The organism is Confluentibacter citreus (genome assembly GCF_002807055.1).
Lineage (GTDB): Bacteria > Bacteroidota > Bacteroidia > Flavobacteriales > Flavobacteriaceae > Confluentibacter > Confluentibacter citreus.
Window position 1 is genome coordinate 1 of record NZ_NIXN01000005.1, and the last position, 57,671, is coordinate 57,671.

General features: G+C 34.3%; 47 protein-coding genes, 8 tRNA genes and 1 rRNA gene. 45 read left to right on the forward strand and 11 right to left on the reverse strand.

The window, feature by feature from the left end; genetic code table 11:
- The first annotated feature begins 152 nt into the window (after window positions 1-152).
- A 5S ribosomal RNA gene (gene rrf / locus CDH49_RS10345) occupies window positions 153-260 on the forward strand.
- Window positions 261-337: 77 nt separating this feature from the next.
- On the opposite strand, the gene CDH49_RS10350 is transcribed toward rrf, so the two are convergent.
- Window positions 338-1,480, reverse strand: a complete 1,143-nt coding sequence (locus CDH49_RS10350) for an acyl-CoA dehydrogenase (RefSeq protein WP_100615450.1) — start codon at window positions 1,478-1,480, stop codon at window positions 338-340.
- A 94-nt stretch (window positions 1,481-1,574) separates the two neighbouring features.
- Here CDH49_RS10350 and CDH49_RS10355 point away from each other — a divergent pair, with 94 nt between their 5' ends.
- The 9 genes from CDH49_RS10355 to CDH49_RS10395 all read left to right on the forward strand — a co-directional run bounded on the left by CDH49_RS10355 (window position 1,575) and on the right by CDH49_RS10395 (window position 10,409).
- Window positions 1,575-2,648, forward strand: coding sequence for an anhydro-N-acetylmuramic acid kinase (locus tag CDH49_RS10355; RefSeq protein WP_100615451.1), 1,074 nt, complete (start codon window positions 1,575-1,577; stop codon window positions 2,646-2,648).
- A gap of 130 nt (window positions 2,649-2,778) precedes the next feature.
- Window positions 2,779-4,176, forward strand: a complete 1,398-nt coding sequence (nhaD, locus tag CDH49_RS10360) for a sodium:proton antiporter NhaD (RefSeq protein WP_100615452.1) — start codon at window positions 2,779-2,781, stop codon at window positions 4,174-4,176.
- A 50-nt stretch (window positions 4,177-4,226) separates the two neighbouring features.
- A complete protein-coding gene (locus tag CDH49_RS10365) occupies window positions 4,227-4,928 on the forward strand; it encodes a MotA/TolQ/ExbB proton channel family protein (protein WP_100615453.1) in 702 nt (233 codons plus the stop codon).
- 1 nt (window position 4,929) lies between these two features.
- Window positions 4,930-5,325, forward strand: a complete 396-nt coding sequence (locus CDH49_RS10370; protein ID WP_100615454.1) for an ExbD/TolR family protein — start codon at window positions 4,930-4,932, stop codon at window positions 5,323-5,325.
- Window positions 5,326-5,433: 108 nt separating this feature from the next.
- The gene (locus CDH49_RS10375; RefSeq protein WP_100615455.1) at window positions 5,434-6,282 is read left to right on the forward strand and encodes an energy transducer TonB; all 849 of its coding nucleotides are present in this window, start codon (window positions 5,434-5,436) and stop codon (window positions 6,280-6,282) included.
- Window position 6,283: 1 nt separating this feature from the next.
- Window positions 6,284-7,501 (forward strand): bifunctional folylpolyglutamate synthase/dihydrofolate synthase, encoded by a 1,218-nt coding sequence (locus CDH49_RS10380; RefSeq protein ID WP_100615456.1) that lies wholly within the window; start codon window positions 6,284-6,286, stop codon window positions 7,499-7,501.
- Window positions 7,502-7,563: 62 nt separating this feature from the next.
- A tRNA-Val gene (locus tag CDH49_RS10385) sits at window positions 7,564-7,638 on the forward strand.
- A 55-nt stretch (window positions 7,639-7,693) separates the two neighbouring features.
- A tRNA-Val gene (locus CDH49_RS10390) sits at window positions 7,694-7,768 on the forward strand.
- Window positions 7,769-7,910: 142 nt separating this feature from the next.
- On the forward strand, window positions 7,911-10,409 hold the full coding sequence (locus CDH49_RS10395) for a glycoside hydrolase family 9 protein (RefSeq protein ID WP_100615457.1): 2,499 nt from the start codon (window positions 7,911-7,913) through the stop codon (window positions 10,407-10,409).
- 31 nt (window positions 10,410-10,440) lie between these two features.
- Here CDH49_RS10395 and CDH49_RS10400 read toward each other — a convergent pair whose 3' ends face one another.
- On the reverse strand, window positions 10,441-11,721 hold the full coding sequence (locus tag CDH49_RS10400) for a UDP-N-acetylmuramoyl-tripeptide--D-alanyl-D-alanine ligase (RefSeq protein ID WP_100615458.1): 1,281 nt from the start codon (window positions 11,719-11,721) through the stop codon (window positions 10,441-10,443).
- An 83-nt stretch (window positions 11,722-11,804) separates the two neighbouring features.
- Complete coding sequence (gene gldJ / locus CDH49_RS10405; RefSeq protein WP_193434729.1) at window positions 11,805-13,499, reverse strand: gliding motility lipoprotein GldJ; 1,695 nt, start codon at window positions 13,497-13,499, stop codon at window positions 11,805-11,807.
- A gap of 264 nt (window positions 13,500-13,763) precedes the next feature.
- Between gldJ and porU the strand changes: the two genes are divergently transcribed.
- From porU to CDH49_RS10445, 8 genes are all read left to right on the forward strand, one after another.
- A complete protein-coding gene (gene porU / locus CDH49_RS10410) occupies window positions 13,764-17,651 on the forward strand; it encodes a type IX secretion system sortase PorU (protein WP_100615459.1) in 3,888 nt (1,295 codons plus the stop codon).
- A 30-nt stretch (window positions 17,652-17,681) separates the two neighbouring features.
- Entirely contained in the window at window positions 17,682-18,914 is a 1,233-nt protein-coding gene (gene porV / locus CDH49_RS10415) for a type IX secretion system outer membrane channel protein PorV (RefSeq protein ID WP_100615460.1), read from the forward strand.
- A 100-nt stretch (window positions 18,915-19,014) separates the two neighbouring features.
- Window positions 19,015-19,497, forward strand: a complete 483-nt coding sequence (locus CDH49_RS10420) for a cytidine deaminase (RefSeq protein WP_100615461.1) — start codon at window positions 19,015-19,017, stop codon at window positions 19,495-19,497.
- A gap of 161 nt (window positions 19,498-19,658) precedes the next feature.
- The gene (gene pdhA / locus CDH49_RS10425; RefSeq protein WP_100615462.1) at window positions 19,659-20,657 is read left to right on the forward strand and encodes a pyruvate dehydrogenase (acetyl-transferring) E1 component subunit alpha; all 999 of its coding nucleotides are present in this window, start codon (window positions 19,659-19,661) and stop codon (window positions 20,655-20,657) included.
- 3 nt (window positions 20,658-20,660) lie between these two features.
- A complete protein-coding gene (locus tag CDH49_RS10430) occupies window positions 20,661-22,328 on the forward strand; it encodes a pyruvate dehydrogenase complex dihydrolipoamide acetyltransferase (RefSeq protein WP_100615463.1) in 1,668 nt (555 codons plus the stop codon).
- Between the two features lie 241 nt (window positions 22,329-22,569).
- On the forward strand, window positions 22,570-23,514 hold the full coding sequence (locus tag CDH49_RS10435) for a M20/M25/M40 family metallo-hydrolase (protein WP_100615464.1): 945 nt from the start codon (window positions 22,570-22,572) through the stop codon (window positions 23,512-23,514).
- Window positions 23,507-24,187: an SDR family NAD(P)-dependent oxidoreductase gene (locus CDH49_RS10440; protein ID WP_100615465.1), complete on the forward strand. Its 681-nt coding sequence runs from the start codon at window positions 23,507-23,509 to the stop codon at window positions 24,185-24,187. Before CDH49_RS10435 ends, CDH49_RS10440 begins: the two co-directional genes overlap by 8 nt.
- 75 nt (window positions 24,188-24,262) lie before the next feature.
- On the forward strand, window positions 24,263-27,682 hold the full coding sequence (locus CDH49_RS10445; RefSeq protein WP_100615466.1) for a T9SS type B sorting domain-containing protein: 3,420 nt from the start codon (window positions 24,263-24,265) through the stop codon (window positions 27,680-27,682).
- 2 nt (window positions 27,683-27,684) lie between these two features.
- Here CDH49_RS10445 and CDH49_RS10450 read toward each other — a convergent pair whose 3' ends face one another.
- Window positions 27,685-28,080 (reverse strand): DUF2721 domain-containing protein, encoded by a 396-nt coding sequence (locus CDH49_RS10450; protein WP_100615467.1) that lies wholly within the window; start codon window positions 28,078-28,080, stop codon window positions 27,685-27,687.
- Window positions 28,081-28,192: 112 nt separating this feature from the next.
- Between CDH49_RS10450 and CDH49_RS10455 the strand changes: the two genes are divergently transcribed.
- From CDH49_RS10455 to CDH49_RS10565, 23 genes are all read left to right on the forward strand, one after another.
- Complete coding sequence (locus CDH49_RS10455; RefSeq protein ID WP_100615468.1) at window positions 28,193-29,467, forward strand: DUF2851 family protein; 1,275 nt, start codon at window positions 28,193-28,195, stop codon at window positions 29,465-29,467.
- Window positions 29,468-29,479: 12 nt separating this feature from the next.
- Window positions 29,480-29,707, forward strand: coding sequence for a PspC domain-containing protein (locus tag CDH49_RS10460; protein WP_100615469.1), 228 nt, complete (start codon window positions 29,480-29,482; stop codon window positions 29,705-29,707).
- 225 nt (window positions 29,708-29,932) lie between these two features.
- Window positions 29,933-31,612 carry an alanine/glycine:cation symporter family protein gene (locus CDH49_RS10465; protein WP_100615470.1) on the forward strand — a complete coding sequence of 560 codons (1,680 nt, stop codon included), beginning with the start codon at window positions 29,933-29,935 and terminating at the stop codon, window positions 31,610-31,612.
- A 15-nt stretch (window positions 31,613-31,627) separates the two neighbouring features.
- Window positions 31,628-32,491, forward strand: coding sequence for a ComEA family DNA-binding protein (locus tag CDH49_RS10470; protein ID WP_100615471.1), 864 nt, complete (start codon window positions 31,628-31,630; stop codon window positions 32,489-32,491).
- Window positions 32,492-32,512: 21 nt separating this feature from the next.
- The gene (locus tag CDH49_RS10475) at window positions 32,513-33,679 is read left to right on the forward strand and encodes an acyl-CoA dehydrogenase family protein (protein ID WP_100615472.1); all 1,167 of its coding nucleotides are present in this window, start codon (window positions 32,513-32,515) and stop codon (window positions 33,677-33,679) included.
- A gap of 84 nt (window positions 33,680-33,763) precedes the next feature.
- Window positions 33,764-33,961: a 30S ribosomal protein S21 gene (gene rpsU / locus CDH49_RS10480; protein ID WP_100612212.1), complete on the forward strand. Its 198-nt coding sequence runs from the start codon at window positions 33,764-33,766 to the stop codon at window positions 33,959-33,961.
- Between the two features lie 122 nt (window positions 33,962-34,083).
- Entirely contained in the window at window positions 34,084-34,974 is an 891-nt protein-coding gene (locus tag CDH49_RS10485) for a tyrosine-type recombinase/integrase (protein WP_100615473.1), read from the forward strand.
- Between the two features lie 28 nt (window positions 34,975-35,002).
- Complete coding sequence (hpf, locus tag CDH49_RS10490; protein ID WP_100615691.1) at window positions 35,003-35,305, forward strand: ribosome hibernation-promoting factor, HPF/YfiA family; 303 nt, start codon at window positions 35,003-35,005, stop codon at window positions 35,303-35,305.
- A 101-nt stretch (window positions 35,306-35,406) separates the two neighbouring features.
- Window positions 35,407-35,480 (forward strand) — tRNA-Thr (locus tag CDH49_RS10495).
- Between the two features lie 60 nt (window positions 35,481-35,540).
- Window positions 35,541-35,622: transfer RNA gene (locus CDH49_RS10500), tRNA-Tyr, on the forward strand.
- 130 nt (window positions 35,623-35,752) lie between these two features.
- Window positions 35,753-35,825, forward strand: a tRNA-Gly gene (locus CDH49_RS10505).
- Window positions 35,826-35,897: 72 nt separating this feature from the next.
- Window positions 35,898-35,969 (forward strand) — tRNA-Thr (locus CDH49_RS10510).
- Window positions 35,970-36,036: 67 nt separating this feature from the next.
- Window positions 36,037-37,224 (forward strand): elongation factor Tu, encoded by a 1,188-nt coding sequence (tuf, locus tag CDH49_RS10515; protein ID WP_100615474.1) that lies wholly within the window; start codon window positions 36,037-36,039, stop codon window positions 37,222-37,224.
- Window positions 37,225-37,288: 64 nt separating this feature from the next.
- Window positions 37,289-37,361, forward strand: a tRNA-Trp gene (locus CDH49_RS10520).
- A gap of 130 nt (window positions 37,362-37,491) precedes the next feature.
- On the forward strand, window positions 37,492-37,689 hold the full coding sequence (gene secE / locus CDH49_RS10525) for a preprotein translocase subunit SecE (protein ID WP_100612215.1): 198 nt from the start codon (window positions 37,492-37,494) through the stop codon (window positions 37,687-37,689).
- Between the two features lie 10 nt (window positions 37,690-37,699).
- Window positions 37,700-38,254: a transcription termination/antitermination protein NusG gene (gene nusG / locus CDH49_RS10530; RefSeq protein ID WP_100612389.1), complete on the forward strand. Its 555-nt coding sequence runs from the start codon at window positions 37,700-37,702 to the stop codon at window positions 38,252-38,254.
- Between the two features lie 74 nt (window positions 38,255-38,328).
- Window positions 38,329-38,766, forward strand: a complete 438-nt coding sequence (gene rplK, locus CDH49_RS10535) for a 50S ribosomal protein L11 (RefSeq protein ID WP_100615475.1) — start codon at window positions 38,329-38,331, stop codon at window positions 38,764-38,766.
- Window positions 38,767-38,786: 20 nt separating this feature from the next.
- Complete coding sequence (gene rplA / locus CDH49_RS10540; protein WP_100615476.1) at window positions 38,787-39,476, forward strand: 50S ribosomal protein L1; 690 nt, start codon at window positions 38,787-38,789, stop codon at window positions 39,474-39,476.
- 19 nt (window positions 39,477-39,495) lie between these two features.
- Window positions 39,496-40,017, forward strand: coding sequence for a 50S ribosomal protein L10 (rplJ, locus tag CDH49_RS10545; protein ID WP_100615477.1), 522 nt, complete (start codon window positions 39,496-39,498; stop codon window positions 40,015-40,017).
- Between the two features lie 64 nt (window positions 40,018-40,081).
- Window positions 40,082-40,459 carry a 50S ribosomal protein L7/L12 gene (gene rplL / locus CDH49_RS10550; RefSeq protein ID WP_100615478.1) on the forward strand — a complete coding sequence of 126 codons (378 nt, stop codon included), beginning with the start codon at window positions 40,082-40,084 and terminating at the stop codon, window positions 40,457-40,459.
- A 123-nt stretch (window positions 40,460-40,582) separates the two neighbouring features.
- Entirely contained in the window at window positions 40,583-44,395 is a 3,813-nt protein-coding gene (rpoB, locus tag CDH49_RS10555; protein ID WP_100615479.1) for a DNA-directed RNA polymerase subunit beta, read from the forward strand.
- A 78-nt stretch (window positions 44,396-44,473) separates the two neighbouring features.
- Window positions 44,474-48,775, forward strand: coding sequence for a DNA-directed RNA polymerase subunit beta' (rpoC, locus tag CDH49_RS10560; RefSeq protein WP_100615480.1), 4,302 nt, complete (start codon window positions 44,474-44,476; stop codon window positions 48,773-48,775).
- Between the two features lie 54 nt (window positions 48,776-48,829).
- Window positions 48,830-49,147, forward strand: coding sequence for a DUF3467 domain-containing protein (locus tag CDH49_RS10565; RefSeq protein ID WP_100615481.1), 318 nt, complete (start codon window positions 48,830-48,832; stop codon window positions 49,145-49,147).
- A 62-nt stretch (window positions 49,148-49,209) separates the two neighbouring features.
- Here the strand turns inward: CDH49_RS10565 and CDH49_RS10570 are convergent, their stop codons facing one another.
- Both CDH49_RS10570 and CDH49_RS10575 read right to left on the reverse strand, forming a co-directional pair.
- Entirely contained in the window at window positions 49,210-49,446 is a 237-nt protein-coding gene (locus CDH49_RS10570; protein ID WP_100615482.1) for a (4Fe-4S)-binding protein, read from the reverse strand.
- 77 nt (window positions 49,447-49,523) lie between these two features.
- Entirely contained in the window at window positions 49,524-51,110 is a 1,587-nt protein-coding gene (locus CDH49_RS10575; RefSeq protein WP_100615483.1) for a peptide chain release factor 3, read from the reverse strand.
- A gap of 206 nt (window positions 51,111-51,316) precedes the next feature.
- Here CDH49_RS10575 and idi point away from each other — a divergent pair, with 206 nt between their 5' ends.
- Together idi and CDH49_RS10585 are read left to right on the forward strand one after the other, a co-directional pair.
- The gene (idi, locus tag CDH49_RS10580; protein WP_100615484.1) at window positions 51,317-51,844 is read left to right on the forward strand and encodes an isopentenyl-diphosphate Delta-isomerase; all 528 of its coding nucleotides are present in this window, start codon (window positions 51,317-51,319) and stop codon (window positions 51,842-51,844) included.
- Window positions 51,841-52,251: a 6-pyruvoyl trahydropterin synthase family protein gene (locus CDH49_RS10585; protein WP_100615485.1), complete on the forward strand. Its 411-nt coding sequence runs from the start codon at window positions 51,841-51,843 to the stop codon at window positions 52,249-52,251. The genes idi and CDH49_RS10585 overlap by 4 nt, the downstream gene beginning before the upstream one ends.
- An 83-nt stretch (window positions 52,252-52,334) precedes the next feature.
- Here CDH49_RS10585 and CDH49_RS10590 read toward each other — a convergent pair whose 3' ends face one another.
- Together CDH49_RS10590 and CDH49_RS15875 are read right to left on the reverse strand one after the other, a co-directional pair.
- Window positions 52,335-52,703, reverse strand: coding sequence for a hypothetical protein (locus CDH49_RS10590; RefSeq protein WP_100615486.1), 369 nt, complete (start codon window positions 52,701-52,703; stop codon window positions 52,335-52,337).
- Between the two features lie 11 nt (window positions 52,704-52,714).
- On the reverse strand, window positions 52,715-52,837 hold the full coding sequence (locus CDH49_RS15875) for a hypothetical protein (RefSeq protein ID WP_262496629.1): 123 nt from the start codon (window positions 52,835-52,837) through the stop codon (window positions 52,715-52,717).
- A 317-nt stretch (window positions 52,838-53,154) separates the two neighbouring features.
- On the opposite strand from CDH49_RS15875, the gene CDH49_RS10595 reads away from it, so the two are divergent.
- Both CDH49_RS10595 and CDH49_RS10600 read left to right on the forward strand, forming a co-directional pair.
- Window positions 53,155-53,424, forward strand: a complete 270-nt coding sequence (locus CDH49_RS10595) for a hypothetical protein (protein WP_100615487.1) — start codon at window positions 53,155-53,157, stop codon at window positions 53,422-53,424.
- 63 nt (window positions 53,425-53,487) lie between these two features.
- A tRNA-Thr gene (locus tag CDH49_RS10600) sits at window positions 53,488-53,561 on the forward strand.
- 47 nt (window positions 53,562-53,608) lie between these two features.
- Here CDH49_RS10600 and CDH49_RS10605 read toward each other — a convergent pair.
- From CDH49_RS10605 to CDH49_RS10615, 3 genes are all read right to left on the reverse strand, one after another.
- On the reverse strand, window positions 53,609-55,912 hold the full coding sequence (locus tag CDH49_RS10605; protein WP_100615488.1) for a transglycosylase domain-containing protein: 2,304 nt from the start codon (window positions 55,910-55,912) through the stop codon (window positions 53,609-53,611).
- Between the two features lie 61 nt (window positions 55,913-55,973).
- The gene (locus tag CDH49_RS10610; protein WP_100615489.1) at window positions 55,974-56,672 is read right to left on the reverse strand and encodes a DUF4369 domain-containing protein; all 699 of its coding nucleotides are present in this window, start codon (window positions 56,670-56,672) and stop codon (window positions 55,974-55,976) included.
- A 620-nt stretch (window positions 56,673-57,292) separates the two neighbouring features.
- Window positions 57,293-57,652: a DoxX family protein gene (locus CDH49_RS10615; protein ID WP_100615490.1), complete on the reverse strand. Its 360-nt coding sequence runs from the start codon at window positions 57,650-57,652 to the stop codon at window positions 57,293-57,295.
- Window positions 57,653-57,671 lie beyond the last annotated feature (19 nt).

Here is a 57,671-nt window from a genome sequence, read left to right on the forward strand (position 1 = left end):
TATTAGTTTTAAATGATTGTTGTTGTAGTTCATGATCTTGTTTCAATATGTTAAGATATTTGGCAGTCCACACTGCCGGTTGATGGTCAATGGTTATTGGTTGATGGCATTAGTGCCAACGGCCATGGGCAGACGGCCAACAGCCAAAAATTTAAGGTGGTTATAGCGACGGGGCTCACCTCTTACCATTCCGAACAGAGTAGTTAAGCCCGTTAGCGCCGATGGTACTGCGAAAGTGGGAGAGTAGGTCGTTGCCTTTTTTGGAAGCCCTGCATGGTAATCATGCAGGGCTTTTTGTTTTTTAGCGGGTGGGAGTGGTTATTTAGAATGCAGAGGGTTAATCTCTTAAAATACTTCTAGAGATAACAATTTTTTGAATTTCTGAGGTGCCTTCATAAATCTGGGTTATTTTGGCATCACGCATTAAACGTTCAACGTGATAATCTTTCACAAAACCATTACCGCCGTGAATTTGAACAGCTTCAACAGTGTGTTCCATAGCCACTTTTGAAGCATATAATTTGGCTGTTGCGCTAGATATATCGTAGTTATTACCTTGATCTTTATCCCACGCAGCTTTCATTACCAAATGCCGGGCAGCAGAAATGTCTGTATACATATCTGCCAATTTAAAAGCAATGGATTGATGATTGGAAATCTCGGTTCCAAAAGTTTTGCGTTCTTTAGAATATTTTAAAGCCAATTCATAAGCGCCTTGGGCAATTCCTAATGCCTGGGATGCAATACCTATACGTCCGCCAGATAAGGTTTTCATGGCAAATCTAAAACCAAATCCGTCTTCACCAATTCTGTTTTCTTTTGGAACTTTAACATCATTGAATTGTAATGTATGCGTGTCGCTTCCGCGTATGCCTAGTTTGTTCTCTTTTGGCCCAATATGAAAGCCTTCCATGCCTTTTTCTAAAATAAAAGCATTGATGCCGTGCGAGCCTTTTTCTTTATCAGTTTGGGAAATCACTAAATATACATCGGCCCGTCCTCCATTAGTAATCCAATTTTTTGTTCCGTTAAGTAAATAATAATCACCTTTATCAATAGCTGATGTTTTTTGGGATGTCGCATCACTTCCAGCTTCTGGTTCACTCAAACAAAAGGCTCCAACAAACTCGCCAGTAGCCAATTTTGTTAGATATTTTTGCTTTTGCATATCATTGCCATAAGCTTCAATGCCATAAGAAACCAAGGAGTTATTTACGGAAACAATCACAGAAGCAGAAGCATCAACTTTGGATAGTTCTTCCATAATTAGCACATACGATATTGTGTCCATACCGCTACCTCCATATTTGGGATCAACCATAATACCCATGAATCCAAGTTCTCCCATTTTTTTTACTAAAGCATCTGGAAAATGTTGATTTTCATCACGCTCTATAACACCCGGGAGGAGTTCATTTTGAGCAAAATCTCTAGCAGTATCTTGTATTATGATATGTTCTTCGGTTAGACTAAAATCCATGATTTATAACTAGCTAATAATGTTGATAATGAATAAACTCAAATATAACTTTTTATAAGGATATTATCAATGAGTATTATTATTTTTACCTAATATGATACAAACAAGCTATAAGGTTATTGGTATGATGTCTGGCACGTCGCTGGATGGTATTGATTTGGTCTATGTAGAGTTTAATAAATATTCCAAGTGGGATTTTACTATTCTAAAAGCACAAACTTTTGAGTATGATGACACTTGGAGAGAAAAACTCAGGAATTTAGTTACGGCTTCTATGGACGATTTGAAAACTATAGATAGTGATTATACCCATTATATAGCTCATGTTATTAATGAATTTATTGAAACAAACAATATTGAATATGTGGATGCTATTTGTTCTCATGGGCATACCGCTTTACATCAACCACAAAATAAACTTACTTACCAAATAGGAAATAAATCCATCCTGGCAGATTTAACAAAGAATACAGTCGTTTGTAATTTTAGGGTTCAAGATGTCGAGTTGGGTGGGCAGGGAGCACCGCTTGTACCAATTGGAGACGAACTTCTTTTTCCTGAATATGATTTTTGTTTAAATTTAGGAGGATTTGCAAATATTTCAACAAAAATTGATGATGAACGAATAGCCTATGATATTTGCCCCGTGAATATAGTTCTTAATCATTATATTAAAACTATAGGGTTTGATTATGATGATAAAGGGAAAATGGCTTCTTCAGGAGAGGTAAACCATTCATTATTAAATAAGCTGAATGATTTAGATTTTTATAAACGATCATACCCTAAATCGTTAGGATTAGAATGGGTAAATACAAATATCTTTCCTTTAATTAATTCATATAATATGGAAATAAAGGATGTTTTAAGGACATTTATAGAGCACATTGCTGTTCAAATTTCTGTAGAAATCAACAAAAAAAATAAGGCTTCAGTATTAGTTTCAGGCGGTGGTGTTTACAACGAGTTTCTTATAAGCAGCATAAACCATTTAACAAAAAACAGAATAGTAATACCTTCAAAAAATATCATAGAATTTAAAGAAGCATTAATTTTCGCATTCTTAGGAGTGTTAAGACTTAGAAATGAGGTAAATACCTTAAAAAGCGTGACTGGGGCTGTAAAAAATCATAGTTCAGGAAAGATTTTCGCTATTAAAATTAACTAAAAATTAATCGTTAAGGATTATAGTTTTTTATATTTGTTAAATCAATACAAACCTAACCAATCAATTTTTATATAGTAGTAAAATACAACTTATCTGAATCGGATTACTACCGATAAACAATATTAACTTTATGGAGACAGCAATTATTTTGGTATTTGTAATGGGGTACTTAGCCATTACGTTAGAGCATAATTTGAAAATAGATAAGTTGATCCCTGCTTTGGTCATGATGGCCATTTGTTGGGCATTAATAGCTTTAGGTTTAGAAAGTTTTCCTCAATGGTTTGATTCTGCCAATCATAGTTTGTTAGAAGGTTTTGGTTCAATGGCTTCGGAAGAAAAGATGCACCTAATGGAAGAAACGCTATTGCATCACCTTGGAAAAACTGCCGAAATATTAGTGTTCCTTTTGGGTGCCATGACTATAGTTGAAATAATTGATTATTTTGATGGATTTTCCACGATTAAAGACTTTGTAAAAACCAAAAAGAAAACAAAAATATTATGGATATTTTCCATACTGGCATTTGTTTTATCAGCCATTATTGATAATTTAACTGCTACCATAGTTTTGATTTCCATACTTCAAAAAATAGTTAAAGAACGAAATGTACGTTTATATTATGCCGGTTTAATTATTATTGCAGCAAACGCCGGAGGTGCTTGGTCTCCTATTGGAGATGTAACAACAACCATGTTATGGATAGGTAAAAAGGTAAGTACAGAATATTTGGTAGGATATTTATTTATACCTTCCTTATTGTGTATGGCAGTGCCTTCTTTTATTGCCTCTTTTTTACCGATCTTCAAGGGTAATTTAGATATTGATGATGAGGATTTATCAGAGCCAAAGAAGTCTGTTTTTAGTGCAAAAATGCTTTATCTGGGTCTTGGTGCCATTATCTTTGTGCCTGTTTTTAAAATGGTTACACATTTACCTCCTTATGTTGGAATGATGTTATCTTTGGGTATTGTTGCTACTTTTGCTGAGATTTATAGTAGAAGAAAATTTAGTTTAACAGAGTTAAATTCGCAAGAAAGTGATGCACATGCCATACATAGTCCTGTTCATCATTCCTTATCAAGAATTGAATTGCCTAGTATATTATTCTTTTTAGGGATATTAATGGCTGTCGCTGCTCTAGAATCTCTAGGTATTTTGTTCGATTTTGCAGGAACATTAGAAAGAACGATGCCAAGATTAGGTACAGAGATGCATGCTGATGGCGTTTCAGATTTAGTGGTTTTATTGCTAGGAGTAGGTTCGGCAGTTATTGACAATGTGCCACTTGTTGCTGCTAGTTTAGGAATGTTCCATGAACCTATGGATAATGAACTTTGGCATTTTGTAGCGTATTCTGCAGGAACTGGTGGAAGTATGTTGATTATTGGGTCAGCTGCTGGAGTTGTAGCAATGGGTATGGAGAAAATTGATTTCTTTTGGTACTTAAAAAAGATTTCATGGTTAGCACTTATTGGCTTTTTAGTAGGTGCTGTAGCATTTATGTTTACAAGAACTTTATTTTAATATACTTTAACAAAAAAACAAACGTTATACAATTCAAGAAATAATTATATATGCTAAATACTTTAATACAAATTTCCCAAGAAGGACCAGAGTTACTTACAGATGAAGTGCCTGTTGAAAAATCCCTTTCTATTATTGAATTAATTAGTAGTGGAGGGCTAGCAGGACAACTAATCATTGCCGTATTATTTTTAATGCTTGTTCTGGCGATTTATATTTATTTTGAGCGTTTATTTGCCATAAAAGCAGCATCAAAAGTAGATTCCAATTTTATGAATCAAATAAAAGATCATGTAACCCATGGAAAAACAGATGCTGCGCAAATACTTTGTGCCCAAGTGAATTCTCCCGTATCCCGACTTATTGGGAAAGGAATCTCTAGAATTGGAAAACCTCTTGCAGACATTAATACTGCTTTAGAAAATGCAGGAAGATTAGAGATTTATGGATTGGAGAAAAACGTTAGTATTTTAGCTACTATTTCTGGAGCTGGACCAATGATTGGATTTCTTGGAACCGTAGTCGGCATGATATTGGCCATATTCGAACTTGCAAATGCTGGTGGTACCATTCAAATGGATGTTTTAGCTAGCGGACTTTATACGGCTATGACTACTACCGTTGCTGGTTTAATTGTAGGGATTGTTTCTTTTATGGCATACAATCATTTGGTAGTAAAAACCGATAAAGTAGTGTATCAAATGGAAGCAAACTCATTGGAGTTCCTTGATCACTTAAACGAACCTTCATAATATGAATATTAGAGGAAGAAATAAAGTATCGCCAGAATTCAATATGTCGTCTATGACAGATATTGTTTTTCTATTACTTATATTTTTTATGATAGCTTCTACATTGGTTTCTACAAGTGCTATTGATATTTTATTGCCAAAAGCTAGCGGTAAAACTGAAAATAAGAAATCTATTGCGGTTAGTATTCAGAAGGATTTGACCTATTATATTGATGAAAAAAGAGTCGGTGAAAGTGTTTTAGAATCAGAATTAATTACAGCGCTTTCCAGCGAAGAGAGCCCAACAATTGTTTTACGTGCAGAAAAATCGGTACCAGTGGAAAATGTTGTAAAGGTTATGGACATAGCTAATAGAAATAAGTTTAAGATTATACTGGCGGTTAAACCAGGTAGCTAATTATAAATTATTACGGTTTTTTCTACTAGAATTATTTAGTAAGCTAAGTTCTAAATTTACAAAGGAATGGAATAGCCCACAATTCAAAAAATTAATAAGCATTAATAAATGAAATTTTTAGAAACCAAACATGAAAGGGATTCTGCTAAATTAACAACGTTAATTACGGTGATATTAATTTTATTATTATTTGTTGTGGGAGCGCCATACATGGATCCACCGATAGAGTATGGAGTTGCGGTAAACTTTGGAACAACTGATTTTGGAAAGGGAGATGTTCAACCTTTAAAACCTATAAAATCTGAGCCAAACGACATAAACGAACCTTATCAACCCGATGTTTCAAAAGCAGAGCCAACAAAAGCTTCAGAATCAAAAGAAGAAGTTTTAACTCAAGAAAACGAAGAAGCTATTGCTATAAAAAAGCAAAAGCAAGCGGAAGCAAATGCAAAAGCCATTGCTGATGCCAAAGCGAAGGCAGAAGCGGATAGGGTAGCTAAAGAAAAACAGGAGCAAGCTGATAAAAAACGGAAATTAGATGCTTTAATTGGAGGCGTTAGCAAATCTGAAGGCACAGCAACAGGTGGTGAAGGAAATGACAATAAAGCTGGAGATAAAGGCCAACTAGATGGAAATCCATATGCAACCAGTTATTTTGGTTCTGGAGGTTCTGGAAGTGGTGGTGTTGGTTATGGATTAAACGGTAGAGGAAAACCTTCTAGAGAAATTTTCAAGCAAGATTGTAATGAGTATGGCATGGTTGTGGTAGAAATTGAAGTCGATAGAAACGGCAAAGTAATCAGTGCTAAACCAGGCATAAAGGGTACAACAAATACTTCTGCATGTTTGTTAGAACCAGCAAAAAAAATAGCCTTATCGCACAAATGGCCTGCTGATCCTAAAGCACCAGTAAGGCAAATAGGATTTGTAAGTGTCAATTTTGATTTAAGTAATTAGAATGACCTATAATGATACTCTAAATTGGATGTTTTCTCAACTACCAATGTATCAAAGACAGGGTAAATCTGCTTTCAGAAAAGATTTAACAAATACCTTAAAACTATCCGAGCATTTACATTTTCCCGAAAAAAAATTTAAATCAATTCATGTAGCAGGTACCAATGGTAAGGGATCTACAAGCCATATGTTGGCTTCTATTCTGCAAGAAGCAGGCTATAAAGTTGGATTGTACACTTCTCCACATTTAAAAGATTTTAGAGAGCGTATCAAGATTAACGGGCATGTTGTTAGCAAACAATTTGTCACAGGTTTTATTAAACGAAACAAATCGTTTTTGGAAAGCAATTCCTTATCATTTTTTGAAATGACAGTAGGTATGGCATTCGATTATTTTTCAAAAGAAAAAATAGATGTTGCTATTGTTGAAGTGGGGCTTGGAGGCCGATTAGATTCTACAAATATTATCACACCAGAAGTCTCTGTCATTACTAATATAGGGTATGATCACATGCAATTTTTAGGAAATACAATAGAAGAAATCGCATTTGAAAAAGGTGGCATTATAAAACCAAATGTGCCTGTAGTTATTGGCGAAACACAAACCGAAACGCAGCCTGTTTTTAAAAATTTAGCTTCCAAAAATAATTCTGAAATTACGTTTGCTGATAAAGAGATTAAAGAAATTTTTGAAAGTGATTTAAAAGGCATTTATCAAGAAAAGAACATTAAAACAGTTCTTCAAGCCATAAGAAAAATTCAAGAAAGAGGTTTTATAATTTCTCAAGCACACATTAAAAAAGGCTTATTAAATGTTGTAGATAATACAGGTTTAATGGGTAGATGGCAAATTTTGCAATTAAATCCGAAAGTGATTTGCGATACGGCGCACAACAAAGAAGGTCTAGCTTATGTTATGAAACAGCTTTTAAATGAAACCTATAAAACCTTGCATATCGTTTTTGGGGTCGTAAATGATAAAGACGTGACATCCATTTTACCTTTATTACCAAAAAAAGCAATCTATTATTTTTGCAAACCTGATATTCCAAGAGGTTTAGATGCAAAAGAACTAAAGCAAATATTTATGGATGCTGGATTTAATGGAAAAACTTATAGTTCTGTAAAAGAAGCATATAAAGCAGCAAAAGATAATGCAACTGCCAATGATTGTATTTATATTGGAGGAAGCACATTTGTAGTTGCAGAAATAGTTTGATTTTTTATTGAAAAAGTTTTTGCAGATTAAAAATCTAGCTTATATTTGCACACCTAATTAAAGGGCGACTAGCTCAGCTGGTTCAGAGCATTTGGTTTACACCCAAAGGGTCAGGGGTTCGAATCCCTTGTCGCCCACAAAAAAAATCCTAAAGTTAAAGCTTTAGGATTTTTTGTTTCTACATTATGATAAGGGTCATTAACTCAGTTGGTTCAGAGTGTCACGTCGACAACGTGGAAGTCACTGGTTCGAATCCAGTATGACCCACAATTTTTTATATAAAACTTCCAGTATTCTTTCCATCGCAAGTATTTTCAAAATCCAGAAAGATTTAATTTAATATTCATAATCCCGAAATGATTAGAAATGGCTAACTTGTGACTTATTCCCAACCGCTAAATTTATATAGATGAAACCGTTTTTTGCCATCATTTCGCTACTGTGTATTTGTAATATTTATGCCCAGAAAAAAGTAGATTCAACCCAAGAATTTAAAATTAATAGTCAAGAATACTTAGAAATGAGGGGTGCCAATGTTATGTTGGCCCACGATTTTTATCCAGAAAGCCATCAAGGTGGCGTGGGTATCATTCAAAACGGTTTAAGGGTTGCAACAAATGGAGACTTAAGACTAGAACCCACTCCTGGCCAATGGCAGCCTGTTCCTAAAGTAGGTGAACGTAAAGTAGATCTTGGTAAACAGGAGATTAGTGTACATATGGAATATCCAGATCCATCAATAAATGGTGTTGGTTTTAATCCCATTTTTTATCCAGATTTAAATATGTCTTATACGCTTAAAGTGATTCCACAAGGAAAATCTTTTAAAATTGTGGTGGATTTAGATAAACCTATTCCACAGGAATGGGTTGATAAAGTAGGGATGAATATTGAGTTTTTTCCAGGTATATTATTTGGGAAATCTTATTACATGGATAATGATTTTGGGATTTTCAACCGTCAAGCAAATGGTCCAGGATTTAAAGACAGCGATAACGAATTTCAATTAACCCCTATGGCAGAAGGGAAGGTTCTCGTAATTGCTCCAGAAACGACTTCGCAAACTCTTACTATCAAGAACTTGAAAGATAATAATTTGCAATTAATAGATGGCCGTGCAAAACATTCTAACGGGTGGTTTGTGGTGCGCTCTCTAGTTCCTGCTGGTGCTACTAAAAATGCTATTGAATGGTTAGTAACCCCTAAAGTAGAGAATAATTATACCTATAGCCCAGTAGTTCAAGTGTCGCAAGTAGGTTATCATACCAATCAACCTAAAGTTGCTACAATAGAAACAGATAAAAATGATATAGACGTTAAGAACATAAAACTGTTAAAGGTTAGTACTGAAGGCGGATTTACAGAAGTGATTTCTGAAACACCCAAAGAATGGGGTGACTTTTTGCGTTATAAATATTATCAATTCGATTTTTCTAAAATTACGGAACCAGGCTTGTATATCGTTGAGTATGGAAATTATAAAACAAATCCTTTTCAAATAAGCGATAATGTTTTTAAAAGAAACGTTTGGCAACCTACACTTGAATATTTTCTACCTGTACAAATGTGTCACATGCGCGTTAACGATAGATATAAAGTGTGGCATGGCCGTTGTCATTTAGATGATGCTCGAATGGCACCCATAAACACCAACCATTTTGATGGGTATTTGCAAGGTCCTGAAACACTAACAAAATATAAATCGGGGGAGCATGTGCCGGGTATTAATGTTGGAGGATGGCATGATGCAGGTGATTATGATTTACGTGTTGAATCTCAAGCATCAACTGTACAAGGATTATCACAAATATATGAGCTCTTTAATGTGGATTACGATAACACAAGTATCGATCAAGAAACCAAAACAGTCGAAATTTTACAGCCAGATGGTAAACCAGATATGTTGCAACAAATAGAGCATGGTGCATTATCGATTGTTGGAGGTTACAAATCTATGGGACGTTTTTATAGAGGGATTATAGTACCACATAAAAGACAATACACGTTATTAGGGGATCCCGTAAACCATAGTGATAATGAGGTTTATTCGCATGAAATGAAAACATCGACAGTAGATACGGTTGGAATTGAAATGGGTAAACCGGGGATTGGTGATGACAGATGGGTTTTTACAGAGCAAAATCCTAATAGAGAATTAAATGCAGCGGCAGGATTAGCTGCGGCAGCAAGAGTGTTAAAAGGATTTAATGATGCGTTGGCAAAAGACTGCCTTGAAATAGCAAAAGAAATTTGGGAAATAACTAAACCAAGAAATCAAATAGCTAAAACGAACTTGGCTGTTGAGCTGTTGAAAACAACCAAAGATGAGAAATACGCGCAATTTTTAGTAGAGAATACAGATGCCATTGCAGATAGATTTGAGCAAAATGGTTGGGTTGTAGGACCAATCATTCCGTTAATTAAAAATGAAAACTTTAAAGTTAAAATTACAGCAGCAGCTAAAACTTATTTTGAAAAAGTAAAAGAATTAGGGAAGAAAACACCTTATGGAATGCCTTACGAACCGAATATTTGGGGTGCGGGTTGGGGTATTCAAAATTTTGGAGTGCAACAATATTTTTTGCATACTAGTTTCCCAGAAATATTCCCAAACATCTATATGCTTAATGCCATGAATTTTGTTCTTGGTGTGCATCCAGGTGTTAATACATCGTCATTTGCATCAGGTGTTGGGTCCAGATCATTAACCCAGGCATATGGCGTAAATAGAGGAGAATTTTCATTTATTCCTGGAGGTATTGGTTCGGGGACAGCTTTAATACGGCCAGATTTTCCTGAATTATTGGAATGGCCTTTTTTATGGCAGCAAACAGAATATGTCCTAGGTGGAGGTACAACGGATTATATCTTTTTGATTCTAGCGGCAGATCAGCTATTGAATAAATAGATGAATTGAAAGAAACGAATTAATCCATTTTTTATAATACATCTAAAACGCGTTCCAATGCCATACCTCTAGACCCTTTTATTAAAATTGTAGAATCTTTAATGGATAATGGTTTAAATACATCTTTGAAATCTGAAAAAGATGTGTATTTGGTTATTTTTTCAGAAGCTGTTTTAGTTTGAAAAAAATTTTCTCCAATAAAAATAAGGTTATCGATGTTTAATGAATTTGCCAAATCAACAATATGTTGATGTTCTTGTTTGGCTTCATTACCTAACTCAAACATATCGCCAATAATGGCTATTTTATGTCCTGATTGCTTCTCAAAATTATGTAGAGCAGCAGCCATACTGGTTGGATTGGCATTGTAAGCATCCAAAATGATTTTGTTGTTCTCTTTCAGGATAATCTGTGAACGATTATTGGCTGGAATATAATTTTCAATGGCTTGTTTTATTGAATTATCGTCAATTTCAAAATAATTTCCAATGGCAATGGCAGCTGCAATGTTACTGAAATTGTAATCACCAATCAATTGACTTTCAATGGTAAGATTGTAATAATTACATACTACAAAAGGCTGCGCTTCAACAAAATCGATGCAAACATTTGGTGTTTGATTTTTATTTCCGAAAGTAAAAATACTTGCTTTTTGAGTTTTTTCTAATTGAATGGCATCGTTTGCATTAACAAATATGGTTTTATTGTGTTCCATTAAATAATCATACATTTCACTTTTTCCTTTAATGACACCTTCAACACTACCAAAACCTTCTAAATGCGCTTTTCCAAAGTTTGTGATATAGCCATAATCTGGTTGTGCTATCTGGCATAAAAAAGCGATTTCCTTTAAGTGATTGGCTCCCATCTCAACAATACCAATCTCTGTATTTATATCCATAGAAAGCAATGTTAATGGAACGCCTATATGATTGTTTAAATTCCCAACAGTAGCTGTGGTTTTATATTTTTTTGATAGTGTTGCATTAATTAACTCTTTAGTAGTTGTTTTTCCGTTACTTCCCGTCAATGCAATAATTGGGATATTTAAAAAAGTTCGATGAAAGGATGAAAGCTGTTGAAGTGTTTCAAGTACATTATCAACTAAAATAGTTTTAGGGTTTTCATAATACTCAGGCTCGTCAATAATAACATATTTTGCACCAAGATTTATAGCTTGCTTAGCATATGAGTTTCCGTTGAAATTATCGCCTTTGAGAGCGAAGAACATATCATTTTCTTTTATTTTCCTTGTATCTGTGCATGCTGAATGACATTCTAGGAATAAAGTGTGCAGTTGTTGAATTTTCAAAAGTAATGTCTTTTAATTATAAATTAAATGTATAAAAAAAGTCCTAACATATGCTAGGACTTTTTAATATTATAAGAAGATTTTTAGTTCTTCGTTTTATTTTTTTCTTTGCTTTTTGAGCCTACTCGAGACATAGCACATCTAAATCCGATATAGTCGGTTGCCATATCTTGAGGGAAATAACGTCTTTGAGCTGGATCTAACCAATATTCCCTGTCTTTCCAAGAACCACCTTTGTAAACTCTTACTTCGTCGTTAATTAAAGAGGTTCTATTGTTGTCTTTGTCATACTCTCTAATAATATTACCCAAAGAGTCCCTTGTTACGGAATGTTTAGGAGCATTGTACATTTTTCTGGTTTCAGCATCTTCAGTAGTTCCACCTTCGGTTTCATCATCATTAAAGCTTTCAAAGTATCTAGAAGAACGTTTGTCCCCATCTCTAAAGTTAATCTCGTTGCTTTTGTCAAAGTTAGTTCTTAAATAAGTTTCATTTTCATCAACAGGAACTTGCATAATTTGTCCCGGAAGGTTTCTTGCCACTAACTTGCCTGTAGACAACGTATCATATCCAATGCTTTCTGAAGTCACCACTTTTACAGTTCCGTCATCATTAATGGCGTTTTTGGTATAAACGTTTCCTCTATAGTAATTGAAATCATTAAATTCATCATCAATTATTGGTCGATAAACATCAGCTACCCATTCAGCTACATTGCCTGCCATATCATATAAACCAAAATCGTTAGGATCATAGGATTTTACTTTATTGGTAATATCGGCACCGTCATCCGACCATCCCGCAATTCCGCCGTAATCTCCTTTCCCTTGTTTGAAATTAGCTAATTGATCACCACGGGTTTTACGTTTTCCTGAACGTGTATATTGTCCATCCCATGGATATTTTTTACGGCCTCTATATAAATTATAAGCTCTTATTTCACTTAAACCTAAAGCAGCATATTCCCATTCAGTTTCTGTTGGGAGTCTGTATTTTGGTGATATAATACCGGTTTCTCTGGTGGCATATATGCCTATAGGATTTCCATCTGCATCAGTACGTACGTTTCTTCTTCCGCTATCAGGATTTATAACTTCTTCATTGCCACCATATGTTAATGTAGGGGCATTAATATAGGTATCTGTATTAAATGTGGATTCTGCGTTAACATCTATAGTTTTGGCATCCCGTTTTAAATAACCAGCGCTTTCTAGGTAGTACTCATTAACACGATCAGATCTCCAGTTGGCAAATTCTACAGCTTGTATCCAACTAACTCCAACAACAGGATACTCGGCATATCCCGGGTGACGCAGATAATTTTCTGTCATAATTTCATTGAAACCTAAACGATTTCTCCAAACCAATGTGTCTGGTAAAGCTCCGTGATAGATGGCCCTAAAATTCTCTTCAGAGGGTGGATAAACTCTCTTAATCCAGTCTAGGTACTCTAAATACATCATATTGGTAACTTCAGTTTCATCCATGTAGAAAGATTGTACATGTTGCTGGCTTGGTGTATTGTTCCAATCATGCATCACGTCATCCTGAACTCTACCTTTTGTAAAAGTTCCACCCTCTACAAAAACTAAACCAGGAGAAGTTTCTTGTTCTTTAAAGCTAGTATTGTATTGAAAACCCCCTTCTTTGTCGTTAATTTGCCATCCTGTAGCCCTTGAACTATTCTTGGAACTTGATGATTTTTTACAACCAATCAAGACTACAGATAATGTCAGGATTAATAATACTTTGATTGTCACTACTTTTTTCATATCCATACGTTTAAGTAAGCTAATAATGTTTTTGGTGCTGCAATATAGTAATTAAACCGAACACAGCAAGTGATTTTTTGCATTTCGACCAAAAAAAAGTGCATTTCACCCTATTTTTGATGCATTACACCGATGTTTTTGAAATATTTCACCTTTATTTAGTGTTGCTATAACGCCTATATTCCGATTAATATTGTATTTTTGAATCTGTTTAAAAAAAATGTTGATTGTTTCCAGTTATAATAGATGCGTAAATACGTTAATTAATTGATGAAAAGGAAATTTTTACTTTTATTTTTATTTGTTTCTATTATTTGTTTCTCTCAGCAAAAAAATTACACTGTTAATTGGGAGGGAAAACAAGCGCTTTCTGTTGGCAGTTATACTGTAGAAATCCCTTCATTTAATAAAGAATATTTTAGCTATGAGTTTGAGGAAGGATTGCAGTTTGTCGATCAATGGAAGCTGACCAATTCAATTAATGAGTCTTCCATAGTTCTAAATAATGTTTCCTATTCAAACATATCAAGAAGCGACTTAGGGGATTTAGATATTAGCAAATTGCCTAATGAGCTAAAATTTAGTTTAAAAAATTCTAAATCAAGAGATAAACAATACGCCTTTTTTAAATTATCACCCATAATAAAAAGTGAGGATGGTACTTTTAAAAAAGTCACTTCATTTCAAATTACTTACAATGAAACAGCTAATACGAATAGAACAGCAGTAACAAGTAAAGCATTTGGCTCTATGGCCATTTCCAATTCTGTTTTAAACACTGGAAGATGGTTTAAATTTTATGTTGATAAGACTGGGGTTTTCCGATTGTCAAAAAATTTTATTAGGCAATTAGGTGTTGATGTGGATAATGTTGACCCACGTACTATTAAAATATATGGTAATGGCGGACAAATGATACCATATTCTAATTCAATTGCCCAACCATTTGATGTTGTTGAAAATGCGATAAAGTTTGTTGGAGAAGGAGATGGTGTGTTTAATAATGAAGATTATATATTGTTTTATGCCCAAGGACCCAAAGAATTTAATGCTGAAAGTAACACTAACATAAACTGTTACACAGATAAAACATACTATTATATAAATGTGGGCACTGGTAATGGTAAGCGTATCCAACCGTTTATACAGCCAAGTGGTGCAGTAGATCTAATTATTGATACTTATGAAGATTATCAATTCCATGAAGTAGATGACTATAACTTAGCGTCTTTGGGAAGAAGATGGTTTGGTGATAGGTTTGATATTCAGAATCAAAAAGCATTTCAATTTGATGTCCCCAATTTGGTTGCAACAACCCCAATAAGACTTAAGGTTTATTTTGCTTCAACATCAACAACCCAAAGTTCATTAAGAATTGATGTTAATGGAACAGCCGTTTCTACCTTATTAATAAGCGGCGTTTCGGGGGCAAATCTGGCGAATGAAGCATCATACATTGGAAATGTAAATGTTGCTTCTTCATCAATTTCAGTAAATCTTAATTTTGATAATCAAGGAAATCCAAGTGGGGTTGGGTATTTGGATTATGTTTCAATAGAAGCTCTCAGGAATTTGAGTTTTTCAAATAAGCAGTTTCAATTTAAAAATAGTCTGGTAACATCAACTTCTGGCATTGGACAGTATAATATTACCAATGCATCGCAAGTCTCTGAAGTCTGGGATGTAACCGATAAATATAATGTTACCAATGTTGAAAACACAAATGCTAGTTCTACCTTTAATTTTACATCAACATTAGGTACTTTAAGAACCTATGTGGCATTGACGACGTCCGATTATTTTGAGCCTGAAGCAGATGTTACCACATCATTAAGTAATCAAAATTTAAAAGGGACTCTATTTTTAAATAGTTCTGGCCAGTTTCAAGATGTAGATTATATCATAGTGTCTCCCAATAATATGCTAGCCCAAGCAGAACGTTTGGCACAAATAAATAGAAATCAATATAATTTAAATGTTAAGGTTGTTGGCTTAAACGAGATTTACAATGAGTTTAACACAGGCAATCAAGATATTGGTGCTATTAGAAATATGGTCAAGTATGTTTATGATAATGCCAGCACACCAGATAATAGGCTAAAGTATTTATGCTTATTTGGTGATGGTTCTTTTGACTATAAGGATAGAATACCAAACAATACAAACATCATGCCTTCGTGGTACTCTTATAATAGTTTCAATCTTACCAGTTCATTTGTTTCTGATGATTTTTATGGTATGATGGATGCTAATGAAGGTACTATGGGAACAAGTGATAGACTTGATATTGCTGTTGGAAGAATTCTTGCCGAAACACCACAGCAAGCCAAGGATATGGTTGATAAAGTTGAAAGTTATTACGCTAAAGAATCTTTCGGAAGTTGGCGTAATAATTATGTTGTGGTTTCAGATGATGTTGACCAAGATTGGGAAGGGATTTTACAACAAACAACCGACAATATAGGCAATTTAGTTACCCAAGAAAAAGCTTTTGTAAATGTTGTTAAAATACATTCGGATGCTTTCAAACAGGAATCTTCAGCAGGCGGAAATACCTATCCAAAAGTAAATGAGACTTTTGTAAATGCTATTGATAATGGCGCTCTGGTGGTAAATTATTTTGGTCATGGTGGTGAAGATGGTTTGGCAGGCGAACGTATTTTATTAAAACCGGATATACAAGGCTTAAGAAATTTTAATAAACTTAATTGCTTCGTGTCAGTTACTTGTGAGTTTACCAAGTTTGATAACCCATTTAGGCAAACGGCTGGGGAATTCATTTATTGGAATAAGGAAGCCGGATCCATCGGACTCATAACAACTACGCGGCAAATATTTGTAAATTTTGCCATCAATTTTAATAGTCTATTAGGGAAGTATTTGTTTTCATATAGTGATGATGATAATTATGGCGATTTTGAATATCCAACGATGGCCGAATCATTACGATTGACCAAAAACGAATCATCAATTTCTTCAAATAGCCAAAATAAATTGGTATTTTTTATTGGTGATCCAGCTATGAAGTTAGCGTTTCCCAAACCTAATATTCGTTTAACAAAAATTAATGATGTGGATATAACGCAACCCACAGATACATTAAAAGCATTAAGTCGTATAAAACTATCAGGTGAAGTAACCGATTTGTCTGGAACCGTTTTGAATACTTATAACGGTATACTTTCATCAACCATTTATGATAAAGATATAAATAGGCAAACGCTGGCTAATGATGGCACCAGAGATACCAATGGACAAATAGTAAGATTAGATTTTACAACACTTGGCGAAATTATTTTCAGAGGTCAGGCATCTGTTCAAAACGGACAGTTTGAATTTAATTTTGTGGTTCCTAAAGATATTGGTATTCCTATAGGTTTTGGTAAGGTAAGTTTTTATTCAGAAAGGGATGCATTATTGGAAGACCAAACAGGTGCTGCCATTAATACGGTAAAAATAGGTGGTTTAAATGAAAATGCCGAAGAAGATAATACAGGTCCCACCATTACATTGTATATGAATGACGAGAATTTTGTATCGGGAGGTATTACAAATGAATCGCCCACATTATTGGTAAAACTGGAAGATATTAATGGTATAAATACGGCAAGTGGTATTGGTCACGATATTGTTGCCATTTTAGATGGAGATGAAACCAATCCGTTTATACTGAATGATTATTATCAGACTGAGGTTGATGATTATCAAAAAGGAGTGGCTACGTATCCGTTTAGGGATTTATCGCCGGGCCTTCATACTTTAACCCTAAGAGCTTGGGATGTTTACAATAATTCTTCAATAGCAGAAATCCAATTTATCGTATTTGACAAAGATCAAGAATTGGTAATAAATAACGTGCTAAATTATCCAAATCCGTTTGTGAATTATACTGAATTTTGGTTCAATCACAATAGTTCAGATGCTTTAGACGTTTCAATACAAATATTTACTGTATCGGGAAAATTGGTTAGAACCCTTAATGGGCAAACCCTAGGAGGCGGCATTGTAAATAGCACGTTATCGAGGGATATAGTTTGGGATGGTAGGGACGATTTTGGCGATAGAATAGGAAAAGGCGTTTATATCTATAAACTCACTGTTCATTCCAATCTATTAAATAAAAAAGTGGAAAAAATCGAGAAACTTGTTATACTATAATAAAAAATTATATTTGTAAAAAATTGATACATGAAGAATAACATATGCGTATTAATGCTGTTGGTAACTGTATTTGAATTAAGTGCACAAACTACCATAATCCCCAATGACAACGATTCTAGAGTAATAACCACGGGAATGCCTTTTGTGCTAATTGCAGCAGATGCGCGTGCAGCCGCTATGGGTGATATGGGAGTTGCCACTTCGGTAGATGGTTTTTCGCAACAATGGAATTCATCAAAATATGCTTTTTCTGAAACCAAATCAGGAATAGCGGTCAGTTATACACCCTATTTAAGTAAATTGGTGAATGATATTTTTTTAGGAAATGTTACTTATTTTAATCGTATAGATGATCGAAGTGCATTTGCCGCTAGCTTTAGGTATTTTTCTTTGGGAGATATTGAATTTAGGGATAATGAAATTTCGCAAGCATTGATACAAAGACCTAATGAATTGACCATAGATGCCTCATATGCTCTAAGATTAACTGACCAATTCGCCATGTCTGTTGCTATGCGTTTTCTGCGTTCAGATTTGAGATTGCCTGGTGTTGATGGTGATGTAACTTCAGCAAATACATTTGGAGTAGATATTTCAGGATATTATCAAAGTGAAGAAGAAGCTTATACGGATTTTAACGGACGATGGAGAGCAGGGTTTGCCATTCAAAATTTAGGACCTAAATTTACATATGATGAGGGTGGTACAGAAAATTTTCAACCAACAAATTTGCGGTTAGGAGCGGGTTTTGATTTTATTTTTGATGAGTATAATAAATTGGCGGTTACTGCTGAAGTTGCCAAACTTTTGGTGCCAACCCCTCCAATATATGGAGATGAGTATAATTATGTTGATGGAAATAATAATGGTAGATATGATGAAGGAGAAGAAACGACTTTAGTGCAAGAAGGGGTGATTTATAAAGGACAAGATCCTAATGTAGGCTTTTTATCTGGTATTTTTCAATCCTTTGGAGATGCACCAGGAGGTTTTAGCGAAGAGTTAAAAGAGTTTACTTGGGCATTGGGTGCAGAATACACATATCAAGATTCCTTTGCTTTCAGGACTGGTTATTTTAATGAGAGTGAAGAAAAAGGCGCTAGAAAATTTTTAGCATTGGGTGCTGGTTTTAAGTACAATGTGGTTAATATAGATTTATCATATTTATTCTCTACATCTAAAGTGCAAAGTCCTTTAGAAAGTACGCTGCGTTTTTCGTTAACATTTAATATAGGGGCAGGAGAGTACAGGGAATATTAATAAAAAATAAACAATTAAATAATATCTAAAAAACTATTACAAAACGTAATAGTTTTTTTGTTTAAAATAGTATCGTAACTTTAGTGAAATTGGTTAACGCATGAAAGAACTCAAAATAGAATCCATATTTCAAGTCTACAATGACTTAAATGAACTTCCCAATGATATCTCTATATTAATGAATAGGGCTATTGAAGCACGAAGCAAAGCCTATGCACCATATTCTAAATTTAAAGTTGGGGCAGCCATCTTATTAGAAAATGGGGAAATAGTTGCGGGCAATAATCAAGAAAACGTGTCTTATCCTTCTGGATTATGTGCCGAACGTACCGCCATTTATTATGCTGGCTCCCAATATCCGGATTCCAAAATTTTAAAAATGGCTATTACGGCAGCTTCAAGTAATCAAATAACTAAAAATCCCATTCCGCCTTGCGGAGCATGTAGACAAGCCATAGCGGAATATGAAATTAAGCAAGACTCCCCCATAGAGATTTTTTTTATGGGAGAAATTGGTAGTATAATGAAATCTAATTCCCTAAGTAACTTGTTGCCATTACTTTTTGACAAATCTGCATTGTAATTATCATATAAATCATTTCAAAAACAGCAAATAATTAGAATTTCTTAAAAAGACATCAAATTCAATATTTTTTCTACTTTAATGATTTTACGTTTTTGCAATCCCTAGTAATGTATTACTTTTGTATTTCGCTTAAGTAAAATATAATATTATATTATTCGATGCAAGAAATTACAAAAGAAGTTTACCTCAAATGGTACGAAGACATGTCATTTTGGAGGAAGTTTGAAGACAAACTAGCTGCAGTATATATACAACAAAAAGTGAGAGGATTTCTTCACCTTTATAATGGTCAGGAAGCAGTATTAGCAGGTGCTTTGCATGCTATGGACTTAACAAAAGACAAAATGATTACCGCCTATAGAAATCACGTTCAGCCCATTGGTATGGGTGTAGATCCAAGACGTGTTATGGCAGAACTTTTTGGAAAAGGTACAGGAACGTCACAAGGTCTTGGGGGTTCCATGCACATTTTTTCTAAAGAATTCCGTTTTTATGGCGGACATGGTATTGTTGGTGGCCAAATTCCATTAGGTGCAGGCCTTGCATTTGGAGATAAATATCATGGTAGCGATGCCGTTACATTATGTTGTTTTGGTGATGGAGCTGCTCGTCAAGGCTCTTTGCACGAATCATTCAATTTAGCCATGCTTTGGAACCTGCCCGTAGTATTTGTGTGTGAAAATAACGGATATGCCATGGGAACGTCTGTAGAGCGTACCGCTAACCATTCAGAAATATGGAAACTAGGGTTGGGTTACGAAATGCCTTGTGGACCCGTTGATGGGATGAATCCTATAAAAGTTGCTGAAGCATTTGATGAAGCCATTCAACGTGCACGTCGTGGTGAAGGACCAACGTTTTTAGAGTTGAAAACATATCGTTATAGAGGTCACTCTATGAGTGATGCCCAACATTATAGAACAAAAGCTGAAGTTGAAGAATATAAGAAAATAGATCCAATAACCCAGATTAAAGATATTATTCTTGAAAAGAAATACGCTTCCGAAGACGATTTAAAAATCATAGACAAGCGTGTCAAGGATTTGGTTGAAGAATGCGAGAAATTTGCAGATGAGTCACCATATCCAGATAAAAACGTCATGTATGACGCTGTTTACGAACAAGAAGATTATCCATTTATTCAACATAAAATATAAGCTATGGCAGAAATAATAAATATGCCGCGATTGAGCGATACCATGGAAGAAGGAACTGTTGCCACTTGGTTAAAAAAGGTTGGTGACAAAATAAGTGAAGGCGATATTTTAGCTGAAATTGAAACTGATAAAGCCACCATGGAGTTTGAGTCTTTTCACGAAGGCACCTTGCTTCATATTGGCGTTAAAGAAGGTGAAACTACTAAGGTTGATGAACTGTTGGCTATTATTGGTGAAGAAGGTGAAGATATTTCCAGTTTATTAAATGGTGGTAGTAGCAAATCTTCTACCGAGGTTAAAAAAGAAGGAAAAGAATCTACTGAAACAAAAACCGAAGTAAAAGAAAAATCAGAAGATAAACCTAAAGAAGAATCAAAGGGTGGGTCTGATGAAAAATCTAATACAAATGCTAAATTACCAGATGGTGTCGTTGTAGTAACCATGCCTCGATTGAGTGATACCATGGAAGAAGGAACAGTAGCCACTTGGTTAAAAAAAGTTGGAGATACTGTAACAGAAGGTGAAATTTTAGCGGAAATCGAAACAGATAAGGCGACCATGGAGTTTGAGTCATTTCAAGCAGGTACCTTATTATATATTGGTTTAAAAGAAGGTGAATCTGCAAAAGTAGATTCATTGTTGGCTATTATAGGTCCTGCTGGAACAGATGTATCTGGAGTGGCATCTAATTTTACAGCTGGTGCAACTACTGCTAAAAAAGAAGAAGCTCCAAAAGAGGAAGCTCCTAAGGCTGAAACTAAAGTGGAGGCTCCTAAAGCAGAAGCAAAACCATCAAAACCTGTTGCAACAACCTCTACTAATGGAAGGTTATTTGTATCTCCATTAGCTAAAAAGATAGCTCAGGAAAAAGGTATTAATTTACAACAAGTACAAGGGTCAGGAGAAAACGGACGTATTGTAAAAAGCGATATAGAAAATTATACACCTTCAGCTGCGGCGGCAGTTGGTAAATTTGTGCCGGTTGGGCAAGAGGATTTTGAGGACGTTACAAATTCCCAAATGCGTAAAGCCATAGCAAAAGCATTAACCAATTCTAAGTTTACTGCACCTCATTATTATTTGAGTGTTGAATTCGATATGGATAATGCCATTTCATTTCGTGCACAGTTTAATTCCATTCCAGATAAAAAAATATCATATAACGACATGGTTATCAAGGCCTGTGCTTTGGCATTAAAACAGCATCCACAAGTCAATTCTCAATGGTTTCCAGATAAAATGCGCTTAAATAATCATGTGCATATTGGTGTTGCTGTAGCAGTGCCAGATGGTTTGGTGGTTCCAGTTGTGAAATTTGCAAACGAGCAAACCTTGCCACAAATAGGAGCTGTTGTTAAAGACCTTGCAGGAAAAGCTAGAAATAAAAAATTGACGCCTCAAGAAATGGAAGGTAGTACGTTTACGGTTTCTAACTTAGGGATGTTTGGTATAGACACCTTTACGTCTATAATTAATCAACCAAATTCAGCTATTCTTTCTGTTGGAAACATTGTAGAAAAGCCAGTTGTGAAGAATGGACAAATAGTTGTTGGCAACACGATGAAATTATCATTGGCGTGCGATCACAGAACGGTTGATGGAGCAACAGGGGCACAATTCCTTCAAACATTAAAAGGATATATTGAAAATCCTGTTACTATGTTGGTGTAAGAATGTCACTTACAGTGCAGTCTTAAGGTCTCATTATAAAATTCAAACCTGTTTCTCCAGATAATTTTCTGGATTGAAGCAGGTTTTTTTATCTTTAAGCATGAAATTAGTATTATGAAATCATCACAAGCGAGAAGTTTTCTTGCAATTGAAAATCATCGAACACCGATATTTTTTTGAGATACACACCGAAGACGATAAACGATTCCATATGATCTTTGAGAAAAAACAATAACCACATATGAAAAAAATATTTATAATCATCCCTTTTGTTATTTTAATAGGTTTTATAAGTTTTAGAGTATTTAAAAAAGACTATGTATCACCCGAAGCCTTAGAAATGATGATATCTTATCTGGCATCTGATGAATTGGAAGGACGTGAATTAGGTTCTGTAGGTATTGAAAAGGCCGCGATCTACATTGAGGCTGTCTTTGAAAAAAATAATATCAAACCTTATTTTGAAACTTACAGAAACAATTTTAAATGGAGTGCTATAGATGCTTACAACATTGTTGGCTATATAGAAGGCAACGACCCCAAACTTAAAAACGAAGTGGTTATTATTGGAGCGCATTACGACCATATTGGTGTAGCAGATAAAGTTGGTGATGATGGCCTTGCCAATGGTGCAAACGATAACGCATCGGGTGTTAGTGGAGTTTTACTTATAGCACAACATTTTGCAAAGACAAAAAGTAATAAACGCAGCATCTTGGTCGCATTATTTTCTGCTGAAGAAAAAGGTATGCTAGGGTCTGCCTATTTAGCAAAAACACTTAAAGAAGATAATATAGACCTTTACACCATGTTGAATTTTGAAATGATTGGTGTGCCTTTTCCAGACCGGGATTATATGGCATTTGTAACTGGTTATGGATTATCAAACATGTCTGAAAAAATGAATGAGTATAGTGATTTCAATCTTACAGGGTTATCTGAGATTTCTGAAGAAAGAAATTTATTCAAGCGTTCAGATAATCTCCCTTTTTATGAAACCTTTAAAGTGCCTTGTCATACCATTTCATGTAGCGATTTGTCTAATTACGATTATTATCATCATGTAGATGATGAAGCGGATAAATTAGATTACGACCATATGACTAACTTAATAAAGAAAACCATTCCTGCCATTGAGGCCATTTGTAACACACCAACTAAAGAAATTAAACTATATAATGAGTAATATAATTATAACAGGCACAAGTAGAGGCATTGGTTTTGAATTGGCTAAACTATTTGCCAAAGCAGGGCATCAGGTTTTGGCAATTTCACGGAACAAAAAACCTATAGAACTACTAAAACTAAATAATGTCGCATCTCTTTCTTGCGATTTATGTGATGCAAACGCTTATAAAAGTGTGACAGATTTTATAAATACCAATTGGCAACAAGTAGATGTGTTGATTAATAATGCCGGTATGCTAATTAACAAACCGTTTTCTCAACTTTCTATGGAAGATTTTGAAACCGTTTATAAAACCAATGTTTTTGGTGTGGCAGAGTTAACCAAAACCGTGTTGCCATTTATGAAGCAAGGAAGTCATGTTGTTACCATCAGTTCTATGGGTGGTGTACAAGGGAGCATGAAATTTCCGGGTTTAGCTGCTTATAGTTCCAGTAAAGCAGCAGTTATTAACTTGACCGAATTATTGGCTGAAGAATACAAGGGCTCAGGAATCTCATTCAATGTATTGGCATTAGGAGCAGTACAAACTGAAATGTTGGAAGAAGCGTTTCCTGGGTATAAAGCCAACATGTCGGCTATAGGTATGGCACAGTATATTTTTGATTTTGCTTTAACAGGACAAAAATATTATAATGGGAAATTGTTACAGGTTTCTAATTCTACGCCTTAAAATTGTTAGACGTTATTTTTTACGATAAAACAGAAAATTGAAATCAATTCATTCCTGTTTTCTATATTTGCTCGTATGAAGAATATTCTTTCTCTAGTATTTTTTGTTTTTTTTGTTTTTTTCGGGTATTCACAATGCTTTGATTGTGGACACAGTATTGGAGGTCATATTGAAGATTATGTAGTAGATATTGATAAAGCCTCAGATGGAATAGTTTTAACAATCAATCCCAATCAAGGTTGGGGAAGATCTATATATAAATATGATTTTAATTGTGATCTTTTATGGTCTAATCTTTTTATACCTGATAATGGTCCAACTGATTTTATGATATTTAAAGACACTACTGTTGATGACAATGACAATATTTATTCTTTAATATGTAATAGTCGTGGGGGCGTAACAGTAGGTGGATTTTCAATAGAAATGGGCAGTAGCTTAATTAAATTGAATCCAAATGGAGTTATTGAATGGGTAAAAAAAATTAGTGATGAATGTTATTCAAAACGAAAAGTCCATTCTTGGATGGGTAATATTTATGTAACTGGTCAATTAGATGAAGGAATTAATAATAATTTAGGTTTAATAGTGCCAAACGGGTCAAGAAGTCAATATTTTACAGCTAAATTTGACACATTTGGAAATTTAATAAAATCGCAACTTTATGGTACTAATAGCTATGACTACTTTTTCGACTCGCAAATAGACAAAGATGGAAATATTTATATTATTGGACAAACACAATCTTCTGATATTAGTTATTACTATACTACTGGCAATCCTTATTTAACTAAGATTGATTCCAACCTAAATCTCGTTTGGTCAAAAGATATTTCTAGCTATTTAAGCTTTAAATTTTCTCCATTAACATTATATTATAATAACTCTAATGATAAATTGTATTTATGGAGTAAATACTATAAAAGTACATCAGACTTTAGCGGATGCAACGTAGGGAGTGTAATTATGGAAATTTCAAAAGACACAGGCGTATTGGAAAACAATATTATTGTTGATAATTGCGGATTTCTGCAACCTGTAGGAAATGGTACTGGAGATGTTGAACAAAGAAGTTTTATGACGCACGAAGGTAATAATTTATATGTTTTATCAAGTTTTAGGGGAGAATTAGAAGTAGGGAATCAAATAATAAATAGCAGCCAAACTATTTATAACGAATACAATTCAGATTTGGTACTATATAAAATAGATTTGAGTGACTTTTCGGCCGAACTAATTCTCAGATCTCAAGGGAATAATACTTATCCTGGTTATCGTGATCTTGCAGGGTCTATAGTTGCATTAGAGAACAGCGTATATTTAACATCTTCATTTACGAGTAATCCAATAACAATTAATGGTAATAGTATAGTAAATAATAGTGGAAATAATAATAGGGATATTCTATTTTACAAACATATTCTTGACCAAACTAATTCAACTAATTTAATATCTTTCAAAAACACTTGCTATACCGAAACAACAGAATTCTTAATTAATGGAAATTTCGATTCAGTCTTATGGAACTTTGACGATCCACCTTCTGGCTTGAATAATACATCTGATTTGATTGAAGCAAATCATACATTTTCAAATAGTGGTGTTTATGACGTTACTTTGACAGTTACATGTGGGACTGAAACAGAGATTATTACTATTGAAGTTGTTATCAATGAGAGTCCCATTATAAACCAAATAGCTAATTTATATGGTTGTGAAAGTACTTATGGAAGCCAGATTTCTAGCTCTTTTGATACAAGTTCAGTAGAAACTGATTTGATAGGAAATCGATCAAATTTATCTATCCAATATTTTACTGAAAATGGAATCGAATTGCCAAGTCCGCTACCAAACCCAATGTCAAATTCAGTCTTAGGGCAAGAAACAATTACAGCTCGTATTGCCTATATTGACAATCCTAAATGCTACACCGAAATATCTTTTGATTTAATTGTAAAATCTATTCCAGAATCTTTTCAAATTAATGACCTTTACACTTGCGATGACGATTCAGATGGTTTTGCTTTTTTCAATCTAGAAGATATTCAATCAAACATTGTAAGCAATAATACCAATATGGCTGTTGAATTTTATTTTGAAAATGGGCAGTTAATAACAAACCCATTTGATGCCATTGAAAATCAATTAGCAAATGAGGAAATCATTACAGTTAGAGCTACTAACACTGATACAGATTGTTATAATGAAACCACGTTTAAGTTAATAGTAAACCCATTGCCCACGGCGAATACTTTAAACAAACTAATAGGTTGCGATGATAATAACGATGGTATTTCAGAATATTTTGATACTTCAAATATTGAATCTCAAGTTTTAGGCAATCAAACAGGTTTGCAAGTCTCTTATTTTGATGTCAACGGAAATCCATTGCCAAGTCCACTGCCAAACCCTTATACCAATACCATTGCTAATGAGGAATTAATTACAGTTCGAGTTACAAATCAAATAACTACTTGTTATTCCGAAACAGTAGTAATTCTAAAAACAGCGTCTCAACCACAAATAAACCAACCTCAAACACTTTATGCCTGTGATTTAGGAAATGGTTTTGCAAATTTTAATACAACACATATTGAAAACGAAATCATAGGAAATCAAAATGGATTAAAAATCACATATTTTGATGCAGGAAACAATCAATTGCCAAGTCCTTTGCCTTCGACGTTTCAAAATACCCAACCTTGGTCGCAAATCATTTATGCTAGGGTAGAAAATGAGCTTAATAGTTTATGCTTTTCTGAGACCAGTTTTAATTTGATTGTAAACCAATTGCCATTGGTTTCTATTGATGATTCTTATTTTTTATGTAATTTAGAACCATCATTAAGTGTAAATGTTGAAAGTAATTTTGATACTTATAATTGGAAATATCAAGATGGTACAATTATTTCAAGTTCCTACCAAGCTGATTTGATTAATGCTGGAAATTACACCCTTACGGTTGGGCAAAACAATAATGACATTTATTGTGAAAATAGTTTTGACTTTAAGTTGATTCGTTCTGAGCTTCCAAGTATTGTTAATGTAGAATTCAAAGAACTATCTGATGATAATTATATAAAAATAAATGCTTCGGGAGATGGTGATTTTGAATATTCGATTGATGGCATTAATTATCAAAATAATAATTTATTCAACAATGTTTCAGGGGGAATTTACATAGTTTCTGTTAAAGATAAATTAGGATGTGGCGAAGATTATGAAGAGGTTGTTATTATAGATTATCCTAAATATTTCACTCCAAACGGAGATGGCGTAAATGATACTTGGCAAATAAAAGGAATAACAGATTATCCAAATGCTGAAATATTTATACATGACCGGTATGGCAAACTTTTAAAGCAAATTTCCGCAAAAGATGAGGGATGGGATGGTACTTTTAGAGGCCAAAAGTTGACTGCTACCGATTACTGGTTTACGGTTAAGCTAAATGATAACAATACGTTTACCGGACATTTTGCTTTGAAACGTTAATTTCAATTATTCTCAATATCACTAATATGGTGCTCTAAAGCCTTTACGGATATCTGTATTTCTTTAATAAGCAATGCCAAAGATACAATCAATAATACTAAGGCGGCACCAAATACCCAAACCGCAATGGTTTGTTGTTGTACATAAATAAGAAACATAGTTAATACACATAACAACAAACTGCTAATACCATAAATTTGCATAGCGCGTGTTAGGTACAATCGTTTCTTTATATTCTCTATCTGCTTTATAAGTTGTTTGTCTTTTTTCTCAAGGTATTTATCATGCAAACTTCTTACTACAGCAGCATAAGCTAAAAATCGGTTGGTGTAGGCGAGCATAATTAATGAAATGGCTGAAAATAAAACAGCAGGAGTGGTAAGCGTGAGTTCTTCCATGTACGTTTAAGTTTCCTATAAAGTTAAAGAACTTTTTAAACTAAGGGATTTATTAGGTGAAAATTTTAAAGCAAAATTATTACCATTTTAAAACTTTTCCTACTTTAGAAGCATGCAAGAAGATTTTTTACATTATCTCTGGAAACATAAAAAATTTGATGTTTCCAATATTACAACCACAGATAAGGAAAGTATTCATGTACTGTCTGTTGGGCAGCATAATTTAAATGCGGGCCCCGATTTTTTTAATGCCCAATTAAAAATTGATAATCAGCTTTGGGCTGGTAATGTGGAGATTCATATAAAAACATCCGACTGGTTTTTGCACAATCACGAGTTGGATAAAGCATATGATAATGTGATTCTACATGTGGTTTGGGAACATGATACTGATATATTCCGAAGAAATAATTCTAAGATTCCGACTTTAGAATTAAAAACCTATGTTTCTAAATTAGCCTTGAACAATTATGAAAAACTATTCGCTAAATCAGGTAAATGGATTAATTGCGAACATGATTTTTCCAATGTAAATGATTTTGAGTTGTCCAACTGGTTAGAACGCTTGTATTTAGAGCGTTTGGAACGAAAAGCTGAAGATATAAATACCTTATTGGTGACTTCAAAAAACGATTGGGAAGCCGTTTTGTTTAAAATGCTTGTCAAAAATTTTGGTCTGAAAGTAAACAGTGATGCGTTTTTGAGTGTGGCTAATAGCTTAGATTTTTCAATAATCAGAAAAATACTCACTAATAACATAACTTTAGAAGCCTTGCTTTTTGGACAAGCTGGATTGTTGGAACAAGATATTGAAGAACCTTATTATTTGGAGTTGACAAAAGAATATGAATTTTTAAAGCAAAAATTTTCACTGACGAACAACAATGTAACGCCTATTCAGTTTTTTAGGTTGCGCCCGCCCAATTTCCCAACCATCAGATTATCACAATTAGCAACATTGTATCACCTAAATCAAAACTTATTTTCAAAAATTATAGAAATAAATAGCGTGGTTGAATTCTATAATTTGTTCTCTGTTGGCACTTCACCGTTTTGGGAATCGCATTATACGTTTGGTAAATCTTCAAAAAAATCAAAAAAAATGTTAACCAAGCCGTTTGTCGATTTGCTTTTAATCAATACCATCATACCATTAAAATTCAGCTATGCACGATTTCAAGGAGTTAATATGGACGATTCCATAATAAGTTTAATTCAGTCCATTACTTCGGAGAAAAATAGCATTATAGAAAAATTCAATACATTAAAATTAGTATCAACTTCTGCGTTACAATCCCAAGGCTTACTTCAGCTTAAAAACGAGTATTGTGACAAGAATAAATGTTTACAATGTGCCATAGGGAATTCGCTTTTACATAATAATTGATTAAATTGCAGCATGAACATTTTTTATAAAACCTTATTGTACTTTCAAAAACGTGGGTATTATGTTTGCCAACGCATTGCGGATAGGTTTGGCATTAGGGCCAAGGTGGTTAGAACCACATTCATGTATTTAACATTTGTAACCGTAGGTTTTGGTTTTGCTTTGTACTTGTTTTTGGCTTTTTGGATGCGCATTAAAGATTTGCTATATACAAAACGATCATCGGTTTTTGATTTGTAAATAATATGAAGTCCCCCATCGTAAGTATTCTATTCCCTCATCTAAAATAATTGTTTTAGAAGGTTAGAACATAAGGGAACTCTAAATTCAGAATACAACATACATTTGTAGTTTTGTATTTTTATCAGCAGATGTTTTAAAACCCCATTTTTTTTTAGCATCTTGCCTTCTTTTAATAACTATATTTCAATAAAATTTCAATAAATAAACCAATATAGAATTCTTATGAAGAAATATCTTCTTTCAACTTTCACTTTATTATTACCATTTTTAACAATTGCACAAGAGGTAACTAAAAAAGGACTGGATGAAAAAGTAAATGATGCCTTTATGCCTCTTGCAACTTGGTGGGAAGGTTTTATTTTGACTAAAATCCCCATTGGGGAGTATCAAATTCCTTTTGTAGTGCTTCTGTTGGTTTTAGGTGCGTCTTTTTTTACCATCTATTTTAAATTTCCTAGCATTACTAAATTTTGGACAGCCATAAGTACCGTAAGGGGTAAGTATGTTGATATTGAAAAGCATGGCGTAGATAAGCTTTATAGCAATGATGAGGCGTTGGCAGTTGAGGATATTCCGCATACTATTAGGGATGAAAGTGCCCATGGAGAAGTGTCACATTTTCAGGCATTGGCAACGGCTGTCTCTGGAACCGTTGGTCTAGGAAATATTGCGGGTGTTGCGGTAGCAATTGGACTAGGTGGGCCGGGAGCTACATTTTGGATGATTGTTTGTGGATTATTAGGCATGTCAACCAAATTTGTTGAGTGTACCCTCGGTGTAAAATATAGAGATATAGGAAGCGATGGTACTGTTTATGGAGGCCCAATGTATTATTTATCTAAAGGTTTGAAGGAAATTGGTTTTGGAGGTCTTGGTAAAGTGTTAGGTATTCTATTTGCGGTTCTTTGTGTAGGAGCATCGTTTGGTGGCGGTAATGCATTTCAATCGAACCAGGCAGCCGTTCAAATAAGTACCTTGTTAAATTTACAAGGAGGTTCAACAGGCGTTATCATAGGCATTCTATTGGCCATTTTAGTTGGTATTGTTATTATAGGAGGCATAAAACGTATTGCTAAAATCACCGAAAAAATTGTGCCTTTTATGGCTGGGCTTTATATTTTGGCATCATTGGTCATCATATTTGCTAATTTCAGTGATATTGGGTTGGCTTTTACATTAATTATTGATGGAGCCTTTTCACCTATGGCTGGTCTAGGTGGAGTGGTTGGCGTTATCATTGTCGGATTTCAAAGAGCCGCGTTTTCCAATGAGGCAGGAGCAGGTTCTGCAGCTATAGCACATTCTGCAGTTCGCACACAATATCCAGCTTCCGAAGGGGTTGTGGCACTTTTAGAACCATTTATTGATACTGTTGTTATTTGTACCATGACTGCTTTGGTTATTATTTTCTTTAATATTAACGGCACAGAACCACAAGCCATATTTGATTATACGGCGCAACATGGAAGTAGCGTGATTTTGAAATCAACTGGTTTGCCAATTAGCGGTGTCGATTTAACCTCTTTGGCATTTGATTCAGTAATTCCTCATTTCTCGTATGTATTAACCATCGCTATTGTATTGTTTGCTTTTTCAACCATGATTTCTTGGTCTTATTACGGTTTGCAATCATGGAAATATTTATTTGGAAAAGGGAAAAGAGCGGACTTGGTTTATAAAGTATTATTCTTATTCTTTGTAGTAGTTGGTGCGGCAGCAACTTTAGATGCCGTTATTAAATTCTCTGATGCCATGATTTTGGCATTGGTATTCCCAAACATGATAGGTTTATTTTTCTTATTTCCTAAAGTGAAACAAGAAATGAAACGTTATTTGGATGCTATTATGATTAAAAAAGAGGCCATTCAAGATGGTGCTGAGGATATTACCAAACACATGTAATTAAAAAAAGTCTATATGAAATCCCATTTTACGTTTTCTAAAAGTCAGCGCAATGGGATTTTTTTATTGATAGTCACCATCATAGTCCTTCAATGTGTTTATTTTTTCATTGACGTTTCAACAGAAAAAATTAATGTAAACCAAGCATTATTAGAAACCTATAATAAAGAAATGGATTCATTGCGTTTGGTAGAACTTGAAGCTAGAAAACCAACCATATATCCGTTTAATCCCAATTATATTACAGATTATAAAGGTGTTTCTTTAGGGATGACAAATGAAGAAATTGATAGACTTCTGGCTTTTAGAAAGCAAAATAACTGGATTAATTCAGTAAAACAATTTCAGGAAGTCACTAAAATTTCAGATTCACTTTTAAATAGTATGTCACCGTATTTTAAGTTTCCAGATTGGGTTGAGAATCCTGTTTCTAAGCCCATTTCAACTTATAATAATAGTCCTAAAACCTTTGCTCAAAAGCAAGATTTAAATACGGCTTCCGCAGAGCAACTTCAAAAAGTGTATGGCGTCGGCGACGCGTTATCCCAGCGCATTATCAAATATAGAAGTAAGTTTAAAGGCGGTTTTATATCAGATGTGCAACTTAAAGAAGTATATGGTTTAAATTCAGAAGTTATTGAAAATATAACAAAGGAATTCACCGTAAAAACTCCAAGACCTATTAAAATAATCAATTTAAATACGGCCACTGTTGAAGAGCTTGTCACCATTCCATATCTAGATTATGATTTGGTGCATCACATTATAGAACAAAGACAATTAAGGGACGGATTTAAGGCGATTGATGAATTAACAAAAGTTAAGGATTTTCCAATCCATAAATTAGATATAATTAAATTATATTTGTCGCTTCATTGAAAAAGAAAAAGAAAAACAAAAATGAATAATATGTACTTCACTGAAGAACATCATCTTTTTAGAAAAAGCCTTCAAAATTTTTTAAAAAAAGAAGTCGTTCCAAATGTAGATAAATGGGAACAAACGGGTACCATTGATAAGGATGTCTGGAAAAAATTTGGCGATATGGGCTTTTTGGGAATCAATTACCCAGAAGCTTATGGCGGATTAAATCTGGATCTTTTTTATACCGTTATCCTTCTGGAAGAACTTCAAAAAGTAAACTCAGGCGGTTTTGCAGCAGCTATATGGGCACACGTGTATTTAGCCATGACGCATTTAAATGCCGAAGGCAGTGAAGACATCAAACAAAACTATTTAACACCAAGTATTACGGGCGACAAAGTAGGCTGTTTATGCATTACCGAACCATTTGGCGGTAGTGATGTAGCGGGTTTACGAACAACCGCCGTTAAAGAAGGAGACTCATACATCATCAATGGTTCAAAAACATTTATTACCAACGGTGTTTATAGCGATTATTTAATTGTTACCGCAAAAACAAAACCAGATTCCGGGAATAAAGGCATCAGTATTTTTGTTATTGACCGAGAAACACCAGGAATAACGGCAACCAAATTGAATAAACTGGGTTGGCGAGCGTCTGATACTGGTGAAATTGCATTTAATAATGTGAAGATTCCAGCAAGTAATTTGTTGGGAGAAGAAAATAACGGCTTTGGTTATATACTACAACATTTTGCTTTAGAAAGATTGATAATGGGAATCAATGCCCATGCCCGAGCAGAATATGCCCTTGAATATACTTTGGAATATATGTCACAACGCGAAGCTTTTGGAAAGACTATAGATAAATTTCAGGCGTTAAGACATACTTTGGTTGATTTATATTCAGATATGGAAATCTGTAAAGAATTCAATTATTCAGTTACTTATAGATTGAATAAAGGCGAATATGTTGTGAAACAAGCCACGATGTCTAAATTGAAGTCCACTAAAATGGCCGATGAGGTTATTTACCAATGTCTTCAATTTTTAGGAGGCTATGGCTATATGGAAGATTATCCATTAGCAAGAATGTTTAGAGACAGCCGATTAGGGCCCATTGGTGGCGGCACTTCAGAAATTCTTAGGGAAATTCTAGCTAAAATTATTATTGATAAAAAGGATTATAAGCCAGTTGTATAAATTATAAATTATTTGTTGTGCATAATTAATAATAGTTATTATATTTGCACTCTGAAATTCTAAAAGAGAGGAGGTTAAGACACTATGTTAATAATACCAATTAAAGAAGGAGAAAACATCGATAGAGCGCTAAAGCGTTTTAAACGTAAGTTTGATAAAACAGGCGTGAAACGTCAGTTACAAAACAGAAAGCAGTTTACAAAGCCTTCAGTAGAACGTAGAGCACAAATACAAAAAGCGCAATACATTCAAGGTTTAAGAGATGCAGAAGATAATATTTAATTAGCTTCCAAATCGTATATAATCTAATTCCCGCTACTCGCGGGAATTTTTTTTATCCTAAATTTAAGCATATAACTTGTGAGAACTTTGTACTTTTAACTTTGTACTTTTAACTTCATTACATGTCTCTAAAAAAATTCACTGATTATTTATTGCTAGAAAGAAAATATTCGGCTCTTACGGTGAAGGCCTATCAAACCGATTTGGAAAATTTTGTGGAATTTGTAAAAAGTGAGTTTGATGAAGACACCATTCAAAATGTAAACTATTCCCAAATAAGAAGTTGGATTGTATCGTTGGTGGAGAAAAAAGTATCCAGTAGAAGCATCAACAGAAAAGTATCGGCTTTAAACACCTATTTTAAGTTTCTTCAAAAAGTGGGTGACATCAAATTAAACCCATTAACCAAACACAAGGCATTAAAAACCAGTAAAAAAATTCAAATACCTTTTTCGGAAACTGAAATCAATACTGCCATAGACGATTTATTTTATGAAGATAATTTTGAAGGCATCCGAGATAAATTAATTATTGAGCTGTTTTATTCAACAGGCATTCGACGCATCGAGTTGGTGGAGTTGAAGCTTACAAGCATTGATTTTCAAAATAACACGTTAAAAGTATTAGGAAAAAGAAATAAAGAACGTTTGGTACCGTTATTAAATTCAGTGGTTCAATCATTACAACATTATTTAAAAACAAGAAGTGAATTAAAAACCGTTGTCGATACTGATACCTTGTTTTTAACAAAAAATGGCGTTAAAGTATATGAAACACTTGTTTACAGAATAATAAATGATTATTTTAGTAAGGCATCTTCAAAAGTAAAAAAGAGTCCGCACATTTTGCGGCATTCTTTTGCAACACATTTACTTAACCAAGGTGCAGATTTAAATGCTGTTAAAGAGCTTTTAGGACATTCCAGTTTGGCGGCGACTCAAGTTTATACACATAATAGTATTGCAGAGTTGAAAAAAGTGCACATAAATGCACATCCTAGAAGTAAAAAGTAGAATATTGTCTAACCCAAAACATGTAAGTATGAAAGTAAACACCCAGTCAGTGAATTTCAACGCAGACAAAAAATTGATTAATTTTATCCAAAAGCGGATGGATAAATTAGATTTGTTTTATGATAAAGTCATACAATCCGACGTATATTTAAAATTAGAAAACACGAGTGATAAAGAAAATAAAATTTTTGAAGCAAGGGTAAGTGTGCCCGGAGATAGCTTTGTAGTAAAAAAACAATGTAAATCGTTTGAAGAAGGAGCCGATATGGCAGCAGCTTCGCTAGAACGACAACTTAAAAAGAGAAAAGAAAAGTTAAGAGCAAAATTGTGACAAAATTTATCAAAAAATGTTTTGATTAAATAAATAAATCTATACATTTGCAGTCCGTTAGAAATAGCGGGCTTTTTTTGTGCTAAAAAAGTAAGAAAAAGGCCGATGTAGCTCAGTTGGCTAGAGCAGCTGATTTGTAATCAGCAGGTCGTGGGTTCGAGCCCCTCCATCGGCTCTTTTAAAAAGACGGTTCCTTTTGGGGTTTGGATTTTAAAAATTGAAATTTTGAAAAATTGGGGAGATACTCAAGCGGCCAACGAGGGCAGACTGTAAATCTGCTGACTACGTCTTCGCAGGTTCGAATCCTGCTCTCCCCACAATGAATTTCTGCTAAAGCAGGAATCTAAAATTTTGGTTTTCTAATCTAAAAAATTAGAATAACTAAGGTTTTATACGTTCTTTAAAAAAGTGAATTGGAATTTCTTTTATGGAGATTTCATAAAAATTGCGGGAGTAGCTCAGTTGGTAGAGCGTCAGCCTTCCAAGCTGAATGTCGCCGGTTCGAACCCGGTCTCCCGCTCTAAAAAATTTACGAGTTACGAAATGCGATTTACAGATCGTAAATGTAAAATCGGCAAATCGTAAATGAAACGCCGGTGTAGCTCAGGGGTAGAGCGTTTCCTTGGTAAGGAAGAGGTCACGAGTTCAATTCTCGTCATTGGCTCTATATTTGACAAAAAATAGATTACACTAATATTATTATATAACTAAGATTTAAATTATTTAAAAACATGGCAAAGGCAACTTTCGATCGTTCAAAACCACACTTAAACATTGGTACAATTGGACACGTAGATCACGGTAAAACAACTTTAACTGCTGCTATTACTAAAGTATTAGCTGATGCAGGTTTATCAGAAGCAAAATCATTCGATCAGATTGATAACGCACCAGAAGAAAAAGAAAGAGGTATTACAATCAATACATCTCACGTAGAATATGCAACAGCTAACCGTCACTACGCTCACGTTGACTGTCCAGGTCACGCGGATTACGTAAAGAACATGGTTACTGGTGCTGCACAAATGGATGGTGCTATTTTAGTAGTTGCTGCTACAGATGGTCCTATGCCGCAAACTCGTGAGCACATCTTATTAGGTCGTCAAGTAGGAATTCCTCGTATGGTTGTATTCATGAATAAAGTGGATATGGTTGATGATGAAGAGTTATTAGAGTTAGTTGAAATGGAAATCAGAGATTTATTATCTTTCTACGATTACGATGGAGATAATGGTCCTGTAATTGCTGGTTCTGCTTTAGGCGCACTTAACGGTGAAGCTAAATGGGTTGAAACAGTAATGCAATTAATGGAAGCTTGTGATACTTGGATTGAAGAGCCATTAAGAGAAATTGACAAACCATTCTTAATGCCTATCGAAGACGTATTCTCTATTACTGGTCGTGGTACTGTTGCTACAGGTCGTATTGAAACAGGTATTGCTAAAACTGGAGATCCAGTTGAGATCATTGGTATGGGAGCTGAGAAATTAACTTCTACTATCACTGGTATTGAGATGTTCCGTCAAATATTAGATAGAGGTGAAGCTGGAGATAACGCAGGTATCTTGTTAAGAGGTATTGAAAAATCTCAAATCTCTAGAGGTATGGTTATTGTAAAACCAGGTTCTGTAACACCACACGCTAAGTTTAAAGCTGAGGTTTATATCCTTAAAAAAGAAGAAGGTGGACGTCATACTCCATTCCATAACAACTACCGTCCTCAGTTCTACGTACGTACAACTGACGTAACAGGTAACATCATGCTTCCTGATGGAGTAGAGATGGTTATGCCAGGAGACAACCTTACTATTACTGTAGAGCTTATTCAAAAAATTGCAATGAACGTAGGTTTACGTTTTGCAATCCGTGAAGGTGGTAGAACAGTAGGTGCAGGTCAGGTTACTGAAATTTTAGACTAAAATAGTTAAGTAAATACTGTAAGCTAAGGTATTCCGTTTTTTCGGAATACCTTGACTTATATTTACGGGTTTAGCTCAGTTGGTAGAGCACTGGTCTCCAAAACCAGGTGTCGTGAGTTCGAGTCTCCCAACCCGTGCTAAAGTAAAAGATTACTGTTGAAAGTAACTTTTTTGATTAGATTTAAAAGTGTTTGAAAATTTGCCTAATTTGATTTTAAAACATTAAAAAAGGAATTTTTAATCCATTAAAAAATAAATATTTATAGAATGGCTGGATTTGTAAATTATATAAAAGAATCGTTTGGAGAACTAAAAAACAATGTAACCTGGCCAACATGGGCAGAAGCACAAAGTTTAACGGTTTTGGTTGCTGTATTTTCAATTATATTTTCACTTGCTATTTGGGGTGTAGATACTGTGTTCAGCAAAGTCATAACACTTTATTTCCAATGGATTAATGGATAAAACAAATTTTATGTCTGAAGTAGGTGAAAAAAAATGGTATGTTGTTAGGGCTGTAAGTGGTCAAGAAAACAAAATTAAGACTTATATAGAGAATGAAATTGCTCGATTAGGTCTGCAAGATTATGTTGATCATGTTCTAGTGCCAACTGAAAAGGTGATTCAGATTAGAAATGGAAAAAAGATAAACAAAGAAAAAGTTTATTTTCCAGGATATATCATGATTCAAGCAAACTTAACAGGTGAAATTCCTCATATTATAAGATCTGTTACCAATGTCATAGGTTTTTTAGGTGAAACCAAAGGAGGAGATCCTGTGCCATTAAGACTTTCAGAAGTTAACAGAATGTTAGGTAAGGTTGATGAATTATCTGTTGATGAAAGTGCAAATGTGATGATACCATTTACCAAAGGTGAAACCGTTAAAGTTATTGACGGACCATTTAATGGATTTGATGGCACCATTGAAAATATTAATGAAGAGAAGCGTAAACTTGAGGTTATGGTTAAGATTTTCGGAAGAAAAACACCATTGGAATTAAGTTTTATGCAAGTTGAAAAAGTATAATAATTGTTACACTATATAAATGATGTACTCCTAGGCTTCCAATTTTAGAAGTATATCGACTTAAATTATTAAAAATGGCAAAAGAATTATTTAAAGTAGTTAAGTTACAAGTTCGGGGAGGTGCTGCGAATCCGTCGCCACCGGTTGGACCCGCTTTAGGAGCTGCTGGAGTTAATATCATGGAATTCTGTAAGCAATTTAATGCTAGAACCCAAGATAAGCCTGGTAAAGTATTACCAGTTGCTATCTCTGTATACAAAGACAAATCATTTGACTTTGTTATCAAGACTCCTCCTGCAGCGGTACAATTATTAGAAGCGGCCAAATTAAAAAAAGGTTCAGGAGAACCAAACCGAAAAAAAGTAGCTAAAGTTTCGTGGGACCAAATCAAAACGATAGCAGAAGATAAAATGGTAGATTTAAATGCATTTACTCTAGTTTCTGCTATGAAAATGGTTGCTGGTACTGCAAGGTCTATGGGTATAACCGTAACCGGAAACGCACCGTATTAATCTATAAAAGACATTAAGAAATGGCAAGATTAACAAGAAAGCAAAAAGAAGCTTTAGCAAAAATAGAAAAAGGGAGACTTTATTCTCTTGATGAAGCATCAGTACTAGTAAAAGAAATTACCAGTACTAAGTTTGACGCATCAGTAGATATCGCGGTAAAATTGGGTGTAGATCCAAGAAAAGCGAACCAAATGGTAAGAGGTGTTGTATCACTTCCACATGGTACTGGTAAAGACATGAAAGTATTAGCATTAGTAACACCAGATAAAGAAGCAGAAGCTAAAGAAGCAGGTGCTGATTATGTTGGGTTGGATGAATATTTGGATAAAATCAAAAATGGTTGGACAGATGTTGATGTTATTATTACCATGCCTAGCGTAATGGGTAAATTAGGTCCGTTAGGACGTGTATTAGGCCCACGTGGTTTAATGCCAAACCCAAAAACAGGAACAGTAACAATGGACATCGCTAAAGCAGTTACAGAAGTAAAAGCTGGTAAAATCGACTTTAAAGTTGATAAAACCGGTATTGTACACGCTGCTATTGGTAAAGCATCATTTACAGCTGATAAAATTGCAGGAAATGCAAGTGAATTAATTCAAACATTATTAAAACTTAAGCCAACTGCAGCAAAAGGTACTTATGTGAAAAGTATTCATATATCTAGCACTATGAGTCCTAGTGTTGCTATTGATCCTAAAGTTAGCTAATTAGTTAAAAACTTTTATTATGACAAGAGAAGAAAAATCACAAGTAATTCAAGAATTAACTGCAGACCTAGCTAACAATGCTAATATTTACATAGCAGATATTTCAGGATTAAATGCAGGTACGACTTCAGATTTACGTCGTGCTTGTTTTAAAGCGAACATAAAATTAGCTGTCGTTAAAAACACCTTGCTTGCAAAAGCAATGGAAGCTTCAGATAGAGAGTTTGGAGACTTACCTTCAGTTTTAAAGGGTAATACCTCTGTTATGTATTCTGAAACTGGTAATGGTCCAGCTAAGTTAATTAAAACCTTCCGTAAAAAATCAGATAAGCCTTTATTAAAAGGTGCATTTATTGAGGAATCGGTTTATATTGGAGATAACCAACTAGACATGCTAGTAGATATCAAATCTAAAGAAGAGTTGATAGGTGAGATTATAGGATTACTACAATCTCCTGCTAAAAATGTTGTTTCAGCACTTAAATCAAGTGGTGGAAAATTAGCTGGTATCTTAAAAACACTATCTGAAAAAGAAGGATAGTATCACATAGTACGCACTCATATTACATTATATTAAATTAAAATTTATTAAAAACGATAGAAAAATGGCAGATTTAAAAGATTTCGCAGAAAAATTAGTTAACTTAACAGTAAAAGAAGTTAATGAATTAGCTAAAATATTAAAAGATGAGTACGGTATCGAGCCTGCTGCTGCTGCAGTAGCAATCGCTGCTGGACCTGCATCTGGAGGTGAAGAAGCAGCTGAAGTACAAACTGAATTTAATGTTATCCTTAAAGCAGCTGGTGCTTCTAAATTAGCAGTTGTTAAATTAGTTAAAGAATTAACTGGTTTAGGATTAAAAGAAGCTAAAGAATTAGTAGATAATGCACCAAGCCCAATTAAAGAGGGTGTTTCTAAAGATGAAGCAGAAGGCTTAAAAGCATCGTTAGAAGAAGCTGGAGCAGAGGTTGAGCTTAAATAAGCTTAACAACTAAACAATACCAAGGTTTAGGTCTGAAGTTAATGCTTCCAGACCTAAACCATTTTGCGTATATAATCATAACATACGCCAATTATTATTTTTTAATCAAAATTCCGTCCATTGATGTTATCAACACAAGCTGAAAGATTAAATTTCTCGTCTATTGTTAATAGAACAGAATACCCGGATTTCTTGGATATTCAGATAAAATCCTTCCAGGATTTTTTCCAATTAGAAACTAAATCTGAAGAAAGAGGAGATGAAGGCCTATACAATACCTTCATGGAAAACTTTCCTATCACTGATTCACGTAATCAATTTGTTTTAGAGTTTCTAGATTACTTTGTAGACCCACCAAGATATGCCATAGAAGAGTGTATAGAAAGAGGTCTTACTTACAGCGTTCCGTTAAAGGCAAGGTTAAAGTTATATTGTACAGACCCTGAACATGAGGATTTCGAGACCATTGTTCAAGATGTGTACTTAGGAACGATACCTTACATGACGCCAAGTGGTACCTTTGTTATCAATGGTGCAGAACGTGTTGTAGTATCTCAATTACACCGTTCACCAGGTGTATTCTTTGGTCAATCATTCCATGCAAATGGCACTAAGTTGTATTCAGCTAGGGTCATTCCTTTTAAAGGGTCTTGGATTGAATTTGCTACAGATATCAACCAAGTCATGTATGCTTACATTGACAGAAAGAAAAAGTTACCTGTAACTACATTATTTAGAGCTATTGGTTTTGAGCGTGATAAAGACATTCTTGAAATTTTTGATCTTGCTGAAGAAATTAAAGTTTCTAAATCTGGATTAAAGAAATATCAAGGAAGAAAATTGGCTGCACGTGTACTTAATACATGGCATGAGGATTTTGTGGATGAAGATACTGGCGAAGTAGTATCTATTGAGCGTAATGAAATTGTGCTTGATCGTGATACTATTTTAGATAAAGACAATATTGAAGAAATCATAGAAGCTGATGTTAAAACGATTCTTTTACATAAAGAAAGCGCGCAACAAGGTGATTATGCGATTATTCATAACACGCTTCAAAAAGATCCAACAAACTCCGAAAAAGAGGCTGTTGAACATATATATAGACAATTGCGTAATGCAGAACCACCAGATGAGGAAACCGCTCGTGGTATTATAGATAAATTATTCTTTAGTGACCAACGTTACTCTTTAGGTGAAGTAGGTCGTTATAGAATGAACAAAAAATTGAATCTTGATATTGGAATGGACAAACAAGTTTTGACCAAAGAAGATATTATTACCATCATAAAATATTTAATAGAGCTTATCAACTCTAAAGCTGAGATTGATGATATTGACCACTTATCAAACCGTCGCGTACGTACAGTTGGTGAACAATTATCACAACAATTTGGGGTTGGTTTAGCGCGTATGGCTCGTACCATTCGTGAGCGTATGAACGTTCGTGATAACGAGGTGTTCACTCCTATAGATTTAATTAATGCTAAGACATTATCGTCAGTTATTAATTCATTCTTTGGTACGAACCAATTATCTCAATTCATGGATCAAACAAATCCATTAGCTGAGATTACACATAAACGCCGTTTATCAGCTCTAGGGCCAGGAGGTTTATCAAGGGAAAGAGCAGGTTTTGAGGTACGTGACGTTCACTATACCCACTACGGAAGACTTTGTCCGATTGAAACACCAGAGGGACCAAACATTGGTTTAATTTCATCACTGTCTGTTTTTGCGAAAGTCAATTCAATGGGATTCATTGAAACGCCTTATCGCCCTGTAACAAATGGTGCCGTTGATATTAAAAATGCTCCAGTATATTTAAGTGCTGAAGAAGAAGAAGGTAAATTGATTGCTCAAGCAACTGTTAAAGTTGACGGGAATGGCAAGATTTTACATGATAAAGTAATTGCTAGAATGGAAGGCGATTTCCCTGTAATTGATCCATCTAATCTTCATTTTACGGATGTGGCACCAAACCAAATTTCGTCAATTTCTGCGTCTTTAATTCCTTTCTTGGAACATGATGATGCGAATAGAGCGTTGATGGGATCGAACATGATGCGTCAAGCAGTACCATTATTGTTACCGCAAGCGCCTATTGTAGGAACTGGTTTAGAGCGTCAAGTCGCTTCAGATTCCCGTGTATTAATTAATGCTGAAGGAAGTGGAGTTGTACTTTATGTGGATGCTAATGAGATAAGAATACAATACGATCGTACTGAAGATGAAGCTGCTGTAAGTTTTGATAGCGATGTTAAAACATATCCGTTAGTAAAATTCAGAAAAACCAATCAAGGGACAAGTATCAACTTAAAACCAATTGTGGTTAAAGGAGATAAAGTAACTAAAGGTCAGGTTCTATGTGAAGGTTATGCAACCCAAAAAGGAGAATTGGCATTAGGTAGAAATATGAAAGTGGCCTTCATGCCTTGGAAAGGTTATAACTTCGAGGATGCGATTGTAATTTCTGAAAAAGTAGTTCGTGAAGATATATTTACATCTATACACGTTGATGAATATTCTTTAGAGGTTAGAGATACCAAATTAGGAAATGAGGAATTGACTAATGATATTCCTAACGTTTCTGAAGAAGCAACTAAAGATTTAGATGAAAATGGAATGATTCGCATTGGTGCAGAAGTGAAACCTGGCGACATTCTTATCGGTAAAATCACTCCTAAAGGAGAATCAGATCCAACACCTGAAGAAAAATTACTTAGAGCCATCTTTGGTGATAAAGCAGGTGATGTGAAAGATGCGTCTTTAAAAGCATCGCCATCATTAAATGGTGTGGTCATTGATAAAAAATTATTCTCTCGTGCAGTAAAAGATAAACGTAAGAGAGCACAGGATAAAGATGATATTACGCATTTAGAAGCTATTTATGATGCGAAGTTTGAAGATTTAAAAACGATTTTAATCGACAAATTATTCAACATCGTTAATGGTAAAACATCTCAGGGTATTTTTAATGATTTAGGTGAAGAAGTATTACCAAAAGGTAAAAAATTCACACTTAAAATGTTAAATGCTGTGGATGATTATGCGCATTTAATATCTGGAAAATGGACTACAGATGACCATACTAATAAATTGGTTGCCGATTTAATCCATAACTACAAAATAAAAGAAAACGACTTACAAGGGTCTTTAAGGCGTGAGAAGTTTACTATTTCTGTAGGAGATGAGTTGCCAGCTGGTATCATTAAACTTGCTAAAGTATATATCGCTAAAAAGCGTAAACTAAAAGTAGGTGATAAAATGGCAGGTCGTCATGGTAATAAAGGTATTGTGGCTCGTATTGTAAGAGCAGAAGACATGCCTTTCTTAGAAGACGGAACACCTGTTGATATCGTATTGAATCCGCTTGGTGTACCATCTCGTATGAACATCGGTCAGATATACGAAACCGTTCTTGGATGGGCGGGTCAAAAATTAGGGCGCACCTATGCAACCCCTATTTTTGATGGTGCTACCATAGATCAAATTAATGAACTGACTGATGAAGCAGGTATTCCAAGATATGGTCATACGTACTTATATGATGGTGGAACAGGAGAGCGTTTTGATCAACCAGCAACCGTTGGTGTTATCTATATGTTGAAATTAGGACATATGGTTGATGATAAAATGCACGCACGTTCTATCGGACCATACTCATTAATCACGCAACAACCTCTTGGTGGTAAAGCACAATTTGGTGGTCAACGTTTTGGTGAGATGGAGGTATGGGCATTAGAAGCTTATGGAGCGTCCGCGACCTTGCGAGAAATTTTAACTGTAAAATCTGATGACGTTATTGGTAGAGCCAAAACTTACGAGGCTATCGTAAAAGGCGAACCAATGCCAGAACCAGGATTACCAGAATCATTTAATGTATTAATGCACGAACTTAAAGGTTTAGGCTTAGACATTAGATTAGAGGAATAATGAATTTCATGGTTCAGACATCGTTTGAACCATGGATTCTATTTAATGTTTACAAATAATTCGATATCACCATATATCATGGCAAGAAAACAAGATAAGAATACAGTAAAAAGATTTAACAAAATCACAATTGGTTTAGCATCGCCAGAATCTATTTTAGCAGAGTCTAGAGGCGAGGTTTTAAAACCAGAAACTATCAATTACCGTACTCATAAACCAGAAAGAGATGGTTTGTTCTGTGAGCGTATTTTTGGTCCCGTTAAGGATTATGAATGTGCTTGTGGTAAATATAAAAGAATTCGCTACAAAGGCATCGTTTGTGATCGTTGTGGTGTAGAAGTAACCGAAAAGAAAGTACGCCGTGATAGAGTAGGACACATTAATTTAGTGGTGCCTATTGCTCATATCTGGTATTTCCGTTCGTTACCAAATAAGATAGGATATCTTTTAGGCTTACCGTCTAAAAAATTAGATATGATTATCTATTACGAGCGTTACGTCGTTATTCAACCAGGTAATGCTAAGAATGAAGATGGAGAACCATTGCAAACCATGGATTTCTTAACAGAGGAAGAATACTTAAATATTCTTGAATCACTTCCACAGGATAATCAATATTTAGATGATCATGACCCTAACAAGTTTCTTGCTAAAATGGGTGCTGAATGTTTAATTGAATTATTGTCTAGAATTGATTTAGAAGCATTGTCTTATGAATTACGTCACAAAGCAAATACTGAAACATCTAAACAACGTAAAACAGAAAGTTTAAAACGTTTACAAGTTGTTGAATCGCTTCGTGAATCGAATCAAAATAGAGAAAATCGTCCTGAGTGGATGATCATGAAGGTGATTCCAATCATCCCACCAGAATTACGTCCGTTAGTGCCGTTAGATGGTGGTCGTTTTGCAACATCCGATTTAAATGATTTGTACCGTCGAGTGATTATCCGTAACAATCGTTTAAAAAGATTGGTGGAGATTAAAGCTCCTGAAGTGATTTTGCGTAACGAAAAACGTATGCTTCAAGAGTCTGTAGATTCATTATTTGATAATACACGTAAATCTTCGGCCGTAAAAACCGATTCTAACAGACCATTAAAATCATTATCAGATTCATTAAAAGGTAAACAAGGACGTTTCCGTCAGAACCTTTTAGGAAAACGTGTTGATTATTCTGCACGTTCTGTAATTGTTGTAGGACCAGAATTAAAATTACACGAATGCGGATTGCCAAAAAACATGGCAGCAGAATTATACAAACCTTTCGTCATCAGAAAATTGATTGAAAGAGGTATTGTAAAAACTGTAAAATCTGCAAAGAAAATTATAGATAAAAGAGAACCAGTAGTTTGGGATATTTTAGAAAACGTTTTAAAAGGACATCCAGTTCTTTTGAATCGTGCTCCTACATTACACAGACTAGGTATTCAAGCATTTCAACCAAAATTGATTGAAGGTAAAGCAATCCAATTGCACCCTTTAGTGTGTACAGCGTTTAACGCGGATTTTGATGGTGACCAAATGGCGGTACATTTACCGTTAGGCCCAGAAGCTATTTTAGAATGTCAATTATTAATGTTGGCTTCACATAATATCTTGAATCCAGCAAATGGTTCGCCAGTTACGGTACCATCTCAAGACATGGTTCTTGGTCTGTATTATATGACCAAGTTACGTAAGTCTACACCAGATGCTCCAGTAAAAGGAGAGGGATTAACATTCTATGCGCCAGAAGAAGTTGAAATCGCTTTTAATGAGAAAAAAGTAGACTTAAACGCTGCTATTAAAGTAAGAACTTTAGATATTAATGCCGATGGTAAATTAGCACCAACAATCATAGAAACTACGGTTGGTCGTGTGTTATTTAACCAAAAAGTGCCACAAGCAGCAGGTTATATTAATGAAGTACTTACTAAAAAGTCGCTAAGAGATATTATTGGAAACATTCTTAAGTTCACTTCTGTTCCTGAAACAGCTGATTTCCTTGATGAAATTAGAACCTTAGGATTTAAGTTTGCATTCCAAGGTGGATTGTCATTCAGTTTGGGTGATATTATCATTCCACCAGAAAAACAAGGTATGATTGATAAAGCCAATACGCTTGTTGATGGTATCATGGCCAACTATAATATGGGTCTTATTACAAACAACGAACGTTATAACCAAGTTATTGATATATGGACTTCTACAAATGCTGAATTGACTGAATTGTCAATGAAACGTATTCGTGAAGACCAACAAGGATTTAACTCGGTGTATATGATGCTTGATTCTGGAGCTCGTGGATCTAAAGAACAAATTCGTCAGCTTACAGGGATGCGTGGTTTGATGGCGAAGCCTAAAAAATCGAATGCAGGTGGAGGAGAGATTATTGAAAATCCGATTCTTTCTAACTTTAAGGAAGGTCTTTCCATTTTAGAATACTTCATTTCTACACACGGTGCTCGTAAAGGTCTTGCCGATACAGCATTAAAAACGGCCGATGCGGGTTATTTAACGCGTCGTTTGGTTGACGTTTCACAAGATGTTATTATCAATACTGTAGATTGTGGAACCTTAAGAGGCGTTGAAGTTGAAGCATTAAAGAAAAATGATGAAGTTGTTGAAACGCTTGAAGAAAGAATTGTAGGCCGTGTATCATTAAACGATGTTTACAATCCGTTAACTGAAGAGTTATTGGTTAGATCTGGTCAATTGATTGAAGACGATATTGCGAGGGCTATTGAAGAGTCTCCAATTGATGCTGTCGAAGTACGTTCTGCATTAAGTTGTGAAGCATTAAAAGGTATTTGTGCTAAATGTTACGGACGTAACCTAGCAACTGGTAAAATGGTTCAACGTGGTGAAGCAGTAGGTGTTGTTGCAGCACAATCAATTGGTGAGCCTGGAACACAGTTAACGCTGCGTACATTCCACGTAGGTGGTATTGCTGGTAACATTTCCGAAGAAAATAAATTAGCCGTTAAATTCAATGGTATTGCAGAAATTGAAGATTTAAAAACTGTTAAAGGTCAAGATAGTGAGGGCAATGCAATTGATATTGTTATTTCACGTACGTCTGAAATTAAACTAGTTGATAAGAAAACTGGTATCACTTTAAGTACCAACAATATTCCTTACGGTTCAACCATTTATGTTAAAAATGGTCAAGAATTAAGCAAAGGTGATGTGGTTTGTACTTGGGATCCATATAACGGTGTTATTATTTCTGAGTTTGCTGGAAAAATCAAGTATGAGAATATTGAGCAAGGTATGACCTACCAAGTTGAGATAGATGAGCAAACAGGTTTCCAAGAAAAAGTAATATCTGAATCTAGAAACAAACGATTAATTCCAACCCTTCATATTGAAGATGGAAAAGGAGAAATCATACGTTCATACAACTTACCGGTTGGTGCCCACTTAATGATTGATAATGGTGAGAAAATTAATGTTGGTAGAATATTAGTTAAAATCCCAAGAAAATCATCTAAATCTGGAGATATTACAGGAGGTTTACCACGTGTAACTGAGTTGTTTGAGGCCCGTAACCCTTCAAATCCAGCGGTAGTAAGTGAAATTGATGGTGTTGTTTCTTTTGGAAAAATAAAAAGAGGTAACCGTGAGATTGTAATTGAATCTAAATTAGGAGAGGTTAAGAAATATCTAGTGAAATTATCTAATCAAATTCTTGTTCAAGAGAATGATTACGTAAAAGCGGGTATGGCATTATCTGATGGGTCTATCACGCCTAACGATATATTGGATATTAAAGGACCATCTGCGGTTCAGCAATATTTAGTGAACGAAGTACAGGAAGTATATCGTTTACAAGGTGTGAAAATTAATGATAAACACTTTGAGGTTGTTGTAAGACAGATGATGCGTAAAGTTAGAATCATTGATTCTGGCGATACGATTTTCCTAGAAGACCAATTAGCTCATAAAGACGATTTTATTATGGAGAATGATGAAATCTTCGGAATGAAAGTGGTTGAAGATGCTGGAGATTCAGCAAATCTTAAACCAGGTCAAATTATAACACCTCGCGTATTAAGGGATGAAAATTCTATCTTGCGTAGGGAAGATAAAAAACTTGTTGAGGCAAGAGATGCAAGACCTGCAACCGCTACGCCAATATTACAAGGTATTACTAGAGCATCGCTTCAAACAAAATCATTTATTTCGGCAGCATCGTTCCAAGAAACAACTAAGGTTCTTAACGAAGCGGCAGTTGCTGGGAAAATTGATGATTTAGAAGGACTTAAAGAAAATGTTATTGTAGGACACAGAATTCCAGCCGGAACAGGTATGCGTCGTTATACAGATATTATAGTAGGTTCTAAAGAAGAATTTGATGAAATGATGCAGGTAAAAAAAGAATTAAATTATAATTAAGAAGTTTTAATATTCCCGCGAAAGCGGGAATATTGCTTTAATGAAATTTGTATTATGTCAAACGAAAAAGATAAGCCAAAACAAGGGCAAATTAACATAGAGTTAGACGAGAATATAGCCGATGGAATCTATTCCAATTTGGCCATTATTAACCATTCTGTTTCAGAATTTGTAGTAGATTTTGTGAGCATTATGCCAGGTGTGCCTAAAAGTAAAGTAAAATCCAGAATTATATTAACGCCTCAACACGCCAAACGCTTATTAAAGGCTTTGGGTGAAAACGTAGCTAGATTTGAACATGCGCATGGTGAGATTAAGGATTACGAACAACCTCCCATTCCTTTGAATTTTGGACCAACAGGACAAGCATAAATTAAAAAGCCCTTTGAATTAATTCAAAGGGCTTTTTGGTTAAAACACATTTATAGTTGAATTTAGCTAGCTTGTTTTATGGCGTTCAATCTGAATTTTAAAGCTCCAGAAGGGCACCTTTTAATTTGGTTGATTATTTTTTCTGATTCAGTAGCATCTAAATTAATCCACGGAATAATTGAGAAACTAAAAACATCAGATAATTCTTGGGCACAGATTCCAGATTGAATACAAATATGAGGCTCAAACGTTACTGTAATGTCTTTGTTACTAAATTCATTATCGTCAATATTTTTCATGGTAGTTCAATTTGGGGTTAAACTTTAGTCTAAAGTCTTTAATATTATTATTTTAATGAAATAAAATCGTCGTTTCGTTAAAATTCAGAGGTAAAATGAAATTTTAGGCTCGGATATTTTTGTTGCGTCATCTCTAAAGAAAAATGGGAATCCGCCAAAAACACCAATTGGTTTTGTTTGTCTTTCGCTAAAAATCGTTGTTTTACTCTTATAAAATCCTTGTATTCTTCACTTTTAGAATCTTTTGGATCCACCCAACAGGCTTTATAAACGTTTAAGTTTTCGTAGGTACATTTAGCACCATATTCGTGTTCTAATCGATATTGAATGACTTCATATTGTAAAGCTCCAACCGTTCCAATCACTTTTCTACCATTAAGTTCTAATGTGAATAACTGAGCAACACCTTCGTCCATTAATTGGTCAATACCTTTAAATAGCTGTTTGGATTTTAACGGATCAGCATTATTAATATATCTAAAATGTTCAGGGGAAAAACTAGGGACGCCTTTATAATTAATAACCTCACCTTCCGTTAGCGTATCTCCAATTTTAAAATTTCCGGTATCATGAAGTCCCACGATGTCACCTGCATAAGAGATATCTACAATCTCTTTCTTTTCAGCAAAAAAAGCATTCGGACTGGAAAATTTTAATTTTTTTCCATGTCTCACGTGCAAATAGGGTTTGTTTCTTTCAAAAGTTCCAGAAACTATTTTTACAAACGCTAACCTGTCTCTATGGTTTGGATCCATATTGGCATGTATTTTAAATACAAAACCAGAGAATTTATCTTCTTCAGGTGTTACCAAACGTTCCTCACTTTGCTTTGGTCTTGGTTTAGGAGCTATTTCTATAAAGCAATCCAGCAATTCCCTAACACCAAAATTATTTAAAGCCGAACCAAAAAACACAGGTTGCAATTGTCCATTTAGGTAAGCTTCTTTATCAAACGGGGGATAAATACCTTCAACCAATTCTATTTCTTCACGCAGTGTATTGGCCGATTTTTCACCAATAAGCTTCGTGAGTTCAGGGGACTCTAAATCTGAAATTTCAATAGTTTCTTCAATATTCTTTCTGCTATCACCACTAAAAAGGTTGATGTTCTTTTCCCAAATATTGTAAATGCCCTTAAAATCATAGCCCATACCAATTGGAAAACTTAAAGGCGTAACGCTCAAACCTAATTTTTGTTCTACTTCATCTAGTAAATCAAAGGCATCTTTACCTTCTCTATCCATTTTGTTGATGAAAACAATGATGGGTATGTGTCGCATACGGCAAACTTCAACCAATTTTTCTGTTTGCTCTTCAACACCTTTTGCAACGTCAATCACTACGATAACACTATCAACGGCCGTTAGGGTTCTAAAGGTGTCTTCCGCAAAATCTTTGTGTCCGGGTGTGTCTAGAATATTAATCTTGATACCATTATATTCAAAAGCCAAAACGGAGGTTGCTACAGAAATCCCGCGTTGGCGTTCAATTTCCATAAAATCACTCGTGGCGCCTTTTTTAATCTTATTGCTTTTTACGGCACCAGCTTCTTGAATAGCACCTCCAAAAAGCAGCAGTTTTTCGGTTAAAGTAGTTTTTCCAGCATCTGGATGCGAAATGATGCCAAAGGTGCGTCTGCGTTGTATTTCTTTTAAAAAACTCATATGTTATATGCAAATGGGATGCAAAGATACTTTATAAATATGATTTGGGAATTTGGATTTTAGAATTTCTTGTTAAGATTGATTGTATTAATATTTTAGGTGGTATTTTTGTTCTACTATGAAATGAGCTTAGTATTTTAAGTCGATGTTTGTGAAATTCTTTATGCGAATGGCATCTGACAAATTTAAAAAATGAAATTGCACAGATGAAAGAAGAACAAGTTATCCTTGTAAACGAAAAGGACGAACAAATTGGCTTAATGCCAAAAATGGAAGCACATGAAAAAGCGTTGTTGCATCGTGCATTTTCAGTGTTTATCTTTAATGATAATAATGAATTGATGCTTCAACAACGTGCCTTAACTAAATATCATTCTCCTGGGCTTTGGACTAATACGTGCTGTAGCCATCAACGGGAAGGTGAAAGCAATATTCAAGCGGGAAAAAGACGTTTGTTTGAAGAAATGGGATTTGTGGTCGATTTGCAAGAATCCATCGCGTTTATTTATAAAGCACCTTTTGATAATGGCTTGACCGAACATGAATTTGATCATATCATGATTGGCACTTACAATGATGAGCCATTCATTAATTTAGATGAAGTTGCCAATTGGAAATGGATGTCCCTTGAAGCTGTGAAACATGATATTTTAGAAAATCCGGAGCTTTATACAGAATGGTTTAAGATTATTTTTGATAAATTCTACGAACATATAAATATCTCTAAAAAATGAACGTAACGGTTAGTAGAAAGGCGCATTTTAATGCCGCCCACAGATTGTTTATAAAGGAATGGACTGATGAAAAAAATAGTCTCGTTTTTGGCAAATGTAGTAACCCTAACTTTCATGGGCATAATTACGAATTAATTGTAAGTGTTACGGGAGAAATTGATAAAGAAACGGGATATGTAATTGATATTCAATTTTTAAAGGACATTATAAAAGAGGAGGTAGAAGATGCTTTCGATCATAAAAACTTAAATATAGAAGTTCCTGAGTTTAAAGATTTGAACCCAACGGCAGAACATATAGCCGTGGTTATTTACAATAAAATAAAACCTAAATTAAAGTCAAATCTGGATTTAGAAATCACCCTTTACGAAACACCTCGTAATTTTGTTAGTTACTCAGGAAAATAAAATAGATATTAAATACTATCTGGTTCAAATCATTTTAGGAATTGGCAAAAAGAAATCCCAAGCTTTGTACTTGGGAATTTTATTTAACAAGCAGTTTTGTGCGTGTTCTGATTTGTCTTTTCTATCGGAAAATCAAACAGCGCACTAGAAATGCGTTCTTGATGATTTGTTGAAGATTTTGCTTTTGTAACTAAAATGTTTACCCAATAACGTTCGTTATTTTGTTTTACTAATTGGGCTTGTATAGTTAGTTTATCGTCAACAAAGGCGTTTTTGTACATTTTAAATTTGAAATCCCCAACATCAGGAATATTTTGCAAATAAAATTCTTTAATAGGGTATGTGGCAACGGTTTTTATTTTTTCATAAAGAATATGCGGTAATAGAAAGCCATTTGCATTGCTTATATCTTTAGTAACTATGAACGATGTATTTATATGATGTGTTTTCATGATTTTATTTTTTAAGGGTATAATAGCGAGGGTATAGAATAATGTTCTGGATAAAAGTTATACATGACATTTTTACAAAGAATGGCATTTAAAATAAGCTGAATTTTCAATGTGATAGCGTTTAATGTTTTCATAATATGTAAGGATTTAAATGGTTTAAAATAAAAAAGGTGCTTTAAAAAAGCACCTTGATTGTTATAGATATAATTATATTATTAACGTTTATTCAAGATGCATATAAGTTTTGGTTTTTAAGCACGTAAACATGACCAACTTATTCTGTTGGGCAATTAGATTACAAGCTTGGTTATATGACATCTTCACTGTATTTAACATATATCAAACTTAATGATATTTTTTGGAAAACAATAACCTTTTGTCAAAATTTATAATTTTTATGAGAATTTTGAATTTGATTAATGTAATTTTGCATCAAAATAAATAATTATATATGGCAAATGTTAGAAACCTAAAGAAAGATATTAATTATGTTTTAGGTGATATTATAGAAGCAGTTTACGTATGGGAATACGCAAACCAAGGAAAAGACACCAAAAAGAGCGAAGCAATCATTGATGAAGCTATTGAAACCTTTGATGCTTTAATTGCTAAAATAAACGATAGTAAAGTGGTTAACAAAAAATCCCATTTTAAAGCGATTGCTAATGAGCTTGAAACTAAGGGACGCGCTTTAATCGAAAAAATTAACGCTCTAGGATAAAAATTAATGAATTACGATTTGCAAATATGTAACTAAGAATTATATTTGCCGAGTCAAAAATTCGCCGATGTAGCTCAGTTGGCTAGAGCAGCTGATTTGTAATCAGCAGGTCGTGGGTTCGAGCCCCTCCATCGGCTCAATAAAACCTCAATCATAAAAAATGATTGGGGTTTTTTGTTTTGAATTATTTTTTGTTTTTCCTAAACCAAGAAAAAATACCGCCTTTCGGTTTTTCTTCGTTGAATTCCTTGGTATCTTTTTTGTTCCCAAATAAACGATCAAAGAAGCCATCTTTTTTGGATGGTTCACAAATTAAGGATTCTAAAACACCCTCTGAGGGAGTTTCAAATTTAGCAGACGTTATCGAAGCATATTTTGAATCTTGGTTCAATTGCTGTAAATAATTCGCAAATATGGGCAGCGCAGAATTGGCTCCTTGTCCAATAGATGTATTACTGAAACCTATTTGTTGGTTATCATTACCAACCCAAGTAATTGTGACCAATTTTGGCATGATAGCAACAAACCAGCCGTCTTTATTATCTTGGGTGGTGCCGGTTTTACCCGCCAAATCATTGGAGAAATTGTATTGTGAGCGTAATCTTTGAGAAGTTCCACTGTTTACCGTGGCTTTCATAAATTCAAGCATTACCTGTCTTGTGGTATCGCTAAACGCTTTTTTTGGCTGCTTTTTCGGGTTTAAATCGTCATAAGATGCAATTATGTTTCCATCCTTATCTTCAATTTTTGTAATAAAAATAGGGGAAGATGGTGTGCTTTCATTTACATACGATGTATATGCTTTTGCAATTTCTAAAACACTTAGGTTTGATGAACCTAAAGCAATAGAGGGCACTTCTTCAATAGCACTATCTATACCCATCAATTTTGCCTGATTTATGACTTTTGATATGCCTGTTTCATATAAAACCTTCACAGCGATGGTATTGATTGAGTTACTCAATGCGTATTCCAAAGAATAATTTAAATCTTCATCATAATTCTCCCCAGCGTTTGTTGGTGTCCAATCCTCAACATCGGTATATGTAATTGCTTTAATGGGGAAGTAGGTACATGGTTGTGTACCATTCTCTAAGGCGGCTGTATAAACAATTGGCTTAAATGTAGAGCCTACTTGACGTTTGCTTTGTGATACATGATCATATTGAAAATAACGATAATCTATACCGCCAACATACGCTTTAATGGCGCCAGATGCTGGGTCTAGCGAAATCATGCCCGCATTAAGAAATTTTAAATAATACTCCAAACTATCAAGTGTGGATAATTGTTTTATTTCAGTTTTGTCCCAACTAAACAATTCCACATCGCGTTTTTTATTTAATTCGGCTTCAATTTCTTTTTCTGTTAAACCTTGCTCTTTAAGTTTTTTATAAGCAACCAAACGTGTTTTTGCCGCTTTATAAGCCTGTTTGTTTTTAAGCCAAGGGGCATTGTTGCCATAAGCCTTTTCATATTGTTTTTGCAAAGCAGTCATATGCTTTGTCATAGCGTTTTCAGCATACTTTTGAAGTGTATTGTCTAGAGTTGTGTAAATCTTTAAGCCGTCATGAAAAATATTATAAGCCTCACCATTTGGTTTTCTAAATTCATCTAATTGAAGAATCGTGTCTAATTGTCGTTTTATTTCAGCCCTAAAATAAGGCGCTAGCCCTTGGTTTGGGTCATAAGAGCGGTATTCTAAAACAAGCGGGGCTTTTGATATTTTTAAAGCGTCATCAGCATTCAAATAGCCATATTTTTCCATTTGTCTAATCACCACATTTCTTCTGGCAACTGCTCTTTCTGGGTGAACTCGAGGGTTGTAATATGAGTTGGCCTTCAAAGAACCAACAAGCGTTGCAGCTTGTGAAATACTTAAATCTTTTGTATGAATATTAAAAAATTTTTTAGAAGCACTTTCAATGCCATACGTATTATCAGGAAAAGGAACTGTATTAAGATATAAGGTAAGAATTTCCTCTTTTGAATATACTTTTTCAATTCTGCTAGCGACGATGCTTTCCATAATTTTATTGACAACAATACTCAAAAAACCATGATCCTTTCTTCCGAATAGATTTTTGGCCAATTGTAAGGTAATGGTGCTTCCTCCTCCAGAGGCATCATTGGAAAGCAGTATCGTTTTAAAAAATACGCGAGCTAAGCTTTTGTTATCTACGCCATCATGATCATAAAATCTGATATCTTCTGTAGAGATAAGGGCATTTATAAGATGTTCAGGAAAATTTTTATATGTAATAGATTGTCTATCAAACACATAAAATTTGCCTATTAAATCATTGTTGGTGTCTAGTACCTCTGTTGCTTGACTCTGTTTAAGGGTTTCTAAAGATGTAACAGAAGGCACTTCGCCCCACATACCGTAATAAACACTTCCGTAAAATAAAGTTAAAAGGAGGACTAAGGATAGGGTGACTTTGGCAATTATTTTAAACCATTTATTTTGAAGAAGTTTTTTAAGCATAGCAATGTATAATTATATGTACGATTTAAAAAAATATATAGACGCTCTGCTTATTGTTTTTTTAATTTTCTTCTAATTTAATTTGATCTACAAATTTTTGAAGTTCTACCCCATATTTTGAAGCTTTAACTTTGGGAGTTAATGATTTATTGATAGTGTCCAGTAAACTAATTTTTGCGTTATAAATTTCTGTTAAGGCTAAATAGGGGGCCACTTCACTATCCTTATTGTTTATTGCAAAGTTTACAGTATATAAATAACGTCTTTTTAAATTATTATCATAATCCTTTTGGATTCTATTTAGTTTAGAAGTATCGCCAGCTTGTTGCGACTCTAGATCTTCCTTTATTAAATCCAGGTTTCTCTCATTGAATTTAGTAGCCATAAGTTTGTACTTTTCCCAGACTTTTTGTTGTTCAGATCCATTTATTTTTGCATCAAATACAAAGTTTTTCATAGTGGTATTGATTTCGGTGATGCCCTTATCTGCAAAAAATGGAATTCTGTCATCTTCACTCGAATTTTTATCTAGATACAGAAAAAATATTTCGGGAGACTCTATGTTGCTATGCAATTCAAAATCAGGGATGCCATTTATTATCACTGAATCGACTGTAACGATTGCTGTATCTTGTTCCTTTTTAAGATAGATGGTGCCCTTTTTTAATCCTTTAACAGTTCCTTTTACAATTAAATCGGGTGTTTCTTTGGCGCAAGAAACTATAAAAACCAACAGTACTAATAATAGACCTTTTTTCATTTGTGATTAATTTTTGAGCCACAAATATCTTATAATTATATCTTAAATTCTAATTGCAGCTTCTTAATTTTTTGATGGCGAAATACCAATAAGAAATAAAATTAAAACCTTCCATTATTAAAGTTTGGCATGATGATTGTAATAAGTTATTTGTTGCAATCATGTTCACGAGTTTATTGAGTGGTTACTTTAAACTCAAAATTGCAATCATATTTTTGGTTAGTTAGTTAGAGAAAAAACATCCCAATTCGGGATGTTTTTTGTTTTTAATAGTTCTCTAATATAAACCATGTTATTCAATGGATTAAATTTCTCAGTTGTCATAAACGTGCATTTCATCGTTAAAAAGCACATATTTGACAGATAATGTTAAATTTAAGTGTATTTCAACGAATAAATATGTTTTTAATCGTTATAATTCAATTATATTTTTACTTTTGATGTGTACTAAATAACATACTTTTTAGTTCAATGGATTAATTAATTAATATTTGCATTATGTTGTTGATATAGAAGCCCTAAATCGTACTTCATAATATAAAAAGCAAATTAGAAGAAACCGAGTTTGAGGGAACTCGGTTTTTTTGTGCTTAATAGTTTCTAAAATAAATTTTAACTTTCTACAAACTTAAATAAGAGTAGGCCCAGTGCATAAGTAAAAACTGCAAAGGAATTCTTGAAATGAGCGCCCAAGTTGGTAATCCTGCAGAAGCTTTTTTATCAGAAAGCATATAAAAATGTACTAAAAGAAACATGAGTAACATTAAGATGATAAAGATAATGGCTATGTTTTTTAACGCTGGAATACATACCGAAATGCCTAAAATAACTTCTGCAGTTCCACTTAAATAAACTAGTAGGGTATGTTTTGGTATATAATACGGCATAATGCGTGTATAGAATTTAGGTTTTATAAAATGATTGATTCCTGCGACCACATATAGTGCAGCCATTACGTATAAATGCCAAGGATAGTTCATTCTAAAAATTAATTTTTTC

Bases quoted from the DNA above. Each gene is read 5' to 3' on its own strand.
- CDH49_RS10350 (WP_100615450.1), bottom strand. From the start codon at position 1,480: ATGGATTTTAGTCTAACCGAAGAACATATCATAATACAAGATACTGCT.
- CDH49_RS10355 (WP_100615451.1), top strand. From the start codon at position 1,575: ATGATACAAACAAGCTATAAGGTTATTGGTATGATGTCTGGCACGTCG.
- nhaD (WP_100615452.1), top strand. From the start codon at position 2,779: ATGGAGACAGCAATTATTTTGGTATTTGTAATGGGGTACTTAGCCATT.
- CDH49_RS10365 (WP_100615453.1), top strand. From the start codon at position 4,227: ATGCTAAATACTTTAATACAAATTTCCCAAGAAGGACCAGAGTTACTT.
- CDH49_RS10370 (WP_100615454.1), top strand. From the start codon at position 4,930: ATGAATATTAGAGGAAGAAATAAAGTATCGCCAGAATTCAATATGTCG.
- CDH49_RS10375 (WP_100615455.1), top strand. From the start codon at position 5,434: ATGAAATTTTTAGAAACCAAACATGAAAGGGATTCTGCTAAATTAACA.
- CDH49_RS10380 (WP_100615456.1), top strand. From the start codon at position 6,284: ATGACCTATAATGATACTCTAAATTGGATGTTTTCTCAACTACCAATG.
- CDH49_RS10395 (WP_100615457.1), top strand. From the start codon at position 7,911: ATGAAACCGTTTTTTGCCATCATTTCGCTACTGTGTATTTGTAATATT.
- gldJ (WP_193434729.1), bottom strand. From the start codon at position 13,499: ATGGATATGAAAAAAGTAGTGACAATCAAAGTATTATTAATCCTGACA.
- porU (WP_100615459.1), top strand. From the start codon at position 13,764: ATGAAAAGGAAATTTTTACTTTTATTTTTATTTGTTTCTATTATTTGT.
- porV (WP_100615460.1), top strand. From the start codon at position 17,682: ATGAAGAATAACATATGCGTATTAATGCTGTTGGTAACTGTATTTGAA.
- CDH49_RS10420 (WP_100615461.1), top strand. From the start codon at position 19,015: ATGAAAGAACTCAAAATAGAATCCATATTTCAAGTCTACAATGACTTA.
- pdhA (WP_100615462.1), top strand. From the start codon at position 19,659: ATGCAAGAAATTACAAAAGAAGTTTACCTCAAATGGTACGAAGACATG.
- CDH49_RS10430 (WP_100615463.1), top strand. From the start codon at position 20,661: ATGGCAGAAATAATAAATATGCCGCGATTGAGCGATACCATGGAAGAA.
- CDH49_RS10435 (WP_100615464.1), top strand. From the start codon at position 22,570: ATGAAAAAAATATTTATAATCATCCCTTTTGTTATTTTAATAGGTTTT.
- CDH49_RS10440 (WP_100615465.1), top strand. From the start codon at position 23,507: ATGAGTAATATAATTATAACAGGCACAAGTAGAGGCATTGGTTTTGAA.
- CDH49_RS10445 (WP_100615466.1), top strand. From the start codon at position 24,263: ATGAAGAATATTCTTTCTCTAGTATTTTTTGTTTTTTTTGTTTTTTTC.
- CDH49_RS10450 (WP_100615467.1), bottom strand. From the start codon at position 28,080: ATGGAAGAACTCACGCTTACCACTCCTGCTGTTTTATTTTCAGCCATT.
- CDH49_RS10455 (WP_100615468.1), top strand. From the start codon at position 28,193: ATGCAAGAAGATTTTTTACATTATCTCTGGAAACATAAAAAATTTGAT.
- CDH49_RS10460 (WP_100615469.1), top strand. From the start codon at position 29,480: ATGAACATTTTTTATAAAACCTTATTGTACTTTCAAAAACGTGGGTAT.
- CDH49_RS10465 (WP_100615470.1), top strand. From the start codon at position 29,933: ATGAAGAAATATCTTCTTTCAACTTTCACTTTATTATTACCATTTTTA.
- CDH49_RS10470 (WP_100615471.1), top strand. From the start codon at position 31,628: ATGAAATCCCATTTTACGTTTTCTAAAAGTCAGCGCAATGGGATTTTT.
- CDH49_RS10475 (WP_100615472.1), top strand. From the start codon at position 32,513: ATGAATAATATGTACTTCACTGAAGAACATCATCTTTTTAGAAAAAGC.
- rpsU (WP_100612212.1), top strand. From the start codon at position 33,764: ATGTTAATAATACCAATTAAAGAAGGAGAAAACATCGATAGAGCGCTA.
- CDH49_RS10485 (WP_100615473.1), top strand. From the start codon at position 34,084: ATGTCTCTAAAAAAATTCACTGATTATTTATTGCTAGAAAGAAAATAT.
- hpf (WP_100615691.1), top strand. From the start codon at position 35,003: ATGAAAGTAAACACCCAGTCAGTGAATTTCAACGCAGACAAAAAATTG.
- tuf (WP_100615474.1), top strand. From the start codon at position 36,037: ATGGCAAAGGCAACTTTCGATCGTTCAAAACCACACTTAAACATTGGT.
- secE (WP_100612215.1), top strand. From the start codon at position 37,492: ATGGCTGGATTTGTAAATTATATAAAAGAATCGTTTGGAGAACTAAAA.
- nusG (WP_100612389.1), top strand. From the start codon at position 37,700: ATGTCTGAAGTAGGTGAAAAAAAATGGTATGTTGTTAGGGCTGTAAGT.
- rplK (WP_100615475.1), top strand. From the start codon at position 38,329: ATGGCAAAAGAATTATTTAAAGTAGTTAAGTTACAAGTTCGGGGAGGT.
- rplA (WP_100615476.1), top strand. From the start codon at position 38,787: ATGGCAAGATTAACAAGAAAGCAAAAAGAAGCTTTAGCAAAAATAGAA.
- rplJ (WP_100615477.1), top strand. From the start codon at position 39,496: ATGACAAGAGAAGAAAAATCACAAGTAATTCAAGAATTAACTGCAGAC.
- rplL (WP_100615478.1), top strand. From the start codon at position 40,082: ATGGCAGATTTAAAAGATTTCGCAGAAAAATTAGTTAACTTAACAGTA.
- rpoB (WP_100615479.1), top strand. From the start codon at position 40,583: ATGTTATCAACACAAGCTGAAAGATTAAATTTCTCGTCTATTGTTAAT.
- rpoC (WP_100615480.1), top strand. From the start codon at position 44,474: ATGGCAAGAAAACAAGATAAGAATACAGTAAAAAGATTTAACAAAATC.
- CDH49_RS10565 (WP_100615481.1), top strand. From the start codon at position 48,830: ATGTCAAACGAAAAAGATAAGCCAAAACAAGGGCAAATTAACATAGAG.
- CDH49_RS10570 (WP_100615482.1), bottom strand. From the start codon at position 49,446: ATGAAAAATATTGACGATAATGAATTTAGTAACAAAGACATTACAGTA.
- CDH49_RS10575 (WP_100615483.1), bottom strand. From the start codon at position 51,110: ATGAGTTTTTTAAAAGAAATACAACGCAGACGCACCTTTGGCATCATT.
- idi (WP_100615484.1), top strand. From the start codon at position 51,317: ATGAAAGAAGAACAAGTTATCCTTGTAAACGAAAAGGACGAACAAATT.
- CDH49_RS10585 (WP_100615485.1), top strand. From the start codon at position 51,841: ATGAACGTAACGGTTAGTAGAAAGGCGCATTTTAATGCCGCCCACAGA.
- CDH49_RS10590 (WP_100615486.1), bottom strand. From the start codon at position 52,703: ATGAAAACACATCATATAAATACATCGTTCATAGTTACTAAAGATATA.
- CDH49_RS15875 (WP_262496629.1), bottom strand. From the start codon at position 52,837: ATGAAAACATTAAACGCTATCACATTGAAAATTCAGCTTATTTTAAAT.
- CDH49_RS10595 (WP_100615487.1), top strand. From the start codon at position 53,155: ATGGCAAATGTTAGAAACCTAAAGAAAGATATTAATTATGTTTTAGGT.
- CDH49_RS10605 (WP_100615488.1), bottom strand. From the start codon at position 55,912: ATGCTTAAAAAACTTCTTCAAAATAAATGGTTTAAAATAATTGCCAAA.
- CDH49_RS10610 (WP_100615489.1), bottom strand. From the start codon at position 56,672: ATGAAAAAAGGTCTATTATTAGTACTGTTGGTTTTTATAGTTTCTTGC.
- CDH49_RS10615 (WP_100615490.1), bottom strand. From the start codon at position 57,652: ATGAACTATCCTTGGCATTTATACGTAATGGCTGCACTATATGTGGTC.